This is a genomic window from Sphingobium yanoikuyae, assembly GCF_034424525.1.
GTDB lineage: Bacteria > Pseudomonadota > Alphaproteobacteria > Sphingomonadales > Sphingomonadaceae > Sphingobium > Sphingobium yanoikuyae.
Map to the genome: position 1 here is coordinate 1,265,392 of NZ_CP139979.1, position 57,100 is coordinate 1,322,491.

Below are 57,100 nucleotides of genomic sequence, written 5' to 3' on the forward strand. Positions count from 1 at the left end.
TCCGGTTGCGGGCGGGGCATGTTCGCGCGCGCGGTCCGCCCGACACATGCGCGCGCCCGGGTAGCTGAAACTGCGACGAGGTCGCGGTCATCTGCCCTCTGCGCTCTGGCTTCATGCATCCCGGCATGCGTCCGGGCCCGCGATACGCCGAGCAGGTCCGCAATTTTCCGCAGGCGGTCCGGGGAATGAAGAAAATCGACATGGCGTCGGCGGCCATAAGCGCGCCCGAAAGGGGGCGGAGCGGTCCGACGCTCAACAAGGATATTGACCCATGAAACTCCAATTTCTGCCTCTCGAAAGCCTGTGCGTCAGCCGCCTCAACATGCGGCATGGGCGCAAGCAGCCCGACCTTGCCAATCTTCTTCCGAGCATTCGCAAGCGGGGCATTCTCCAGCCGCTCCTTGTTCGCCCGCTATGCGTCGGCGCAAGTCCGGCGCCGGGACAGGGCAGCAACAGTGCCGGGACCGGCCGCCCGCCGGACGCGAGCAGTGCGCCGCTTGCGCCCACCCATGAAATCCTTGCCGGGCGCCGCCGCTATCATGCTGCCTGCCTGATAGCGGCGGAAGAGCGGGACGCTACGAGCGAGGATCGCGCCATTCCCTGCGCGATCCTCGAGGAAGGCGACGACGCTGCCGCGCTCGAGGCTTCGCTGCTCGAGAATGCGGCGCGGCTCGATCCCGACGAAGTGACCCAATGGGAGAGCTTCGTGCGGCTGGTGAAGGCAGGGCGGGACATACCGGCCATTGCCGACATGTTCGCGCTTCCGCCGCTTGCCGTGCGGCGCATTCTGGCGCTGGGCAATCTCCTGCCGCGCATCCGGACCCTCTATGCCCGCGACGAGATCGACCGGGCGACGATCCGGCATCTCACTCTCGCGACCAAGCGGCAGCAACGCGAATGGCTGGACCTGCGCGAGGCCCCTGGCCAGCATGCGCCCACGGGGCACATGCTGCGGCAATGGCTGATGGGCGGGGCCGCGATCCCCGTGCGCCACGCATTGTTCGACGTGCCATCAAGCGGCCTTGAAACACGCGCCGACCTGTTCGGCGAGGATGCCTATTTCCTCGATCCCGAGGCCTTCTGGGCCGCCCAGAATGCGGTCATCGCGAACCGTCGCGAGGCGTGGCTGGCATCTGGCTGGCGCGAGGTCGTCATCGTGCCGCCCGACAGCCATTTTGCGCTTTGGGAACATGAGAAATGCCCCAAGCGCAAGGGCGGGCGTATCTATGTCGATGTTCGTGCGTCGGGCGAGACGGTCATCCACGAAGCCTATGTGCGGCGCGGCGAGACACGGAAGAGCGGCCGGGATGAGGACGGGCCTGATGGCTCTGGCGCCCAGCGTTCGCTTCGCCCCGAAATGACCAGCAGCCTTGCCGCCTATGTCGATCTGCATCGCCATGCCGCGCTGCGCGTCGAACTGCTCGAACGGCCCGATATTGCCCTTCGCCTGATGCTCGCCCATGCCATGGCAGGCGCGCTGCACTGGCATGTCCATGCCGACCCCCAGCAGGCCCGCCGCGCCGATATCGCACAAAGTCTGGCGACCGCCCCGGCACAGATGGAATTTGCCGCCCGGCGCGCGGCCCTGCTGGCGACAATCGGCCTCGCTGAGGACGAGCCGTCGCTGTGCGACATGCGGGGCGGGGAGGCCCGCCTCCTCCGCCTGTTCCAGCGGCTCCTCGATCTGCCCGACAAGAGCTGTCTCGACGTCGTCGCCATGCTGATGGCCGAGAGCCTCGCCTGTGGCAGCGCGACCCTTGCCCATCTGGGGCCATTGCTCGGGGTCGATATGGGCAAATGGTGGCGCGGCGATACGGTTCTTCCTGCCCTCGTCCGCGATCGCGAACTGCTGCTCGCACTCCTGGCCGACGTCGCGGGCGAAAGCGTCGCCCGGGCGAACGGCGCGACCAGAAGCACAACGTTGCGCATGATGCTGGGCGACCACCTGACCCATGGCAATGGCCGCGCGGCGCCTGAGGGATGGGTGCCGCGCTGGATGGCGTTCCCGCCGGGCGCCTACAGCGCGCGCGGCGGCGTACCGATGATCGACGCGGACCAGCGCGCCGGCGAAGCACTGGCCGGCAATGAGGGAGCCGGGCTGACAAAAGGGGATCACGAGCATGAAGCAAGGCCCGCTGTCAGCGCCGTGGGCCCCGGTGCGGCGATCGATGCAACCGGGCCCGACTGCGACGAGCGTGACAGTTGGTACTCGGGCCCTATGGGACCGGACGCATTGGTACCGGAGGGCGGGACAGTATCTGGCGCGCCTGTGGCCGCCATATCGGCGCAAGACGAGGCGGTCGGCGACTGCGCTGCCCCGGCCAAGGACATGCCGGGAGCGCAGCAGGCGGCGGGGGATGTCGGTGTGCCTGCGTCCGATATGCCCGGGTCGAGAGAGGCAAGGGCTGCCTGATGAAAGGAGCGGGCGCCCTGGCGCCCGCTCCCGATCGCGCGTGGCTTGCAAGGCGCATGGGCGGAAACTGGCCGCGCACGGGCACGAAAGAAGAGGGCATATGCGAGGGGGGGCGGTCTGAAAATCCGGCGGTCTGCAGGGCCGTTTGTAGCTGACCGAAAAATTCGCCGCCGCCCGCGCCGCTGCGCAGCGCGGGCGGCGGCGAAGCACGGATGGGACCGAAGGCCTGCGCGGCTTGCTCCGCGCTGTCCTGCCGACCGTGGGACGATCCGGGTGCCGATCGGGAAAAGGCGGCCCCGGCGGCGGACCCTGACCCGGGATCGGCGGCGCTGCGCCGGGCCGCAAGGCGCATGCTCTCGATCCTGCTGTGCCGGGGGTTCCGAAACATGGTGCCGGAGGGCGGCCCGCGCTGGGGCGGCGCACCCTTCTGTCCCCTGCGGCCAACGGTCCCGCCGCCTATGTCTCCCGCCCAGCTCCTTGAGCCGGCGATAACGCCCCCCGGGGCGGAACCAGGAAGCGGCGTTTGCGAATGCAAATCTGTCGGATCGAAAGCAGGAATATGCGGCGCTTTGCCGCTGGCAAATCATGTCTGGCATCCTGTGCGGGCATCGCTCGTCCGCCTGCCGTACGGCACGAACCTTCCGGCGCCATCCACGTCGACCTGGTCCGGCCACCACCCGCCTGCAACCGGCCTTGCTGCCTTATTTCCCCGCCCATCGCGATGGGCTCCTCGCGGCGCTTCGCTCCAAATAAGGCGCGCGCCCGGTCCTGCGCTCCCGCTTCGGCCCTGCGGGTGCAGGCGGCCGGCTGGGGCCGGTCCGCTGGTCTGTGTGTCGCCCGGGATGGTCCGGGACGCACAGCCAAGGAGACTGAAAATGCCCGCAATCGGTTTTGTCACCCGCGATGGCCACGGCTTCAAGGGCCAGCTTCGCACCCTCTCGATCCGCACCGATATCGAGATCATTCCCAACAGCCGCAAGACCAGTGAGGTCCAGCCCGATTTCAGGGTCGTTGCCGCCGGCGCGGATGTCGGGGCGGGATGGCTGCGGCGCGGCGAAATGTCCGGCAAGGACTATGTGTCGCTGAGCCTGGCTGCCCCCGAGTTCGGGCCCCGCCGCCTCTATGCCAATCTCGGCCGTGCCGCGGGCCAGGATGATGACGACGCCTTCGCCATCATCTGGAACCCGAACGACTAGCCCTTCGGGGCCGGCCCCCGCGCTCCAGCAGAGCGTGGGGGCCGATGGCCCGAACGGGCTTGGCGGGACGGTCGAATTCAGATGGCCCCGATTGCGACCCTGCCGATGCATCGACCCGGACGGCAAAGCCCTGCCGAACGGACCATGTCGGTCCGCGCAAGAAGGGCAAATCCCATGGACGATAGCGACAAGCGCGCCCGCGTCGCGCGACAGACCAATCCCTTTCTCACGATGAAACAGGCCGCCTTTCATCTCGGGCTTTCGCTGCGCAGTTTCCAGCGTCTCCAGGCCGCCGGAACGGGCCCTCGCGGGCGCCGCCACGGGCGCAGCTGGCGCTTCCATATCGATGATATCGAGGCCTGGTCGCGGGGCGGTGCCACAGGCGGCGATCATGACTGATCCCCGCCTTGCCGCCGTGATGGCTTGGGGGAAGGCGCTGCGAGCGCAGAAACTGGCCCGGCTGCGATTGCGCCGCCGCTGCTGTCTAGGCCTTGGCGCACTGGTGCTGTCACTGGGGGCAAGCATCGTCTTTCCGCCGCGTCCGCGTCTTGTCTGGAATGCGAGCGCCAGCGCTCCGATCGGCCTCTATCGCGTCATGCCGGGCGCGCATCTGGCGCGCGGCGACATGGTCATCGCCTGGGCCCCATATCCTGCCCGTCTGCTGGCCGCGCGCCGGAACTATCTCCCCTTCAACGTGCCGCTGGTCAAGACCGTGGTGGGCGTGCCGGGCGATATCATCTGCGCCCGCGATGGCGCCATCCTCGTCAATGGCCGGCTTGTCGCCCAGCGCCAGGCGCGCGACGGCGCGGGGCGACCGCTGCCGCGCTGGCGGGGCTGCGAGGGCCTCGGCCCGACCCGCTTCCTCCTCCTGATGGAGGCTGCCCCAAGCTCATTTGACGGTCGCTATTTCGGCAGTTCCGAGCGCGCCGACATCATCGGCCGCGCGACCCTGCTCTGGGGAGGATCAGGGACATGATCGGGGCCTGGTCCGTCCCGATCGCGGCCGCTGCCTTTCTCCTGGCCGGTCTGGCCGGCGAGGATCGCGCCATTGCAGTGCCACCCGGCTTCGATGCGCGCATCGATCCGCATATTGATCCAGGCTTCGATCCGGGCCCCGACGGGCGGCTGTCGCGCTGGGCCCTTCCGGTCAATGACGCCGCGCGCCGGTTCGGCCTGCCCGCCCGCTGGATCTTGGCCGTCATGCAGATCGAGAGCGGCGGCCAGACCATGCGGCAAGGCCGGCCGATCCGCAGTGTGGCAGGCGCCATGGGTTTGATGCAGCTGATGCCGGGCACCTGGGCGGCGATGCGGCTGCGCCATGGGCTGGGTGACGATCCCGACGCGCCGATCGACAATATCCTGGCGGGCACCGCCTATCTCGCCCAGATGCATGCGCGCTTTGGCTATCCCGGTCTGTTCGCCGCCTATCATGCCGGCCCCGGCCGCTATGCCCAATATCTGGGCGGGCGCGCACTCCCCCTCGAAACGCGGCTCTATGTGGCGCGGATACGGGCGCTGCTGGAATCCGGGCGCCCGGTCTTGGGCGATGTAATCATGATGGCCGGCGCGGCCCAGGATCGCCGTCCCGAACCCTCGGGACTGTTCGTCCTGGGCGGGCCCCTTTCGGCGGCCCGGGCGGATGAGGGGCCGGCGGTGCGGGCGCCGGCGATGGCCACCGATCGCGACGATGCCGATGCGTATGCGTTTCTGCCCGGCATCGACCGCGCGCGCGATCGTCTGTTTGCAATCCAGACCCGTCCCTGACGGAAGCATTCGCCTGCTCGGGACGTGACATCGCTATTGCCCGGATAGGGGCATATGCCCTGGGGCGAGGTCAGCGCATGCAGGAGAGGGAGAGAAGCTCATCTCGGCAAGGCCCAGCATGACGGCCGGCGGCGGGGCTGATCAAGGCCGGCGGCCCCTCCAATTTTGCCGGGAAGAAGGAGCGCGCTGCGCGCGCGCGTCTTTTTGATGGCAGCCCGACAAAATCGGTTCCTCCGCCGCCGCTGGCGCGGCGCTGCGCGGCCCTGACAGCCCCGCCACCGCCCGTCGATCGAGGACTGTTCTCGAAGAGAGAGGACAGGCAATTGATGGAGGATATCATGCATCTGGATTTCGAGGCCCGGACCGGCGCACGCAAGGCAGTGACGCTGATGTGGACACGCGCGGCAGGAGGGCAGGCGTTCGCCAGGCCCAGCGGGCAGGGCAGCGCACAGGCGAGCGGCAGTGGCGCAGCGGCCCATGGCATGGACGCGGAAGAGGATAGCCTGTGGGACGCACGGATCGCGGAGCGCTGGCTCGGCGCCTATGAAGGCGAGGTCGAGGACGGGGAGGAATGGGATTTGGTCGCGATCCTGGGGCAGGTGGCAGGGGTCTGGTTCGCCGCGACGATGCTGGTCGACGGAGAAGGCGCCCCGCGGCAAGTGGGGGCGCGCCGAAATCTGCCGAGCAAATGGGCGGCGTTGCGGGCATTCCGGCAATGGCGCTGACCAGAGGAACGGCATTTTCGAAGGCCCGGTTCACGACATCGATCGATGTCGGGACCGGGTCTTTTTTCGCGCGGATCGCCGGCGCTGCAATCGCGGGTGCTGCAAGCGATGGTGGTGCAATCGCGAGTTCTGGGGCGCCGTCATGCGAACAAGAGGCGTCGGGATCGTGAAGCGGAGAGGTCGTGGCGAAGGGAAGGGCGCGGAGGGCAAGATAAAAGCACCGACACCCATTGGGCGCCAAGTGATTGTCTGCACGTCCTTTTCTGTGGTGTCGTCGGCTTGTCGGGGCGCCTGGACCAGTGTCGGTCGGGTGCCCGGCCGCAGATTTCCGGGCCTCCGGGCAGCACTGCGGGTCGGCTGGTGCCTCGTCGGGCATGATGGAGGCGAGAGCGGCCTGCACAGGATATTGAAGCATGGTCGATGACGATGATCTGGAACCCCGGCTTGGCCGGATCGGTCGCGGGCGCGGGCCTTCGGCAAGGCGCTATGCCGGCGCGGTTCTGGCGGCGACCAATCTGGCGCGCGGTGGCCCGCGCGGAACGGGCGCAGCCAGTCGCTTTGCCGGCCACCGCAATGGACGCGGTGCAGGGATCGGCCGGCTGCTTGCAAGCCGCGATCGCCACGCTCTCTATCGCCGTCGGCGCGTCGTCGTGAAGGCCCGGATCGTCCGGCTCGGCGGAGGCGGAATCGGTGGCGCAAAGGCGCATTTGCGCTATCTCCAGCGCGATGGAACGACGCGCGAGGGGGAGCGCGGGCAGCTTTATGGTGCGCAGGATGTGACGGTGGATGGTCAGCAATTCCTTGGCCGCAGCGAGGGCGACAGGCATCAGTTCCGCTTCATCGTGGCGCCCGAGGATGGCGCGCAATATAGCGATCTTCGACCGCTTGTGCGGCGGCTCATGACCCGGATGGAAGGCGATCTGGGGACCAGGCTCGACTGGATCGCGGTCGATCATTTCAACACGGGCCATCCCCACAGCCACATTCTGCTGCGCGGCGTGGATGATCGCGGAAAAGACCTCGTCATCGCTCGCGATTATATCAGCCAGGGCCTGCGGGAGCGGGCCGCCGAACTGGTGGATCTTGATCTCGGGCCAAGAAGCGACCGGGAAATCAGGGCGAGCCGGCGCGCAGAAATTGGGCAGGCGCGCTGGACCTCGATCGACCGGACGCTGGTGCGTGCGGCCGACGCGGAGCGGATGATCTCGCCGCGCGCCCGCGATCCGTTCGAGCATGATCTGCGTGCCGGCCGTCTTGCACAGCTCGGCCGGATGGGCCTTGCCGACCCTGTCGGAGCGGGCCGCTGGCAGCTTGCTGCTGATCTTGAAGCGACGCTGCGCGCAATGGGCGAGAAGGGCGATATCATCCGCACCCTGCAACGCGAATATGCAAGAGCATCGCGCCCGCTTGTCCCTTCAGCCATGCGCATTCATGATCCTGCGCTGGCGGGTGACGAGCCGCTCACCGGGCGCGTGCTGGCACGCGGGCTTGCCGATGAGCATGCCGGCCGTGAATATCTCATCGTCGAAGGCGTGGATGGCAACAGCCATTATGTGGCGCTTGGCAAGGCGCAGGTCGATGGCGGCGGACCGGAGAGTCTCCCCGATGGCATATTACCCGGTACCATCGTCGATATCCGCGCACGAAACCCAGGTTTGCGACCCGCCGACCGTACCATCGCTGCCATCGCCAGGAACAATGGCGGCCTTTATGACCGCGATGCGCATCTGGACGCTGACCCAACCGCGTCGCCGGCTTTTCTCGATCGGCATGAGCGCCGGCTGGAGGCGCTGCGCAGGCCGCTCGGCCTGACGCGCACGGCCGACGGGGCCTGGATGATCCCGGCGGATCATCTCGAGCGGGTGATGGCCCATGAAGCAGGTCAGGCCCGGGATCGGCCGGTCAAGGTCGAATTGCGCGCGCCGGTTCCGCTCGAAAGGATGACAGGGGCACATGCCTCGACCTGGCTCGATCATTTGCTGGTCGGCGATGGCGAGGCGCAGCTGCGCGACGCGGGTTTCGGGGCGGAGGCAAGGGCTGCACTCGCTGCGCGCCGTGCCTGGCTGATCGGCGAGGGCCTCGCCAGGCAGGAGGGCGCCACGACCCATTATGTGCCCCGCATGCTCGGCCAGTTGCAGCAGCGGGAACTGGGGCGGGTCGCCGAACGGCTCGCCCGTCAAATGGCCTTGCCCTATCGCGATGCGGGCGAGGGCGAACGCATCGAGGGGCGGCTGGTCCGACGCCTGGACCTGATTTCGGGGCGCTTTGCGCTGCTTGAGAATTCCTATGAATTTACCCTCGTCCCCTGGCGTGGCGCGCTTGATCGCCGTGTTGGCCAGTCGGTCTCGGGCAGGCTCGTCGGTGGCGAGGTCGACTGGCGGTTTGGAAGGGGACGGGCTGGGCCAGGCCTTGGCTGAGCGGTCGATCTGTCATTGCGCGAGCCGTTCAATGGGCCAGCCTGGCATCAAGTGAACCTGTCATCGGTAACTGGGTATCGATAAGGCGAAGAACGATCCACCCTGATGGGGTGATAAGACGTAGTCGCTAGCTGCTCCCGCAGCCGGCTGTCGCTCCCAAAAGGTGGGCTTAGCTGCTCGCTGCGCCATCGTGTCGTGCGAGGCGCGTGATCCATGATTGACGATATCTAGCTGGCAAGAAAGGCTTCAGGCGCGATGCCTTGCGCGCCTAATGGTGCCCCTGACGCACGCCGCGATGAAGGGCGTCAGGGGCGTTGGGGCGTTAGCAGGGCGCTGCCAACAAATGCAAGCGTTGGACGGTCCGTATTAGAGGGGGCAGCTCGGTGTCTCTACCCGATGCAAGGGATGACAGCGCAGTATGGGTGTCAGCCTTTCTCGCCGGCTCGGGCAAGGGCATCACGACGGAAAGTCGCCCGCGACGCGCGCTGCGGCCTATCGCACATGCTTGTTTGCGATGTCGCAGATTGTGATGCCTGGCGGGCGACATTCTTGCCGGGCGAGTCGATCTCGAGCTTGAGACGCAGCCTTTTGAGGCGGGTCAATCTGTTGCTGGGCATGGTGGCGTTCCCCTTGTCGCCAGCCTGTCTAGGGATTTTCCGGGCGAGAGGTGCGAATGCCTCACATGAGCGAAAATTTACTGGATCAACAGGTTCGGGCGTTTGGAAACGATCTCTTCGCTGCCTTATCGCAAGCCTGCTTCAGGCGCGGAAATCATATAGTCGGAGTGCGACAAGATCATCGGTCTCGAAATCCAAGTGACTTAGCGTGCGTTGGCGGCCCCTATCCGATTGCATCATTGGCACGGCATCGACTAGCCTGCATTCCCATGAAGGAGACGAATATGCGAGGCTGCTATCTTCCCATCTTCATCTTATTGGTGGGTTGCGGCTCAGAAAGGCAGGCAGTGCCGTCTAACAATGCCGGTCTGCATGACGAGCCACTTTCAGTCCAAGCCCTTTCTCAGATTGCTCCAGAGTTGACTGCTCCACCGAGCGATTTTCAGATGCCCGACTTTGCACCGCGCTACCCCGGTTCCGTCCTCGTTTCCGTAAATATTGCAGATGCCGGCACGACCCGAAATCACGAGGTGCGATTGACGACGACGGACGACGCCGAAGCAATTATGGCCTTCTATCGCGAACGCTTTGCTACTGGAGGGATGCGCAAAACATCCGATTTCCTGTCGGGCGGGAGCGGGATGATGTCGGCAACCGGCAAGGGGCGCAAAGCGTCGGTCGCGATTGCCCGAGAGCGCGACCATCAAGCCATCATCCTCACCTATTCAGGCGAGTGACGCACCGACTGCGAGCTAGCGATTGCCGAACTGAAGCAACATCAACGATGTGGGGCAGGGGGCGCGAGTGGCCGAGGATGGGACTTTCCCGAATGTCAGGTTCAGAGCCCCACAGCATCGGTTCCGGACGTTACGGGGAGCAAACCTACCGACCGTTGGCACCGTTAGAGCGGCCATTCATACCCGAAAGGCCGTCCCTGTTCGCTGACGATCGTTCAACTTCGGCGGTACAGGCCGTTGAGCAGGTAGGACCGCTGCTCAGGCAGCGAAAGGACAGACTTTTGTTGAGACACCCGGTGATGACCGGGGGCACCGTCAATCCGATTGAAGCTGGGCCGCGAACAGCCCGCTGCTTTTGGCGATGCGATGTACGACACCGGACATTTCCGCCGGCACTGAAATGCGCCCTAAGCTGCTTGGAATGTTCCTAGGCTCAGGACTCATTGATTGAGCCAGAAGATGACGGCGGCGGCGATACAGATGGCGGACATGAAGGTGTGGGCGCAACGGTCGTATCGGGTGTGGATGCGCCGCCAGTCCTTGAGCTTGCAGAACATGTTTTCGATCTTGTGGCGCTGACGATAGAGCGCAGCGTCGTGCGGGATTGGCACCTTCCGGTTCTTCTTTGAGGGAATACAGGCGGTGATGTTGCGCTCCGCAAGCGCCTTGCGGAACCAGTCGGCGTCATAGCCTCGATCGCCGAGCAAGGCTTTGGCGGGAGGCAAGGCGTCGAGCATCAGGGCAGCGCCCTTGTAGTCGCTCATCTGGCCCTCGCTCAGCAGCATGACCAGCGGCCGGCCCTTGCCGTCGCAGACGGTGTGGAGCTTCGAGTTCAGGCCGCCCTTGGTGCGTCCGATACGTCTGGGAACATCCCCTTTTTGAGCAGGCTTGCCGCCGTCCGGTGTGCTTTCAGGTGGGTTGCATCTATCATCAACTGGTCGGGCTTGCCGCCCTTCGCCGCGAGGGCCGCGAAGATCTTGTTGAACACGCCGAGCCGGCTCCACCGGATGAAGCGGTTGTAGATCGTCTTCGGCGGGCCATAATCGGCAGGCGCATCGCGCCACCGCAGGCCGTTCCTGATCACGAAGATGATCCCGCTGATGATCCGACGGTCGTCCACCCGTGGCACCCCGTGCGATAGCGGAAAATATGGCTCGATCCGGCGCATCTGCGCTTCCGACAACCAGAGCAGGTCACTCATCACGACGTCTCCTCACGCCATCATTGAATCAACCCTTCGCTATCACCGCAAGCGATTTAATAGGTCCTGAGCCTAGCGCACAGAGGGTTCCTTCGCGCAAGTTCTGCTCAGTTTGAAATAACAGACCTTGTCTTTCGATCTTGGTTGCCCCCATTTTATGCGACGCACGCAATGGAAGACTTATGCTCGCAGAGTTCATTTTTGGGGCGATTGGAGAGGCGGTAGTCGGACACGCCGCCGACAAGGGCTTACAGCTATTCAAGTCCGCTAACGCAAAGAAAGAAATTTCTGCGATCGGTGCCGCTGCCATTGAGGCGGGAATAGCCAACGCCCCCGCCTTGGCAGAAGATTTGCGGTCCATCAGCTTCGTGTCAGGCGTATTTATTCCGCTTCTCCAGGCGACGATAAAAGACCCGTCTAGAGTGCCGGATGCTGACGCACTAGCCCGTGACTTTGTGGAAATGTTCGTCGAGCGCTTTGCGAGCAACTCGTCTACGGACGAAGTGCTCCTCCACATTTTTCAAACCGAGCGGCATCAGCTTCTAGCCGCATTTTCGAGCATCATCAGAGAGCTTCGTTCGCAGCTCTATGCATCCGAATTCTGGCGGGAATCCGCACACTATCTAGCGACAGAGCAAATCCTCTCTGAAACAGGTGTCATCCGCGCGATTTTGGAGCGGAGCGAGCGCGCCGAAAGCATTGCGTCGATTGATTTGGACAACGCACGAAAGGACGCGAAGCAAGGCTCGACAGAGCTTCGTGACTGGCCGCGCGATATTTCGGGCGCCGAATTGCTCCGGCCGGAGCTTGATAGACTTAAACGTCACTTTGAAAGCGCCAAGAGCGGGGCAGCGCTTCTAATCGGCGAAGCTGGTTCGGGAAAATCGGCATTGTTGTCCAAGCTTACCGAGGATCTGGAAAGCGACGGACATGTGGTTTTCGGCATCAAAGCGGACACCCTTCCTCCCTCGGTGCAGACTATTGATGAGGTCGGGCAAGCACTTGGCCTCGCAGGGCCTTTGGCTTTCGAAATAGCGGCTCTGGCAAGGAATGGTCGGGTTTACCTGATAATCGATCAGCTCGACGCTGTGAGCGACGTCATGGATCGTTCATCCGAACGAATGCGTTTGCTCCTTCGGCTGGTTAAGGAGATTCAAGATCAGTCCTTACCGGTTCACATTCTGGTTTCATCCCGCCCCTTTGAGGCGGCACACGATGCGAGATTTCAGCGCCTACGCGCGGAAGAATTCAAACTTGGCTTGCCCTCCGTCGATCAGATTATCGAGTTCCTCGGTGAGCTTGGGATCGACGGCACCGCTCTTTCTGATCCACTCAAGCAGACGCTGCGCCGGCCGTTCGCACTCAAGCTATTCGTGCAGCTAGTGCAGCGCGGAGTTGAGCCTACGAGCGTCAAGAGCAGCGAATTGCTTGACCGCTGGCTTGCCACAGCGGACCTCGGCCCCGACGAATTGCGGGCACGCGCATTGGCTCTCATGACCAAGCTCGCCGAAGACATGCTGGAAACAGAAACCCTGTGGAGGCCACTCGATCAGTACGAGGCCGCCCATAAAGAAGCGATCGCTAGGTGCGAAGGGTGCGGCCTGCTCGTCCGCAGCGGAACCAAAATTGGTTTTAATCACCAATCTTGGCTTGACGATTTTCAGGCTCGGAGTTTTCGCACAGGCGGAGACTTGGCCGAATATGCATGGCGAAACCAAGACAGTTTGTTCGTCCGCGCCACGGTTTTGCGCTCGCTCGAACGGCTACGTTTAGTTGAGTTCGAAGCCTATGTCAGAGCGGTCAACGCGCTGCTTTGGACCAACAAAACTCGTCGTCATTTGAAACATCTGATTGCTGATGTGATCGGAACCGTCCGCGATCCCAACGCTCGTGAAGGGGCCTGGGTCGAAACCCTAATCCAGAAGGAGCCTATCCTCGCTAATCGCGCGCTCGGCACGATTTCCGATCAGTGGCTTGCATGGAGACGTTTCCTATCACGCTCGCTCGGCCAGCTAATGAAAGGGGATCAGTTTCATTGGCGAGCGGTACGTCTCCTAGCCGCAGAGGCTAAAATCGATCCGGACAACGTCATCGCGCTGATAAACGCTTATTGGAGCGATTCATCCAAGGATCATCTTGTATTCAACATTGCAGAGCAGTCCGGCGTGGTTACCGACGCTGTTGAAGCGCTGTTACGCAAGATACTCGAACGGACCAAGATCGATCAGCACTCCGTCTCGCATTTCGTCACGACGTTGCGAACTGAGGCACGTTTCAGGGAAGCCGCGCGCTTGGTTGCGGTGTGGTTGTCCACAGTCGAGCCGGACAAATATCGTGGCCCTGAACTCTACGACGTCGAGAAGCTTGTGGAAGCTGCGCCCGAGGAATTTGCGGAAGAGATTCTTCCGTGGTTCGTCAGGTTCGCTTCTCTGCAAGTCGAACCGTACCGCGAGGGCGTAAAGCGCTACCCGCAATCGCGGTCGTTACCGTGGGATTGGGATTCCGAGCAAGAGCGGGGCCATATCATTGAGGCCATTCGTGACGCGATGCGAGGTATGGCGAAATCAAATCCGGCTGCGGCGATGCGTCTGCTCAAACCGCTCTTTACTGTTGAAGTAGAGCAAATTCAGGAATTGATCGCCCAAACCATCACGTCAGGTTCGGAGGCGCTAGCGGAAGAGGGGTTGAGTTTTCTTCTATCGGACGAGCGCCGGCTTCAACTGGGGACAGGCTCGGTCGAAATCGAGCCAGGTTGTTCGTCCATCGAAAGCGGTCTGACATCTCAAGAGCTCGTAGAGGCAATCTGTCCTTACCTGAGCTCGGAGCAATTAGCATTGTTGCGAGATAGGATTGAGGCTTGGTCCCTTTACGCGCCGAGTGCGAGTGAGGGCGACGATGCCCGATTGAAGCGGGACCGGTTGCGCTGGGTCGAAGATAATCGGTTGGAGCTCCTGGAGCGCTTGCCGGGAAACATTCTGTCACCTCGCCGGCGGCGCCAGATAGCCGAATGGCGCGCACGGAAAGGGCGCCCAGTTCCGCGCAGGCGTGGAAGATCGATGGCTACATTCGTTGGCTCTCCAATGTCGCAGCTCGCAATGGCGGCGGCAAAAAACGACGATATTTTCAAAATGCTCGACGAAATCAACGACGAAGCTCCCGAACGATCCCGTCGGCGGCCGATCGCCAGAGATGGTGGCGTAGTCGAGCTATCCCGCGCCTTCGCGGCATTTGGAAAAGATCATCCGCAAAGGGCGTTCGATTTAGCGGCGACGAGGTTTGTAGCAGGCAAGCACGAGCACGCCGCCGGCTATCTCGTCGACGAGCTTTCCAAAAACGAGGAAGGAACGGAGGCCCCTGTTCATCCGCCTTCAGATGTTCACCAACTCATTCTCGATCTTTCCGAGCGAGGGTTTAGCTCACGTACATGGAAGACGCATACATCTTGGGCGCTATCCCGCCTCGCGGACGATTTAGATGGGCTCCCAGATGACACGATCGCGATGCTGGAAGGCTGGCTTGAAAACGAAGCTCCGGTGGTTGAAGACAAGATCGAACGCCGCCTTGAGCTAGACGCAGAAAATGCACGCCGGAACAAGCGTGAGAAAACCCATCCTGAACCGCTTCTATTCCACCGCTACGGCGGGATGCGCATTGTTCCGCAAGATAATTACAGCGTCCTATCCGCCATTTTTCACGGGCTGATCGGACGAAAGGATCGGGATTATAACGGCTGGCTTGCTATTCTGGAGCGCCACGCGGCCAAGTCCGAAGACCCTCACATCTGGACATTTCTGTTGGCGGACAAGGGTCGCTGGCTTTTTTGGGCCGATCGCAAGCGCGTTCAGGCGCTGCTGACCGTGCTTTGGGAACGAGATAGACGCATTTTTCTCGATGTTGATCTCGTGGGATTCCTTTGGAGTAATAGGGAAATGATCCCCTCCACGCTGCTCATGGAAATTCTTAGCCATTGGTTTGAGCAGGACGATGAGCATTCCCGGCAAGCAGCCGCTGAATTTGTTCAGGCGCTGGTGCTCGTTGATCCTGACGATGAGGTAGGAATGACTTTAGCCGATCGGCTACTCGATAAATCTTCGCCTGAATTAGTCGGCCGGCTCCTTTCTACGGCTTCGGCTTGGCGCGAGGACGATCAGGAATTGCGTGAGCGTTCTCACGCGCTGCTGGTGAGCTTTGCACCAAACGCGACCGGGGATGAGGCGCATGCCATCTCGTCGGCGGTCGATAAGGACGATCATCTTCTACCGGACGATTTTACGCGAGAGATGATCGATATCATTTCTAGGAATCCGGAGCTGCTTGGCGCGTCTCTAACGAGGCGCTTTGCAGACGGTGTTCGAGGCCTTCTGCTCTATCCCGGTTTTGACGAAGCAGTCATGACTGTCACCGAGAGGGTGGCGGAGCTGATTGCCAACGAACAGGGAGGCCGCCATCGCTCGTATATTGACAGCGATTTCGTCCAAGTGACGGTAGCGCTCCAGCGAAGCGACGGTCCCCTCCGCGCCAAGGCGATGGACGTCTATGAGAAACTGTTGGACGCCGGCGCATATGGCGCTGAGCAAGCTGCCAAAGCAGCGATATCAAGGTGATGCCCCTATTCCAGTCGCGACCTTATCGCGGCCCGTACGAAGGGAAAGCGGGTGCATAGGAAACCGGAACTTCGGTTCCTGAGTATCTGAAATGTAAGCGCCGACGGAAGGCGGCCTTGTCGCTGAGGTCGGAATAGGAAAGCTCGCGGCCTTTGAGGAGGCGTGAGCATGGACATCGAGCAGTCAAACGAGCCTCGTATGAGCGGTCGTGGTGATGGCGGAGCGCTTGTACGGGTAGAGCGGCGTCGGAACTGGAGCGACGAGGAGAAGCTGGCGATCCTGAAGGAGACGACGGTGCCGGGGGCGATCGTCTCGGCCGTGGCTCGGCGGCACAGCGTTGGAACAGGCCAGCTTTATACCTGGCGCAAGCAACTGCTCCGCGGAGCGATGGCAGGCTTCGTGCCTGTCGAACTGGCATCGTCTTCGCCGGCGGCCAAAGCTCGGGAAGTTGGGCGGATCGAGGTTCGAGGGCGGTGCGGCCTGACGGTGTTGGTTTGATCTGCCCCCACCGAGTGGACCGATTGGTTTGTTAGTGGATTAAGCCCATCGCCGCCATATTCGGACGGAGGTGGAGCGAAGCGGAACCGGAGGCCGGATATGGCGGTGTCGCCGTTTCCGGTGCCGGCGGTCGGTAGCCCAAGCTGCTGTGAGGGCGAACGGTGTTGTAATGCCGCCGCCATGCCTCGATCAGCACCTTGGCCTCAGCGAGGCTGTAGAAGATCTCGCCGTTGAGCAGTTCGTCGCGAAGCGATCCATTGAAGCTTTCGTTATAGCCATTCTCCCATGGTGATCCCGGCGTGATGTAGAGCGTCGTCACGCCGATCTGCCCCAGCCATTTCTGGACGGCGGTCGCGATAAATTCGCTTCCGTTGTCGGACCGTATATGTACCGGAGGACCGCGAGAAATGAACAGGTCGGCCAGCGCCGCCAGCACATCCTCGTGTTTGAGCTGCCGGGCAACGATGAGTGCCAGGCACTCCCTGCTGGCCTCATCGATGATGGTCAGGATCCGGAACTTGCGGCCATCGTGCGTGCGCCCTTCGACGAAGTCGTAGGCCCACACATGCCCGGGATACTCAGGCCGTAGGCGGATACATGATCCGTCGTTGAGCCACAGGCGTCCCCGTTTGGGCTGGCGCAGCGGGACCTTCAGTCCTTCGCGTCGCCATATCCGCTCGACCCGTTTGTGGTTCACCGTCCACCCCGCATGGCACAGCAACGCCGTCACCCGGCGGTAGCCATAGCGACCATATTGCTTCGCCAACGCGACGATGTCCTCCGTGAGCGCCTGTTCGTCATCCGCCCCACGCGGCACCTTGCGCTGTGTCGATCGATGCTGCCCTAGCACCCGGCATATCCGTCGCTCGGACACTCGGATCGGCAAATCTTGTCGCAACTGATCGATGCAGCGCCGCCGCCGCGCGGGGCTTAGAAGTTTCCCTTGGCAGCTTCCTGCAAGATCAGCTTGTCCAACGTCAGATCCGAAATCGCCCGGCGTAGCCGCTGGTTCTCTTTCTCCAGATCCTTCATCCGCCGCGCTTGGTCGGTCTTCAGGCCGCCATATTCCTTGCGCCAGCGATAGTATGTCTGCTCGCTGACTGCGATCCGGCGGCACGCCTCTGCTGTCGAGGCTCCCTGCGCCAGCACAATCTCAGCTTCACGCAGCTTGCCGATAATCTCTTCCGGCCTGTGCTTCTTGCTCGGCATTCATCGTCCCTTTCGTGGTCCAGACTATCATAGTCTCTGGGCCACTCAGCGGGGGGCAGATCAGTCAAGCGAGCAGGGATCAAGGATTTCCGCTGGCACGATCTGCGTCACACCTGGGCGAGTTGGCTTCGGCAGAATGATGTACCCACCTGGGTGCTTCAGGAACTGGGCGGCTGGAAATCTGAGGTGATGGTGCGCCGTTATGCGCATATGTCGGTGAAGCATTTGCAGCCCTACGCCGACCAGCTGATTTTCAAGGACACAAAAGCGCCGAGCCAAGTGTCTGAGAAGATTGAGGCGGGTGGACCCAAAAATGGACACAGGGCAGGGCCTCCGCGGCTCTACCTCGTGGAGTGAGTTCGGTAACTCACTGATACGACTGTGAAAAAATGGTGAGTCCAGCTGGGTTCGAACCAGCGACCTACTGATTAAAAGTCAGTTGCTCTACCGACTGAGCTATGGACCCCCTGTCGAGACCGCTCGCACTAGTGGCGCGCGGGCGGCTGGTCAACCTCTTGTGGCACGATGATATGTCGCTTTTCGCAAAAGCGCGTGCAGATGCCGCACGCTCTGCCCGGAAGGCGGGCATTTCCAGTCGGGTGCGATAGCGCCGAGCGGGCGCAGGACGAAGTCGCGCTGGGCAAAGGCGGGGTGTGGGATGGTGAGGTCGCTGCTGCGCCAGCGGCCGCCCGACCAGAGGATGATGTCGATGTCGAGCCGGCGCGCGCCCCAGCGCTGGAAGCGGCGGCGGCCAAGTCCGGTCTCGATGGCCTGCAGCGCAACCAGCATGGCGGGCGGGGGGAGGGCGCTGTCGACCAGCAGCGCGGCATTGGCGAAACGGCGACGCGAGGGGCCGAGCGGCGGCGTCTCGATCGTCGGCGACAGGGCGACCACATCGCCCAGCGCACCGATCCGGCGCACGGCTTCGGCCAGCAGGCGTGGCGGCGTCAGCCGGGCGGAGAGCGGTCGGTTCGATCCGATCGAGAGGGCATAGAGGTGGCGGCTTGTGTCCGGCATGGTGCAGCGCCTATCTGAGCGCCATGATCCTGCAAAGCCCCCTATCAAGTGAACCGCCCCGCGACTGTCCGCTCTGCCCGCGCCTGGTGGCGCTGCGCGTGGAATGCCGGGCGGAACATCCCGACTGGTGGAACGCGCCGGTGCCCGCCTTTGGCGACCCGATGGCGCGGATCGGCATCATCGGCCTGGCGCCGGGAAAGCAGGGCGCGAACCGCACCGGCCGCCCCTTCACCGGCGATGTCGCGGGCGAGCTGTTTTTCGCCACGCTCAAGAAGTTCGGCCTGGCGCAGGGCAATTATGAGGCGCGGGTCGATGACGGGCTGGAACTGCGCGACGCGATCATCATCAATTCGGTTCGCTGCCTGCCGCCGCAGAACAAGCCGGTGCCGGCCGAAGTGCATGCCTGCCGCCCCTTCCTAGCCGATGGCGTGGCGCAGCTGCCGCGCGCGCGGACCTTCGTGGCGCTGGGCGAGATTGCGCATCAATCGGCGGTGAAGGTGCTTGGCGGCAAGTTGCCCAAGGCGCGTTTCGCCCATGGTGCGGAGCATCGCATGCCCGACGGGCGGATGCTGATCGATAGCTATCATTGCTCGCGCTACAACCAGAATACCAACCGGCTGACGGCGGAGATGTTCGAGGCGGTGTTCGCGCGGGCGGTGGAGCTGGCGGGGCTGACGTCCGCCAATTAGGCGCGGTGCGGGCCGAACAGGATGATGCCCGCGCCGACCAGGCTGAGCGCCACGCCGGTCATGTCCCAGCGGTCCGGCCGCACGCCCTCCACCAGCCAGAGCCAGAGCAGGGCCGAACTGATATAGACGCCGCCATAGGCCGCATAGGCGCGCCCGGCTGCCGCCGCGTCGACCAGGGTCAGCAGCCAGGCGAAGAGCAGCAGCGATCCCGCGCCGGGGATCAGCCACAGCATCGACTTGTCCATCCGCAGCCAGGCCCAGAAGGCGAAGCAGCCGGCGATCTCGGCGAGGGCGGCGGCGATATAGACCAGGATCGACGGCATCAGCCGATCCGGGCCGGGTGATGCTGCGCCATCAGATATCCTGCGCGATGCGGCCGTAAAGTTCCGGGCGGCGATCGCGGAAGAAGCCCATGCCGGCGCGGTGGATCTTCGCCTTGGCAAGGTCCAGCGTGGCGACCAGCGCGCCATTGTCCTTGGCGTCGGACTCCGCGAGGAAATCGCCCCATTCATCGCTGATGAAGCTGTGGCCGTAGAATTTCTGGCCCTCTTCCTCGCCGATGCGGTTGGCGGCGATCACCGGCATGCAGTTGCTGACCGCATGGCCGATCATCGCGCGGCGCCACATGCGGCTGGTATCCAGCTCCGCATCATAGGGTTCGGAGCCGATCGCGGTCGGGTAGAACAGCATTTCGGCGCCCATCAGCGCCATGCAGCGGGCGGTTTCGGGATACCATTGGTCCCAGCAGATGCCGACGCCCACGGTGCCATATTTGGTCGGCCACACCTTGAAGCCGGTGTTGCCGGGGCGGAAATAATATTTTTCCTCATAGCCCGGACCGTCGGGGATGTGGCTCTTGCGATAGACGCCCATGATCTCGCCCTCATCATCGATCATGGCGAGCGAGTTGTAATAATGATGGCCGTCCCGCTCGAAATAGCTGGTCGGGATATAGACGCCCAGATCCTTGGCCAGCTTGCGCATTTCCTGCACGGCCGGGTGCTGGTCGGTCGGCTGGGCGCGGTCGAACAGGGCTTCGTCCTCTTGCCTGCAGAAATAATGGCCCTCGAACAGTTCGGGCGGCAGGATGATCTTCGCGCCGCGGGCGGCGGCCTTGGTCACATGATCGGCGACCATGGCGATATTGTCGGCCATGTCGTCCGAAAAGGCGAGCTGCAGGGCGGCGACGGTCACGCGGGTCATTCATCACTCCATGGTGGGTTCGCCGCGCGATATAGGGGCTATGGCGCCGCCGCGCTACCGGGAAGCGCCTATAGCAGGGAAGCCGATTGCTTGAGCACCATGGAGCACATCTTGCCCTTGGCATCGCCCTTCAGGCTGTCGAGCGAAATGTCCTTCTTGCCGGCATGGATGATGCCGGTCTCGCCGGACTTGAAGGCGCCCGAGCCCTTCACGCCCGGTTTCTTGTTCAGCTTGTCCAGCACGGCATTGGCGCTGGTCGCATCGACGAGCCGGTTCTTGACGCAATAGCCCAGCACGCCGGCGGCGTTTTCAGCGCCCATGCCGACGATGCTGGGCAATTGGGCGGTGCCGGCGCTGGCGCCAAGCAGGATCAGTGAAGTGGCAAGGATCGGACGAAACATGGGGCAATGCTCCTGAAGCCGGGCGATGCTGCGTCGCCCGGCCCGGAAATTGCGCCCGCATGAGCATCCCCGCAACGGGGGACTAACCCTTAGACCAGCGAGGGCATCTGCTGGCTGCAGCAATGGAAGCTGCCGCCGCCCGACAGGATCGCGTCGCTGCGCAGGCCGACAATCTGACGCCCCGGAAAGAAGGGGGCGAAGGCGTCGAGTGCCGCCTGGTCATTGGGCTGGCCATAGATGGGGACGATGACGGCGGCATTGCCGACATAGAAATTCATGTAGCTGGCGGGGATCGCTTCGCCATCGACCAGCACCAGGCCGGGCGAGGGGATGTCGACCACCTCCACGCCATGCGCCTTGGCGCGGGCGCGGGCGTCGGCATAAATGGCCGTATTGGGATCGTCCGGCGTGGTCGCGATCGGCAGCGCCAGTTTGCCCGGCGCGACGAAGCGGGCGAGATTGTCGACATGGCCGTCGGTATGGTCGTTGAGCAGGCCATCGCCCAGCCACAGCATGTCGGACAGGCCGAGCGCGCCGGCCAGCAGCGTCTCGATCTTGCCGCGATCGAGGTCCGGGTTGCGATTGGGGTTGAGCAGGCATTGCTCGGTCGTCACGAACAGGCCGGTGCCGTCAGTGTCGATCGCGCCGCCCTCGAACACCCAATTCTGGGTCGAGGTCGCCATGCCGGTGGTCGCGGCGAGGCGCGCGCCGATATCCTCGTCACCGGGCATCTGATATTTGCCGCCCCAGCCGTTGAAGCCGAAATCGACCAGCGCGCGCTCCCCGGTCACGCCGTTCAGCACGGCGATCGGCGCGGTGTCGCGCAGCCATACGTCGCCCAGATTGTGGACGGCGATGGTGACGCCCGGCGCAACCAGCGCACGCGCAGCGTCGGCATCCGCCTCATTGGCGACCACCAGACGCACCTCTTCACCCTTGCCATCGGCATGGAGCGCGCTGGCGAAATCGGCGATCTGGCGACGGGCGCCGTCAAAGGCGCCGGGCCATTCGTCCGGGCTGGTCGGGAAGCCGATCCAGGTCCAGTCGTGCGGCGCCCATTCGGCAGGCATGCGAAAAGTCATAGATTTGTCCTTGCCCGGCGCGCTGGCCGGTCCGAGATAGCGGGAGAGATGTTGCGCGCTCCATAGCGCAGGGTCGCGGGTCTGGACAGAGGGTGTAGCGGGTGAAGAAGAGCGTATCGATCATGCTGGCGGCACTGATGCTGGGCGGGGCGCCGCTGGCGCAGGCGGCGGACCTGCCCGAATGGCTGACCGGCGAATGGCAGCAGGAACGGGGCGACCGCTGGACCGAGGAACTGTGGTCGCTGCCGCGCGGCGGGGTGATGATCGGCATGGGGCGCAGCGGGCGGGGCGAAAGCCTGCAAAGCTGGGAGTTGATGAGGATCGTGCGCGCGGCGGACGGAATGCTGACGCTGCATGCCGCGCCGGAGGGCGGCAAGGAGACGATCTTCCCCGTGCTGGAGCAGGGCGTGCGCGACATCAGCTTCGCCAATCCCGACCATGATTATCCCCAGCGCATCCGCTACTGGCGCGAAGGCCGCCTGCTGATGGCCGAAACCGCGATGATGGACGGCAGCAACGCCCAGAACTGGACCTATGCCCCGGCGGGGCAATGAGGGGGAAGTTGCGACCAGAAGCGGAAGTTTCCTACTCCCCTCCCTTCCAGGGAGGGGGCGGGGGTGGGTGCGCCGCGTAGCGGCGGTCTGCGGTCGATAGGGCAGAAGCTCGCTACGCTCGCAACCCACCCCAACCCCTCCCTTCCAGGGAGGGGCTATGTCTTGCTCCCACCCAGGTCCGTCATGCCAGCGGAGGCTGGCATCTCACTTCTTTTAACGATGGGTTTGAAAGAAAAGAGAGATCCCAGCCTTCGCTGGGATGACGGGATGAAAGGCAGGTTGGCGCCTATGCGCCCACCTCAGACTTTAAGGCCGTTTTCCGCCCGGCTGGCTGCGCTGGGCTTCGGTCAGGCTCTGCAGGGCGCGGCCTTGCATGTCGATTTCGCGCTGTTCTGAGTAGCTGAGGCCATCGCGGGCGCTGCGATCGGCCTGCGCGTCGGCGCGGTCGGCCTCGCGGCGGAGCGCGCGCGCCTGTTTCCTGCTGAGCGTGCCGCTCTTGCGTCCGTCGCTTATGTCCTGACGCGCGCGATCCAGTTCATAGTCGCCGGATGGCCGAGGCTCGACCCGGACATTCACCGGGCCGGGCGGTGCGGTCGGCTCTGTCTTGGGCGCGATTTGCGCGGGCAGCGCGGCCGGCAGGGCGAGGGCGGTCAGAAACAGGCTGGGCAGGGCAAGGGTTATGCGCATGGCGTTGCTCCTACAGGACGGGGCAAGGTCAGCCCCAAGCGCTGAACCCGCGCTGAACCTTTGCGCCATCGGATGAGGCCGGCGACAGCGCCCCATGCTGTCCCCGGCCTTGACGATGCTTATTTGCCCGCGCGGTCCTTGTCGCGGATGGCGCGGAATTCGTCGCCATCGACCCAGTTGGGCCAGTCGGTCGTGTTGGCGAGCGCCCGGCCGACATCATAATAGAGCTTCAGGTCGGCGGCGACGCCGGTCCAGTCCCAATTGGGATCATATTCGTCCTTGGGGCCGTGATAGCGATGCTCGGTATAATCCTCGGCTGCGGCCATGCCGGCGGCGGTGCCGCCCTTCACCAGATCCTCGCCGCCCTCGAAATAGAGCATCGGCAGGCCGTGCTTGGCGAAGCTGAAATGGTCGGAACGGTAATAATAGCCCTTTTCCGGGGTGGGTTCGAGCGTGGCGACGCGGCCCTGCGCCCCCAGTGCCCGGTCGAGATAGGCGTCGAGCTGCGACTTGCCCTTGCCGATGACGACGACATTCTTGGCGAGGCCGGCGACGCTCAAGGCATCCATGTTGACGCCGCCGACGGTCTTGCTGAACGGGAAGACCGGGTTGTTGCCATAATAGGCCGAACCCAGCAGGCCCGATTCCTCGCCGGTGACGGCCAGGAACACCTGGCTGCGGTCGGACGGGCCGGCCTTCACATTGGCCTGGGCCAGGGCGACCAGCGCGGCGGTGCCGGTGGCATTGTCGACTGCGCCGTTGCAGATATCGTCGCCGTCGGGCGCCGCCTGGCAATGGCCCAGATGATCCCAATGGGCGCTGTAGAGCACATATTCGTCTGGGCGGGTCTTGCCCGGCAGCAGGGCGACGACATTCTTCGACGCATGCTTGCGCAGGTCATTGTCGAACGAGACATTGGCCTTGATCGCGCCCAGCGGCACGGCCTTGAAGCCCTTCTGCTTGGCGGCGGCCATCTGCTGGTCGAGGTTGAGGCCGGCGTCGGCGAACAGGGCGGCGGCCTTGTCCTTCTGGATCCAGCCGATCGCGGCCGACTGGTCGGCATTGCCGCCCGGATTATCGGCGACATGCTGCGACCCGGTCCAGCTCGACTGGACGACGTTCCAGCCATAGGCGGCCGGTTCGGTGTCGTGGATGATGATCGCGGCGGTGGCGCCCTGACGCGCGGCTTCCTCGAACTTGTAGGTCCAGCGGCCATAATAGGTCATGGCGCGGCCATTGAACGGACCGGTCAGGCCCGGCGTCTGATAATCCGGGTCATTGACCAGGATCAGCACGGTCTTGCCCTTCACGTCCAGGCCGGCATAGTCGTTCCAGCCCTTTTCCGGGGCGTTGATGCCATAGCCGACGAACACGACCGGGCTGTCCTTGACCTCGATCTTGGGCTGGGTGGTGCGATAGGTGCCGATCACCATCTCGGGACCATAGGCGGCGGTGATCGGGGTCTTGCCACCCGTGAAGCTCAAGGGCGAGACATTCTTGGCGGTGATTTCGACCAGCGGCACGTCCTGGAACCAGCTGCCCTTGTTGCCGGGTTTGAGGCCCAGCTTCTCGAACTCCGCGGTCAGCAACGCCAGGGTCTTTTCCTCGCCCACGGTGCCGGGTGCGCGGCCCTCATAGGAGTCGGACGAAAGCTCCTTCACCAGCCGCTTCATCGTGTCGATCGAGGGGGCGGCGTCGCTCTTGGCGGCCGGGGCGGCCAGCGCGACGGCGGGCGTCAGGGCAGGAGCGGAAAGGGCGAGAACGGCGGCGATCGCCGTGACGGAGCTGCGCATGGAAGGAACCCTTGTCTTTATGGAACGCGCCTGATGCCACCGCCACGGGCCGAGGGCAAGAAATGCCGATTGTCACATTTGTTGCACTTGGTTAGCAATTGATCCGGGGAATTTGGGGGGAGTATTTTTCCAGCATGCATAATAAGTTGAATGCGGCGCGCCTGGGTGCGCTGCTGGCCATGTCGTCGCTGTCGGCGATGGCCCATGCCGAACCCGATGCACTGGCCAAGGCATTTGGCGCGCGGGAAACCGTGATTTCGGCCAGCCTGTCCGCCGATGGCGAGAAGATTGCGCTGGTCGCCGCCGGACCGGGCCGGACGACGCGTGTCCATGTGCTGAACGCGCAGGAGGGAGCGGAACCCAAGGCCGTTCTTTCAGGCAGTGGAAAGCCGGAATATCTGACGAGTTGCGACTGGATCGGGGCAGCGCGCCTGAGCTGCAACATTTTCAGCACGCAACGCTATGGCGACAATGTCTACACATCCAGCAATGTCGTGGCGGTTGATGCGGAAGGCGGCAATATCAAGGGGTTGAGCCAAAAACGGGGCGAGAATGCTCTGGGCTATGACCTGCGCGGCGGCGAGGTGCTCGATTTCCTGCCCGGCGAGGACGGCGCGATCCTCATGACGCGTTCCTATGTGCCTGAAGCCAAGGCCGGCAGCCTGATCGAGAAGAAGGCCGAAGGGCTGGGGGTCGATCGGATCGACAGTCGCACCGGAACGTCACGGCGGGTCGAGGCGCCCGAGAAGAACGCCTTCGACTTCATTACCGATGGGCTTGGCCATGTACGCGTCATGGGCCTGTGGGACCGCAAGGACACCGGCTATGTCACCAGCCAGTTCAAATATCTGTACCGTGGTGCCGATGGGGGCGGTTGGCGCCAGCTTTCCACCTATGACTGGCAGTCGGAAACAGGCTTCAGGCCCGTTGCGGTCGATCCGGCCAAGAATATTGCCTATGGCTTCGAGCGCAAGGAGGGGCGTTTTGCGCTGATGGCGGTGCAACTGGATCCCGGCCTGGAAAAGACGCTGGTCTACGCCAATCCGAACGTCGATGTTGCTGGTCTGGTCAAGACCGGGCGCGACCAGCGCGTCGTCGGCGTCAGCTATGTCGATGATTATCGCCATACGGACTATTTCGATCCGGCGGTGCTGGCGATGGTCAAATCGCTCGGCAAGGCGCTGGGCGGCAAGTCCGTCCATATTGGCGATCTCAGCGCCGACGGGCAGAGAGCATTGGTCTGGGCCGGCAGCGACGTCGATCCGGGGCAATATTATCTGTATGACAAGGCTGCGCGCAAATTGTCGCCGATCATGCCTGATCGACCGGAACTGGCCGGACACGCGCTCGCGGCGATGAAGCCGATCCAGTACAAGGCGCAGGACGGAACCGTCATTCCCGCCTATCTGACCCTGCCGCCCGGCAAGGAGGACGCCAAGGGGCTGCCGGCGATCGTCATGCCCCATGGCGGTCCGGAATCCCGCGACGAATGGGGTTTCGACTGGCTGGTGCAATATTATGCGGCGCGTGGCTTCGCCGTTATCCAGCCGCAATTTCGGGGGTCTTTCGGCTTTGGCGAGAATTGGCTGATGGGCAATGCCTTCCGTTCCTGGAAGGCGGCCGTCGGCGACGTGGCAGATTCGGGACGCTGGCTGGTCCAGCAGGGGATTGCCGATCCTGCCCGACTGACCATCCTGGGCTGGTCCTATGGCGGCTATGCGGCGTTGCAGGCGCAGGCGATCGACCCCAAGCTGTTCAAGGCGGTGGTGGCTATCGCGCCGGTCACCGACATCAGTGACATGCTGCGGCGCAACCGGTATTCGGCGACCTATCTGGAAGATCGCAAGATGCTGGGCACGGGCCCGGAGGCGGCCAATGCGTCGCCGGCCAATCATGCCGCCGAATTCCAGGCGCCGGTGCTGATGTTCCATGGCACGGATGACGCCAATGTCGACATCACCCAGGCGCGGATCATGCAGTCCAAGCTGGAAGGCGCGGGGAAGCGCAGCCGGCTGGTCGTCTATGACGGGCTGGCGCACAGCCTGAACGATAGCGAGGCGCGGGCGGACATGCTCCAGCAGAGTGCGGACTTCCTGCTGCAGGCGGGGAAATAGGAAAAGGAAAGGGGAGGCTTCGGGCCTCCCTTTTTTTGTCCTGTGGCCATGCGAGGCAACGGCCAAGGAAAAAGGCCAAAAGAAAAAGGGCGGTCCCTTGCGGGGCCGCCCTTCTCCAAATTCTGTCCGGAAGGACCGATTAGCGCGAATAGAATTCGACGACCAGATTCGGTTCCATCTTCACCGGGTAGGGCACTTCGTCCAGCGTCGGAACGCGGACATAGGTGACCTTGGTGGCGCCGTCGGGGGCGACATAGTCGGGGATGTCACGCTCGGGCAGGCTCTGCGCTTCGAGAACCAGCGCCATTTCCTGCGCCTTCTTGCCCAGGGTGATCTCGTCGCCCGGCTTCACCAGACGCGAGGCGATGTTGCACTTCACGCCGTTCACATAGATGTGGCCGTGCGAAACGATCTGGCGCGCCGAGAAGATGGTCGGTGCGAACTTGGCGCGGTACACGACGGCGTCCAGGCGGCGCTCCAGCAGACCGATCAGGTTCTGGCCGGTGTCGCCCTTCATGCGGCTGGCTTCGAAATAGTTCTTCTTGAACTGCTTTTCGGTGATGTCGCCGTAATAGCCCTTCAGCTTCTGCTTGGCGCGCAGCTGGATGCCGTAGTCCGACATCTTGCCCTTGCGGCGCTGGCCGTGCTGACCGGGGCCATATTCGCGCTTGTTGACCGGGCTCTTCGGGCGACCCCAGATGTTCTCGCCCATGCGACGGTCGAGCTTGTACTTGGCGCTAGAGCGCTTCGACATACCTAATTCCTTACAACTGCATACTACGTTATCCGCCCTCCGGATCCGATGAACCGAGGTCCGCGCATTGCGGAGGACGAAGGCTTCCCGGTCATCGCCTGTTTCCATATTTCAGGGACAGGGCCGCCGCTTCACCGGGATGCGGGGCCAATCGCGAAGGCGCGCCTATGGAGAAGGTCGGATATTATGTCAAGCCCGGACATCTGTCGCCACTGGGGCCTCGACAGGTCGCGGAGCGCGGCCTAATCCGGCGGCCATGAAGCCCGAAGACTATACCAGCATGACCGAGGTGCGCGCCGGTGTCGACGCCCTCGACCGCCAGCTCGTCGCCCTGCTTGATCAGCGTTTTGCCCATATGCGCGCCGCCGCCCGGATCAAGCCGGATCGCGGTGCCGTCCGCGACGAGGCGCGCAAGCGTCAGGTGATCGACAATGTACGCGCGGAGGCCGAGCACCTGGGCGCGCCGGGCGACCTGATCGCGGAGCTGTGGGAGCAACTGGTCGAAGCCTCGATAGCCTATGAAATGGCCGAGTATGACCGCACGCGGGGTTAACGCTCGCGCGGCCGGTTGAGGTGCGACAGCACGCCGCGGAGCGTGCGCACCTCCAGATGGTTCCAGCCCGGCTTGGTAAGCAGGTTGCGCAGCGTCAGCTTGGTCGCGGGCGCGCGGTCGGGCGGGAAGAAATAGCCGACCTTCTCCAACAGCGTGTTGAGCTGCAGGATCATGCCTTCCAGTTCCTCCTGCGGCGCGGGCTCGCCCAGTTCGGTCACGGTCGGCTGGGCCAGATTGGCCTGCTTGGACCATTCATAGGCGCACAGGATTACCGCCTGGGCGAGGTTCAGCGAGCCGAATTCCGGATTGATCGGCACGGTCAGGATCTTGCGGGCTAGCGCCACATCCTCGGTTTCCAGCCCCGAGCGTTCCGGCCCGAACACATAGGCGCAGCGGCCCTGCGCGGCATGGATTTCCTGCGCCGCTTCCTCGGGCGTGACCACCGGCTTGGTGACGCCGCGCTTGCGCACGGTGGTGGCATAGACATGGGCGCAGTCGGCGACCGCATCGGCCAGCGTCTCATAGACCTGCGCCTTGTCCAGGATGAAGTCCGCGCCGGCCGCCGCCGGGCCGGCGTCGGGATTGGGCCAGCCGTCGCGCGGGGAAACAAGCCGCATCTCGGTCAGCCCGAAATTCAGCATCGCCCGCGCCGCCTTGCCGATATTCTCGCCCAGTTGCGGGCGGACCAGGACGATGACGGGGGGGAGGGGGGAGGTGTCAGTCATAATTCCGTTCGTCCTGAGTAGGGGCTGAGCCTGTCGAAGCCCCGTATCGAAGGATTTGCGCGCCGCCAACCGGATGGCATCCCAATCACCAGTGATCAGCGCTTCCTTCTTCTTTCGCGACAGCCCTTGATCTGCTGTTCTGCGGCAAGGGCTTCGTCCCTGGTCCCGAACGCCTCGCTCCAGACCAGGGTTACGGGACGTCGGCGCTGGGTGTAGCCTGCGACTTCACCGGAATGATGCTGGCCCAACCGCAATTCCAGATTATCGGTATGGCCCAGATAATAGCTGCCGTCCGCGCATCGCAGCATATAGGTATGAAAGCTCATCACGCGGTCCTTCGATACGCCATTTCGACTTCGCTCAATGGCTACTCAGGACGAACGGATGTGGAAAGGGCTGGCTAAGGGGAATGAGGGGGAGGCCCCTCACTCACTCCCGACCTCCTTCACGGTACTCGCGAAATCCTCGAAGTCGCGGGCGTCGGTGAAGTCCTTGTAGACGCTGGCGAAGCGGATATAGGCGACGCTGTCGAGGCGCTTGAGCCCCTCCATCACCATCTCGCCGATCGATCGCGCCGGGATTTCGCTTTCGCCGCTGGTTTCCAGCTGGCGCTGGATGCCCGAAATCAGCTTCTCGATCCGGCTCGGGTCGATCGGCCGCTTGCGGCAGGCGATGCCGATGGAGCGGGCCAGCTTGTCGCGCTCGAACGCTTCCTTGCGGCCTTCGCTCTTCACCACCCAGATGTCGCGCAACTGGATGCGCTCGAAAGTGGTGAAGCGCGCGCCGCAGGCTTCGCACTGCCGGCGACGGCGAATGGCATTGCCATCCTCCGTCGGCCGGCTGTCCTTCACCTGGCTGTCCTCATGGGCGCAGAAAGGGCAGCGCAAGCGGGCTTACCCCTGATAGATGGGGAAGCGGGCGCAGAGCGCGGCGACACGTTCGCGGACGCTGGCTTCGACGGCGGCATCGCCATGTTCGCCATTGTCGCGCAGGCCTTCCAGAACGTCGGCGATCATGTCACCGATATCCTCGAACTCGGCGACGCCGAAGCCGCGGGTGGTGCCGGCCGGCGAACCGACGCGGATGCCGCTGGTCTTGGTCGGCGGCAGCGGATCACCCGGCACGCCATTCTTGTTGCAGGTGATGAAGCTGCGCTCCAGCGCCTCGTCCGCATCCTTGCCCGAAATGCCATAGGGGCGCAGGTCGATCAGGGCGAGGTGGGTGTCGGTGCCGCCCGAGACCACGGCCAGACCGCGCTGCTCCAGCTTGCCGGCCAGTGCCTTCGCGTTGGTGACGATCGCCTGGGCATAGGTCTTGAATTCGGGCTGCAGCGCTTCGCCGAAGGCGACAGCCTTGGCGGCGATCACGTGCATCAGCGGGCCGCCCTGAAGGCCGGGGAAGATCGCCGAATTGATCTTCTTCGCGATCGCCTCGTCATCGGTCATGATCATGCCGCCACGCGGACCACGCAGCGTCTTGTGCGTGGTGGTGGTCACGACATGGGCATGGCCGAAGGGCGAGGGATGGGCACCACCGGCGACCAGGCCGGCGAAATGGGCCATGTCGACCATGAACAGCGCGCCGACCTTGTCCGCGATCGCGCGGAAGCGGGCGAAGTCGATCTGACGCGGATAGGCGCTGCCGCCGGCGATGATCAGCTTGGGCTGGCATTCGACCGCCTGGGCCTCAACCGCGTCATAGTCGATCAGATGGGTGTCTTCGCGCACGCCATATTGCACGGCGTTGAACCACTTGCCCGACATGCTGGGCTTGGAACCGTGGGTCAGGTGACCACCGGCGTCGAGCGACAGGCCCATGATGGTTTCGCCGGGCTTGACCAGCGCCAGCATCACGCCGCCATTGGCCTGCGCGCCCGAATGGGGCTGGACGTTGGCGAACTGGCAACCGAACAATTCCTTCGCGCGGTCGATGGCGAGCTGTTCCACCACGTCCGACGGGGCGCAGCCCTGATAATAGCGCTTGCCCGGATAGCCTTCGGCATATTTGTTGGTGAAGACGCTGCCCTGCGCTTCGAGCACGGCCTGCGACACGATATTTTCCGACGCGATCAGCTCGATCTGGGTCTGCTCGCGCTTCAGTTCCTGGGCAACGCCGGCGAACACGGCCGGATCGGCAGCGGCCAGGCCTGCGGTGAAATAGCCTTCCGAACGAATGTCGGACTGGTTGGGCTGGGTGAGGGTTTCGGTGCTCATCTCAAGTCCTTTCAGAGCGCGGGCTGGGACAGTTTCTCGACGCGGCCGGCATGGCGGCCACCGCCGAACTCGGTGGTGAGGAAGGCGGTGACGCAGGCCTTGGCCATGTCGACGCCGGTCAGGCGCGCACCCATGGCCAGGACATTGGCGTCATTATGCTCGCGCGACAGCGCGGCCGACAGCGGCTCGCCGACCAGGGCGCAGCGGCAGGCCGGGTTGCGATTGACGGCGATCGAGATGCCGATGCCCGAACCGCAGAGCGCGATGCCGCGCTCCGCTTCGCCCGATGCGACGGCGGTCGCGAGCTTGTAACCAAAATCGGGATAATCGACGCGGTCGGCGGTGGCCGGGCCGAGGTCGGCGACCTCATGGCCCTCGTCGCGCAACCATAGCGCAAGTTCGGCCTTCAGGTCGACGGCGGCATGATCGGAAGCGATGGCGATTTTCATGGGTGCGTTCCCCTGCGGCTTGGGGTGATTCGTTTCTGCGCGCCTCATAGGGGCATGGGCCGCCAATTGCCACAGTCCAGCTAGGCGCCTATGGACTGGCCCATGGCGGGGATGATCCTTTCGATATTGATGCTGGCGGGTATCCTGCTGACCGGCGGGGGAATTTACGCGATCGTGAAGCGCGGCGACCGCAAGCGCGGGGTGCTGATGATCGTCGCGGGGCTGGTGATGTTCGGCAATGTCGCGATCAGCGCGATACCGATGCCGCCGCCGCAACGGGTTCGCTGAACGGCGGGCAGCAAGAAGGGCGCAACCTTGCGGTCGCGCCCTGTGCTTGTTTCGGGTGGCCGGATCAGGCGGCGTCGCGATCCTTGTTGATGTCGACCAGATGGCCGCCATTCACGGCGATCTTCTTGGGCTTCATCGCTTCGGGCACTTCGCGCACCAGTTCGATCACCAGCAGGCCGTCGGCCAGGTCCGCCTTTTCGACGCGGACGAAATCGGCCAGTTCGAAGCGGCGTTCGAAGCTGCGATTGGCGATGCCGACATGCAGGAACTTGGAACGGTCGGCGTTGGTCTCATCCTTGCGGCCGATCACCTGGAGCAGGTTCTGCTGGGCGGTGATGTCGATTTCCTCGGGACGGAAGCCGGCGACGGCCAGGGTCACGCGATAGCGGTCCTCGGCCAGGCGTTCGATGTTGAAGGGCGGGTAATTGTCGCCCTGCGCCAGACGGGCATTATTCTCGATCAGGTCGAACAGACGATCGAAGCCGACGGTCGAGCGACGATAGGGGGTAAGGTCGAAACCACGCATGCTCATAATCTCCAACAGAGCAAAATGATCCTGCCGGACCCGGTCTTCGGCGTCCGGCCTATGCTTGCGCCCAGCCCCATGTGGCGGCCGGACGGGATTGATATGGTTGGCTCTTTGCGTTGTTCAAGAGGGGGCAGGGGCGAAGCATCGTGCCGTCTGTCCTACAGCGCCCACAGGCGATAGACTGGCGAGAAGAGGGTGCGGTAAATGGATGGAAGCGTAACAAAATTTCCGTCTTGAATCCGAAAATGCCAAGATGTGCGGGAAATGTGCGAAGTTAAGCGGGAAGGATGCTCAAGAGTCGCCGAACAAAAAAGTGCCCGGGCCGCTTTCGCGATCCGGGCACTTAATGGACGATTGCTCGTCTCCCCCTTGGCCTGCCTCTACCGACTTCTCAGCCCCCTAAGCTTGAAGTGGGAAGCAGTATCCCTGAACCACGGCCTTTTGCCTGTGCCTCGGGAGCCTTGCTATGACTGGCGCAGCCTGCTGTCACGGGCAAAATCCGGGCTCTGTGATTTTCTGTATCGGCCTGTGTCCCGCGTGCAACAATTCCGCAATCCTTGCCGTTAAGGCTCAGCCTGCTAGACCGGCCGCATCACTACCAGAAGGGCCATTCGCGCCACCATGATTCTATCCCGCTACGAACGCATGATCGCCAAGCGCTATTTGCTGCCGGGCAAGGGGGAAGGCTTCATCTTCCTCGTCGCCGGCATCAGCCTGGCCGCGGTCATGCTCGGAGTCGCCGCGCTCATCATCGTCATGAGCGTCATGAACGGGTTCCGCGCGGAGCTGTTCGACAAGATTGTCGGCCTCAACGGCCATGCCGTGGTGCAGGGCTATGGCGGGCGCCTGCCCGACTGGCGCGATGTGCTGAAGGAAGCGAAGGCGACGCCGGGCGTCACCAGCGCGACCCCGCTGATCGAACAGCCCCTGCTCGGCCTTTATCAGGGGCGGGTCGAGGGCGTGCTGGTGCGTGGCATGACCGTGCCCGACATTCGCAGCAACACGACGCTCAAGGGCAAGGTTGTCGCCGGTGACCTCAATGCGCTGACCGCCAATAGGGAGAAGGTCGGCATTGGTGTCCGCCTGGCCGAAAATCTGGGCATCCAGGTTGGCGACCATATCAGCATCATGAACCCGGCTGGCCGCGCGACCCCGTTCGGCACGATGCCGCGCCAGATATCCTATCAGGTCGCCGCCATCTTCGAGGTCGGCGTCTATGATTATGACAAGGCCTTCGTGGTCATGCCGATCGAGGATGCGCAGACGCTGCTGCTGCTGGGCGATGTCGTCAGCATGATCGAGGTCGAGACGGTCAATGCCGACAAGGTCGGGTCGATCCTGGAGCCGCTGGCGGCCAAGGTTGCCGGTCGCGCCGTGGTGCAGGACTGGCGCCAGATGAATGCCAGCCTGTTCGAGGCGCTGGCGGTCGAGCGGGTGGCGATGTTCGTCGTGCTGTCGATCATCGTGCTGGTTGCGGTGTTCAACATCCTGTCCTCGCTGATCATGCTGGTGCGCGCCAAGACGCGCGATATCGCGATCCTGCGCACCATGGGGGCGAGCCGGAGCGGGCTGGTGAAGATCTTCATGACGGTGGGCGTGACCATCGGCACGCTGGGCATGGTCGCCGGCATGGCGCTGGGCTTCACCTTCCTCTTCTTCCGCCAGAGCGTGGTGAATGTGATCCAGTTCGTGACGGGGCAGAATCTGTGGGATCCCTCGATCCGCTTCCTGACCGAATTGCCGTCCAAGCCCGATCCGGTCGAGATCGTGATCATCTGTCTGATGGCGCTGGTCTTCAGCTTCCTCGCCACCCTCTATCCGGCCTTCAAGGCTGCCAATACCGATCCTGTCCAGGTGCTGCGCTATGAATGATGTCCTCAAGGTCAGCGGCCTGTCCCGCAGCTTCACCCAGGGCGGGGTCACGATCGACGTGCTGCGCGGCGTCGACCTGACGGTCGGGCCGGGCGAGATCGTCGCGCTGCTCGGCCCGTCGGGCTCGGGCAAGTCGACGCTGTTGCAGGCGGTCGGCCTGCTGGAAGGCGGGTTCGACGGATCGATCCGCATCGCCGGCGAGGAAGCCGCGAAGCTCGACAATGACGGGCGCACCCGCCTGCGCCGCGATGCGCTGGGCTTCGTCTATCAGTTCCACCACCTATTGCCCGATTTCAACGCGACCGAGAATGTGGTGCTGCCGCAGGTGATCAAGGACGCGACCATGGACGCGGCGCGGACCCGTGCGGAATCGCTGCTGACGGCGCTGGGGCTGGGCCATCGGCTCGACCATCGGCCGAGCCAGTTGTCGGGCGGCGAGCAGCAGCGCGTCGCGGTCGCCCGCGCGCTGGCCAATCGCCCGGCGCTGGTGCTGGCGGACGAGCCGACCGGCAATCTGGACGAGCGCACCGCCGACGTGGTGCTGGCCGAATTTCTGCGCCTGGTGCGCGGCGAAGGATCGGCGGCACTGGTCGCAACCCATAATGAGCGGCTGGCGGAAAAGATGGACCGGGTGGTCCGCCTGCACGAAGGGCGGCTGGAAGAGGCGTCAGCCCGGTAACAGCCCCTCGCGCGCGGTCGCGACCATGATCTGGTCGCGGCCCTCGCCCTTGGCGCGCAGCAGCGCGGCGTCGGCGGTGGTGACCAGTCGGGTGACGGCGCCATGGTCGGGCCAGGCGGCCAGGCCAAAGGAGGCGGTGATCGGCCCCAGTTCCTGCCCGCGATGCTCGACCCGCAGGTCGCGGATGCGCTGCTGGATCTGGGCGGATCGGGCGAGTGCCTGCTCCAGCGTGAAGCCGGGCATCAGGAGGACAAATTCCTCGCCGCCCAGGCGGAAGGCAAAACCCTGTTCGCGCAGCGAGTCGCCCAGCACCGCGCCGACCGCGCGCAGCACCGCGTCGCCAGCATCATGGCCATAGCTGTCGTTGAACCGCTTGAAATGGTCGATGTCGACCATCAGGCAGGCGAGCGGTGCATGGTTGCGTTCGGCCTCGTCCACCAGCGCCTCGAACATGGCGTCGAAATGACGGCGGTTGGGCAGGCCGGTCAGCGCGTCCGCCATCGCCATTTCGCGCAGCGCGTCGCGCAGGCGCAGATTGGCGAGGGCTAGGCCGATATTCTCCGCCAGCATCTCCAGATATTTTTCCGCCCGATCGAGATGTTCGGCATCCATCTCGCGGGTCTGTTCGAAATAGAGCAGGCCGATGCTTTCGCCCTGCGCCGCCAGCGGGATGCAGATGGTCGGGACGGCGGTTTCGCCTTCCAGATGCTCGCAGGCAATGTCGACCATGCCGCCGCGCGGCTTGTGGACCTGGCCGCGTCGCAGCGCCCAGCAGGCCGAGGCCGGGAAATCGTTGCGCGACTGTTTGGGATCGAGCCAGTCGCAGGCCTGCAGCATCATGTTGCGGCGAATGTCGTGGATATAGAGGCGGCCGGGGAAGTCGGGCGTGATTTCCGGGGTGAAACGGCGCACCACCTCGACCAGATCGGCGGTGCTGTCGCAGCCCTGCAGGCGCTGGGTCATGCGCGACAGCAGGTCGCGCATGGTGCGATCGACATCGCGCTCCTGCTCCAGTCGCTGGCGCTCCAGGCCATTTTCACGGAAAATACGGATCGCCTGCGCCATGTCGCCAATCTCGTCCACCTGCGGGAAATCGGGCGGGATCGCGGCAAAATCCTGCGCGGCAAGGCGGGTGACGACATCGCTCAGCCGCACGACCGGATGCAGGATGCGCTGCTTCAGCACGAAATAGAGGACGCACAGGAACAGCAGGGCGGTGACGCCCAGCATGATTTCCGACATGGTCCGCCACTGGCGCGCGCTATCGGTCGCGCCCTGCACTGCCGTGTCGGTGCGATGGTCCAGCATATATTGGAAGCGGCCGACCTGTGCCGCCACCCGGTCCAGTTCGCGGCCATATTCGTCGCCGAAGAGGATGGTGCGGGCGGTCTTGTCATCGCCCGACTGTGCCGCCTTGATCGCGACATCCTGCTCGTCGGACAGGGCGTCGGACCACTGGATCGCCTGGCGCAGCGCGTTCAGCTCATTCTCGTTGGCGCCGGCATCCTTGAGATGCCTAATGCGGTCCTCGACGGAACGCAGCGCTTCCTTCTCGCGGCGGTAGACGACCAGATGGCTGGGATCGCCCGAAATCACATAGCCGCGCGCCTGTTCGGTCAGGCGATAGACATCCTCCTCCAGGGTGGAGGTCAACTGGTCGAAACTGGCGCGCTGGGCGACCGCGGCGCGCTCGCGCTGTTCCGCGCCGGACGCGAACAGCATCGTCGTGCCCGACGCCAAGGTGAGCAGGACGGTGGCCCCATAGGCCCAGTTGGTGATCGTGGATAAACGCATGGTGGCGCCTAACCTAGGCCCGATAGCTTGGCAATTCGTTACGCGGGCGACCTCATGACATTGCCTATTTTGCGGCGAGCGCGCTCAGCCGGTCGAGATCGAGCGCGTTCACTGCGGCTTTGAGTTCCCCGATATCGGCGACGGTGCCCTCCGCCTCGACCATGAAGCGGTCGGCCAGCGTGGTGGCATATTTGCCGTGACGGCTGTCCTTGTCCCATTCCTCGGTGACGATGCGGCCGTCGATCGTCTGGGTGCGCTCATAGCCGCTGGCGGTCTGGCGGTTCGACTGGACGTTGAGCGCCGCGCCGATCCCGGCAAAGGCGCCGGCCACCGCGATGTCGTTCACCTCCAGCTCGATCTCGTCGTCGCCGGCGCGGTAGCGGGCGGAGGCATGGGCGCCGGCGGACATGCCGCTGCTTTCCATCTCGGTGCGGGTGAAGCGGCCGATCTTCTCGGGCAGCAGCGCCTGCAGCACATCGGGCGCGATCGCGGCGGAGCGGCCATTCCTGGTTGCTTCCTCCATCCGCTTGGCGGCCTGTTCCATCTGCCTAGTGGCGGCGTCCATCTTGTCGACGTCGATCTTGCCGATGCCCGGCACCATGATGTCGGCGCTGATATCGTCCGGCCCGGCATGGCCGCCGAACAGGCCGCTGAACGGCATGGCGAGCAGGCTGGCGAGGATGAAGAGCAGCGCGCCCGCGACCATGGTGACGATGGTGTAGGGCAACGCCTTCTGCTCTGGCACCTTCATCAGGCGCGGCAGGCCGAGATAGAGGAGGTAGAGGCTGTAAAGTCCGAGCAGGCCGAGCATGGTGAGGCCGGGTATCAGCGAGAAGATGCCGGCCAGCCAGCCGGCGGTCGCCGAATAGGCGGAAATCTTGAAGGCCTTGAGCTTGTCGCGCTGGCCGCCGAAGCTGGGAGCGAGGAAGTTGATGATGATCGCCAGCACGGCCAGGCCGATCAGCGACAGGACATAATGGGCGATCGCCATGCCGACCGCGCCGATCAGCGGCGGGCGCCAGCTGATGCCGAACAGGCCATGGCCAAAGAGCTGTCCGCCGATCAGGGTCGCGAGCGGCGGGATCGCCGCCAGGATCATGGCATAGCCGGTATAGATGCTGCCGATGCTGGCCGGTTCGGCCTCGATCAGCGGCCATTCGTCCCTGGGCCGCAGGATGATCGCCTTGGCCCGGTCGACGATGCCGGGTGGGGTGGAAACCGGGTTGCTGTCCGACATGACCGTGCTCCCTGTTCTCTGGCCTATCCTCTGGCCCGTTCTTTGGGCGCGATAGGATCAGCAAGCGCGGTCCTTGGCAAGCGACAAGTGGTGCTTTTGTCCACAGCTTTTCGCCGGGCGGGACTGGCGCGCGGGCGCTGCCGTCGTTAGATTGCCGCGATGTCTCATTCCGCCTTCGTACCGCTGCGCATCTTTTCGTCCTTCACCATGCTCGAAGGGGCGATCGACCCCAAGAAGATCGCCAAGCAGGCCAAGGCCCTGGGTTTTCCGGCGGCGGCGATCACCGACCGCAACGGCCTTTATGGGTCGATGGCCTTTTCCGATGGCTGCAAGGGCGAGGGCGTGCAGCCGATCGTCGGCGCCATGCTGGGCGTCGTGCGACCGGGCCGGCCATCCAACGCGCCGGCGGTGCATGACTGGATCGCCCTCTATGCGCAGGATGCGGGCGGCTATGACAATATCTGCGCGCTGGTGTCGATGGCGCATCTCGACCGGCCGCTGGAAGAAGTGCCGCATGTCACGCTCGACATGCTGGAGGGGCGGACCGATGGCGTGATCGCGCTGACCGCCGGCGGGGAGGGGGCGATCGCCCGCCTGTTCGCCGAGGATCAGCCCGACGCTGCGCTGGCCTATGCCGACCGGTTGCAGGCGCTGTTCCCCGATCGGCTCTATGTCGAGATTTGCCGCCGGCTGGACCCGGTCGAGGGCAAGGCGGAGCCGCAACTGCTCGACCTGGCCTATGACCGCAATCTGCCGCTGGTCGCGACCAACCCGACCTGCTTTGCCGAGCCGGAATTTCACGCGGCGCATGACGTGATGCTGTGCATTGCCGATGGCGCCTATGTCGAGACGCCCGACCGCCGCACCAGCTCGCCCGACGCCTGGATGAAGCCGGCGGCGGAGATGAAGCGGCTGTTCGAGGACCTGCCCGAGGCGCTGGCCAACACGCTGGTCGTTGCCCAGCGCTGCGCGGTGATGGCGCCCAAGCGCAAGCCGATCCTGCCAAGCCTTGCCGGCGATATCGAGGGTGAGGGCATCATGCTGCGCGATCAGTCGATCGCGGGGCTGGAGGCCCGGCTGGAGAAGGCGGGGATCATCGCGGACGAGGCGCGTCAGCCCTATTTCGAACGGCTGAAGTTCGAAATGGACATCATCATCCAGATGGGGTTCCCCGGCTACTTCCTGATCGTGGCCGACTTCATCAAATGGGCCAAGGATCATGATATTCCGGTGGGGCCGGGCCGTGGTTCGGGTGCCGGATCGCTGGTCGCCTGGGCGCTGACCATCACCGACCTAGATCCGCTGCAACTGGGCCTGCTGTTCGAGCGCTTCCTGAACCCGGAACGCGTCTCCATGCCCGACTTCGATATCGACTTCTGCGAAACGCGGCGCGGCGAGGTGATCCGCTATGTGCAGCAGAAATATGGCAGCGACCATGTCGCCCAGATCATCACCTTCGGTAAATTGAAGGCGCGCGCCGTGCTGAAGGATACCGGCCGCGTCATGCAGATGAGCTATGGCCAGGTCGATCGCCTGGCCAAGCTGGTGCCCAACCATCCGACCGATCCCTGGACGCTGGAGCGATCGCTGAACGGCGTCGCCGAGTTCAAGGCGGAATATGACAATGACAATCAGGTCAAACGCCTGATCGACTATGCGATGAAGCTGGAGGGCTTCCCGCGCCACAGCTCCACCCACGCGGCCGGCGTGGTGATCGGCGACCGGCCGCTGAGCCAGCTGGTGCCGCTCTATCGCGATCCGCGATCCGACATGCCGGTGACCCAGTTCGACATGAAGTTCGTCGAGGGTGCGGGGCTGGTGAAGTTCGACTTTCTCGGCCTCAAGACGCTGTCGGTGCTGCAAAAGGCGGTGCAACTGCTCAAGGGGCGCGGGGTCACGGTCGATCTCGACACGCTCGCCTGGGACGATGCCAAAGTCTATGAACTGCTCCAGCGCGGCGATACGGTCGGCGTGTTCCAGCTGGAATCCGAAGGCATGCGCAAGACGCTGGCCGCGGTGCGTCCGACCAATTTCGGCGACATCATCGCACTGGTGTCGCTCTATCGTCCCGGCCCGATGGACAATATCCCGATGTTCGGGCGCCGCAAGAACGGCCAGGAAGAGATTGAATATCCGCACATCCTGCTGAAGCCGATCCTCGAAGAAACCTATGGCATCTTCGTCTATCAGGAACAGGTGATGCAGGCCGCGCAGATCCTGGCCGGCTACTCGCTTGGCGACGCCGACCTTCTGCGCCGCGCCATGGGCAAGAAGATCAAGGCGGAAATGGACGCCCAGCGCCTGCGCTTCGTAGAGGGTTGCGCCAAGAGCGACATCAAGCCGGCCAAGGCGAACGAGCTGTTCGACTTGATCGACAAGTTCGCCGGCTATGGCTTCAACAAGTCGCACGCCGCCGCTTACGCGCTGCTCGCCTATCAGACCGCCTGGCTCAAGGCCCATTATCCGGCGGAATTCTATGCCGGGTCGATGGCCTTCGATATCCATCTGACCGAAAAGCTCACCGTCTTCGTTGACGATATGCGGCGCATGGGCATGACCTGCCTGCCGCCCGACCTCAACCAGAGCGAGGCCGACTTCACCGTCGAGGCGGTGCCGTTCGAGGGCGATGATCCGCGTCTGGGCTTTGCCGTGCGCTATGCGCTGGGCGGCCTCAAGGGCGTGGGCGAGAAGGCGATGGAGCAGCTGGTCGCCGAGCGCGAAGCCAATGGTCCGTTCAAGCATCTGGACGATCTGGCAGACCGGATCGAGCCGCGCCTGCTCAACCGGCGGCAGCTCGAAAGCCTGGCCGCGGCCGGTGCGTTCGACACCATCCATGCCGACCGGGCCGGGGTGCATGCGGCGGCGGAAACCCTGCTGAGCGTCGCGGCAAGCGCGGCGCAGGCGCGCGAAAGCGGGCAGGGCGGCCTGTTCGGCGATGTCGAGACCGCCCATGCCGACGTTCGCATCCCGCCGCATCAGGCCTGGACCGTGTCGGACCGGATGGCGCAGGAAAAAGAGGCGTTCGGCTTCTATTTCTCGGCCCATCCGGTCGACCGTTTCCGTCATCTGGCCGATGCGCGCGGCGCGAAAAGCTATGGCGAAATCTGTTCGCAGCCGATGGGCATGCCCAATGCCGAAGGGCGGGTGATGGGCATCATGGCGGCGATGGTCGAAGATGTGCGCTGGCGCGAGACGCGGCGCGGCGCGCGCTATGCCAACGCCACCTTCTCCGACCAGAGCGGCCAGTTCCAGGCCAGCTGTTTCGACGAGGATGCCTGCAAGCAGATCGAGGAACTGGCGCGCGAGGGCGATTGCGCGCTGCTGCATGTCGAGCTGGATCGCCTGCCGGGCGAGGAAACGCCGCGCGTCACCGTGCGCCGGATGGAGCCGTTCCGCGAGATCGCCAACGTGTCGCGGATGGAACTGGTGCTGGACATCGAGATGGTCGAGGCCGTCGCCAAGCTGGCGGCGATCCTGTCCGGCAGCCGGGGCGGGCGGTGTGAGGTGTTCGTGCGGGCGCCGATCGGCGATGGCAAGGCGGCCCGTGTCTTCCTGGGCGACGACTTCACGCTGGGCGCTGATCAGGTCGACGCGATCAGTGGCATCGCCGGGCTAACCGTCCACAATCTGGCGCGGATGGAGGCGAAGTCGGACGGCTATCGCACCCGCCATCGCCGATCGGCCATGCGGCTGGTCGGCTGACCGCGCCCATTTTCCCAGTCCGAGGAGAAATCTGTGTCCGAAGCGACCCTGGCCCTGGTCCATGCCTATTATGATGCCTTCAACCGGCAGGATGCCGAGGGGATGCTGGCGCTGCTGGCCGACGATGTGCGGCACGAGCCGAGCCAGGGCGCGGCCCGCATCGGCAAGGCGGCGTTCGCCGATTTCCTGTCTCATATGAACCTTTGCTATGCCGAGACGGTGATCGATCCGATCGTGCTGGCCAATGCGGAGGGGACGCGGGCGGCGGCCGAGTTCATGCTGGACGGCCGCTATCTGGTGACCGACGAAGGGCTGCCGCCTGCCGCCGGCCAGACCTATCATCTGCGCGTCGGCGCCTTCTTCGACATCGTCGAGGGGCAGATCACGCGCATTTCCAACCATTATAATCTGGCGGACTGGATCGCGCAGGTCGAAGGGCGCTAAAGCCGCCGCCTGCCCCGTCGCCGTTCCATCCCGAGGTATCCTTGACCCACATCCGCGTTGCCGCCGCCCAATATCCGATCGAGCAGGTGCAGAGCTTCGCCGCCTGGCAGGAAAAGCTGACCCGCTGGGTGGAGGAAGCCGCCGCGCTGGGCGCGACCCTGGCGATCTTTCCCGAATATGCGGCGATGGAGCTGGCCGGGATCGATCCCGAGCGGGCGGCCGACCTGACCGCCTCGCTCGACCTGGTGATGCAGTTTGGCGAGGCCTATGACCGCGTCCATGCCGAGCTTGCGGCGCGGCTCGACATCATGATCCTGGCGGGTAGCCGGCCGGTAAGGGAAAGCGACGGCCGGATCGTCAACCGCGCGCGTCTCTTCTGTCCCGACGGCACCACCGGTCATCAGGACAAGATCATGATGACCCGGTTCGAGCGCGAGCGCTGGGGCATCAGTGGCGGCGACAGCATCAACCTCATCCACACGCCGATCGGGCCGGTCGGCATCTCGATCTGCTATGACGTCGAATTTCCGATGATCGCGCGGGCGCAGGCGGAGGCGGGCGCCAAGCTGATCCTGACGCCATCGGCCACCGACACGATGCAGGGCTATTGGCGGGTGCGGATCGGCGCGCAGGCCCGGGCGATGGAAAATCAATGCTTCGTCGTTCAGTCGCCCAGCGTCGGCATGGCCCCCTGGCTGCCCTGCATGGACGAGAATTTCGGCGCAGCCGGTGCCTTCGGCCCGCCCGATGGCGCGATGCCTGATGATGGCGTGATCGCGCTGGGGCAGGCGAACGGCCCGGCCTGGGTGGTGGCGGACATCGACCTGGCCATGGTCGACCAGTTGCGTGCGGATGGCACGGTGCTGCCCTTCCGCCACTGGCCCGAACAGCATGTGCCCTTCCACATCATCCAGAATGGCGCGGGATCGGACGTGATCGCGCAGATGGCCAGCGATGCCGCGCGCGACGATGCGCCGGCCGCGCCGCAAATCGAAGATCAGGAGATTGCAGAATGACCGAGCCGTCGATCATCGTCGACCGCGTGACCAGCGATGCGCAGGGACTTGAGGCGCTGGCGACGCTGCGCATCCGCATCTTCCGTGAGTGGCCCTATCTCTATGAGGGCGATGCCGCGCATGAGGAGGAATATCTCCGCGATTTCCTGGCCAGCGACAAGGCGACTTTGGTGCGGGCGCGGATCGGTGAGGAGCCGGTCGGCATCGCCACAGCCTCGCCGCTGGCCGGCCAGCCCGACAGCCTGGTCGCGCCGCTGGTGGCGGCGGGCGTCGATGTCGCGCGCAGCTTCTATTTCGGCGAGTCCGTGCTGCTGCCGGCCTATCATGGCCGCGGCATCGGCCACGTGTTCTTCGACGCGCGCGAGGCGGCAGCGCGCGACGCTGGCGCCGATTTTGCGATCTTCTGCGGCGTGGTGCGCCAGGAGAACGATCCGCGCCGTCCGGCCGACGCCCGCGACCTTGCCCCCTTCTGGCGCAAGCGCGGCTATGCGCCGGTCGAGGGCGCGCTGTGCGAGATGAGCTGGAAGGAAATCGGCGGCAGCGAAAAGGTCAGCCACCCGATGCAATTCTGGATGCGGGCGCTGTAAGGGGCAGGGCGGTTCCGGGGGCATGGCGGCGAAAGCTTTCCCTTGATTTCGCGCGCGGTGGGTGGTGATGGGATATCCATGATTATCTCGACCATCCCCTGGGACCAGCCTGCCACCATGATCGACCTGGATGGCAAGGCGCCGCTGATCGCGACGGTGCGCGATTGCGTCATTCATTATGGCCTGTTCAAGCCCTTCGCCAAGGAACAGGCGCGGGTGCTGCTGACCCAGCCGGTGCATCGCGAGGGGCAGAAGACCCGGACCTGGCTGCTCAATCCCGATGAAATCCAGCAACTGGCGGACAAGCTGCGCGCCGAGAGCTGAGCTAGCGGCGGCGGCCGGCCTGGAGCAGGGCGTAGAAGGTCACCGCCGAAAAGCCGATCGCGCCGATCAGGCCGATGGCGGCGCCGATCCAGGCGCCGTCCATGCCGGCCAGCAGCTGGCCGGCGAGAAAGCCGATAATCGGCAATATCATCAGGAGCAGGCAGCCGAGCGCCGCCATGTCAGCGGTTCGCTTCGGCGGCCTTGGCCCGCTCCAGGAAGTTGCGGGACAGGCCGTGATAGAGGCGCTCGCGACAGAATATCTGCGCCGATGCGTCGGCGACCAGTGCGGCGCCCAGCAGCGGCAGCATGAAGCCGCGGCTGCCGGTGGTTTCCGAAATGATGATGACGGCCGTCAATGGCGCACGCACCACGCCGGTGAAATAGGCGACCATGCCGAGTAGCACGACGGCGCTTGCCGGTTCGCCGGGGAAGATCCAGCGCAGCAGATTGCCGAACCCGGCGCCGGTGGCGAGCGAGGGGGCGAAGATGCCGCCGGGAATGCCGGAGACGCTGGTGGCGAGGGTGCTGAGGAATTTGGCGGGGGCGAACCAGAGCGGCTGGTCGCCGCCCGCGATCATGGTGCGGGCCGGGGCATAGCTGGTGCCCCAGGTGAGGCCGGTGGCCACGCCAATCGCCGCCACCAACAGGCCACAGCCGCCGGCGAACAGCACCGGATGGGCCCGCATCCAGTCGGTCATGCGATTGCGCGCGGTGGCGGCATCAAGCGCCAGCCGGGCGAACAGGCCGCCGGACATGCCGCCAAGAATGCCCGCCAGCAGCGCGACCGGCACTGCCGATTGCAGCGGCAGATGGGCGGCGACCGCGCCGAAATAGACATAGTCGCCAGCGACGCCGAGGCTGACCATGCCCGAGATGATGACCGCCGTGATGACCAGCAGGGTCATGCGCTGCTCATAGGCGGAGGCCAGTTCCTCGATCGCGAAGGCAATGCCGGCGAGCGGCGTGTTGAAGGCGGCGGCGACGCCGGCCGCGCCGCCCGCGACCATGACGGACGCGCGCAGCGGCACGTTCAGCAGGGCGTGGACGCGGGCAAGGATGGCGGCGGAAATCTGGACGGTGGGGCCTTCGCGGCCGACCGATGCGCCGACTAGCAGGCCGGCGATGGTCAGCACGACCTTCAGCAGGGCCATGCGCAGGTCAACCAGGCAGCGGCCGACCTTTTCCGGCAATTGGGTGGCGGCGATCACCTGCGGGATGCCCGATCCGCCGGCAAAGGGCGCGACGCTGCGGGTGATCCAGGCGAGGGCGGCAAAGCCGAGCGGGGTCAGCAGCAGCGGCAGCCAGCGATTGGCGGTGGCCAGGCGATGGAAAGCCTCGGTCGCTTCGTCCGCAGCCCAGGCGAAGGCGAGCGCGGCGAGGCCCACCAGCACGGCGCCGCCGATCAGGGCGAGGCGGCGACGGAACAGCAAGGATGTCGGCCCGCTATGGCGCAGCAGCGCGCGGGCGCGGCGGCGGCTCCAGCGCTGGCCGGGGCGGCTCATGATGGACGTTGCGCGCCGGGGCGCGATTGACGCAGGACGCGGAAAGGGGGCGGCGCGGATGCCATGGCGCGAATATCGATCCCGGTGGGCTGGACGCGCCCTCCCTACCAGCAAAATGGGCGATGGCCAGTATTTTCCGGCTATTTGTCCATTTTGCCGATCGACAAGCGGATCGCCCCTCAGAGCCGGTCCATCCGCAGCCAGTCGGGATTGCCGGACCAGGCGCTGGTCAGGGCCTTGCGGGCAGCGGCGGCCTCTGCCTCATGTCCTTGTGCGGCTTCGGCGCGGGCGAGGCCGTAGAGCGACCAGCCATTATTGGGGGCCTGGATCAGTGCCTGGCGGAAAGCGGCGCTGGCATCGTCGGGGCGGCCAGCGAGAAAGAGGGCAGCGCCGAGCGACTGATGCACCGGATAATACCAATAGGCCGGTTCCTGATAGGGGATCCTGCCCTCCAGCGCGATCGCGGCGCGATAATGATCGGCGGCCTGCGCATAGCGATGCTGGGCGGTGGCGAGACGGCCGCGCGCGACCGCGGTGGCGAGCGCGATCAGGTCAGGGGCGGGGACGCCCTGCGCAATCATCGGGGCCAGTGCATCGGAGCGGGCGAGCGCGCTCATTGCCGCGACCTCCGCATCGAAGCCGCGCTGGTCGCGCTGCTGGGCACGGGCGACGGCGCGGGCATAATGGCGCATGGCGATGGCATAGGGCAGGCGCGGATCGGGCGCGGGCAGGGCGAGGATGTCGGCGGGCGCGGCGAACTGCGCCATGGCCAGATAGGGGGCGGCGTCGATCGCCTGGATCCAGGCGATGGCGGCGGAGGTTGCGGGATCGAGAATGACGCGCAGGCGGCGCGCCTCCCGCATCGCGCCATCCATGTCGCCTGCCATTTGCGCGGAGGCGACGATGAAATGGACATTGTGCGGATAATAGCCGTAGCGCACCAGGCTGTGGTCGTCGGTGGCGCGAATGAAGACTTCGTCGGCGCGGGCGGCGGCGATGTTGACGCGGATCGAGTCACGATAGCGGCCGACGACCTGATAGATGTGGCTCGGCATATGGACGAGATGGGCGGCGCTGGGCACGCCATCGGCGGAGAGGCGATCGGCGGCGGCTTCGGCGCGTTTTGCATCGCTCGCTTCGAGCAGATGGATCATCAGATGCGCCGCCTGGACATGCGCGGGATTGCGCGCCTGCACCGTTTCGACCAGGCGGATGGCAGCGCCGGCGCGCCCGATCGGGGTCTTGCGGTCGGCCTCCCAATAATTCCACGGGCTGGTGTCCATCGCCGCTTCGGCGGCCAGCAGGGCGACATCGTCATCGGCCGGGAAGCGCGCGGCAAGTGTCAGCATCGCATCGGCATAGGCGCCGTCGAGCGCGGCGCGGTCGGCATCGGGATGACGGGCATAGCGTAGCGCCGCCGCCTCGATCAGGCCGCGCTCCATCGGTGACGCTTGATCGTGCAATATTATCGCCCGGTCCATCGCGGCGAGCGCGGCGCCCCTGTCGCCGGCATCCATCGGTGCATTGATATTGGGGCCGAGCGCCACCGCCTCGCCCCACCAGCAAAGCGCGCAGGCCGGATCGAGCCGTTGTGCCGCACGGAAGGAGCGGACCGCGCCGGCATGGTTGAAGCCGTACATGAGCAGCAGGCCCTGGCTGAAATAGCGGCGCGCCTGCGGATTGGCGGTGGTCAGCGGAAAGCGCGAATGGGTGAGATCGTCGAACAGCGGGATCGGCGGTGCGTCGGCGATCGGCTGGGCGGCGGCGGCCGCGATCAGCAATTCGCGGGCGAGGGCGGACCCGACCCGCGGGCCGCTGCACAGGCTGCGGGCGAGGCGGACGGGATCGAGCGCGGCAAGAGTCGCGGGCGAGAAGGCCGGTGCGATCGATACCGAGGCGAGCGACAGGCCGATGCCCAGCGCGGTCGCTGCCCTTATCCAGTCAGCCATGCGTCCGGCCCTTCCCCAAAAGCCCGCCATCCTGTGAGACAGACTATATCATCGGGGAAGGGGGCAGTAAATCAGGGCCTCAATGCGCCTGTTCGAGATAGGCGTCGATGGTCGCCAGATGCGCGTCCTTGGCCTGCTGCGGCAGGAAGGAGCCGGTGATGCTGTTGCGCGCCAGCAGGGCGACCTGCTCGCGGGACAGGCTGCGGGCGGCGGTGACGGCGCGATAATTGTCGTTGAGATAGCCGCCGAAATAGGCCGGATCGTCGGAATTGACCGTCGCACGCAGGCCCATCTCCAGCATCCGGTCGAGCGGATGGCTGGCGATGTCGTCGATCACGCATAATTTGAGGTTGGAGAGCGGGCAGACGGTCAGCACCATTTGCTCGTCCACCAGTCGCTCGACCAGGGCATCCTCTTCCAGCGCGCGATTGCCATGGTCGATCCGGTCGACCTTGAGCAGGTCGAGCGCTTCCCAGACATAGGCGGGCGGCCCTTCCTCGCCGGCATGGGCGCACAGCTTGAGGCCGGCTTCGGCCGCGGCCGCGAAGACGCGGGCGAATTTCTCGGGCGGGTGGCCGACTTCCGATGAGTCCAGTCCCACCGCCTTGATCTGCGGCAGCCAGGGGGTGGCGGCGCGCAGCGTGTCGAACGCCTCTTCCTCGCTCAGATGGCGCAGGAAGCTCAGGATCAGGTCGCTGGTGATGCCATGGCGTTCTTCCGCATCCCGCATGGCTGACAGCAGCCCCTCGATCACATGGGCGAAGGGCACGCCGCGCGATGTGTGTGCCTGCGGATCGAACATGATTTCGGCATGGACGATATTGTCCTGCGCCGCGCGATCGAAATAGGCGGCCGCGAGATCGTGGAAATCCTGCGGCGTGCGCAGCACATTGGTGCCGGCATAATAGATGTCGAGGAAATCCTGGAGATTGCCGAAATCATAGGCCTGGCGGATCTCGTCGATCGAGCCGTAAGGCATGGTCACGTCGTTCCGCCGGGCCAGCGCGAACATCAGTTCGGGCTCCAGCGTCCCTTCGATATGGAGGTGCAACTCTGCCTTGGGCAGTCCGGCGATGAATTGGTCGATGTCGGTCATGGGGCCTCTATACAGGATCGACCACCATGGCACAGGAGCAGGCCGTGCGAAACGACCCGCGCCTCATTTCCGGCGATAGCGGAAATACCAGACCTCATGACCCAGACGTCGAGCCTTGGCCTCATAGCGGGTTTCGGGCCATCCGCCCGGACGGGTCAGGAAATCCTTGGGGTCGCTTGCCAGCCAGTCGAATTCGGGATGGCCGTTCATCACCATCAGCGCCCAGCGCAGATAGACCGGATGATCGGTGCCGAAGCGGAACTCGCCGCCAGGCTTGAGCTTCCTGGCGATCATGTCGACCGGGCCGGGGTTCATCATCCGCCGCTTGGCATGGCGCGCCTTGGGCCAGGGATCGGGATGGAGCAGATAGACGAAGCTGAGCGATCCGTCGGGGATGCGGCTGAGCACATCGAGCGCATCGCCCATATGCAGCCGGACATTGCCGAGCGCGCCGTCGCGGATATGGCCGAGCGCCTGCACCACGCCGTTCAGGAACGGCTCGCAGCCGATGAAGCCATGGTCGGGCAGCATGTCGGCGCGATAGGCCATATGCTCGCCGCCGCCGAAGCCGATCTCGAAATGGAGCGGGCGGTCATAGCCGAACAGGTCGGCGGCCGTGACGTCGCCTTCGGCCGGCACCGATACGGCGGGCAGGAGGGTATCGACCAGTTCCTGCTGTCCCTTGCGAAGCTTGGGGCCGGACTGGCGGCCGTAGAGGCGGTTGAGGGTCGTGGGATCGCCGGATTTATGCGCTGTCATGAGGTGCGCCGATAGCGGGCGCGAGGCGCGGGGGCAAGCCGATCGCTGTTGCCAAGTGGCGCAACGTCATGAATATAAAGAGGGGATTATCTTAGGTCGCAAAACTGCTGATCGGTTTGTGCAAGAACCGGCCCTAATCGCAAAGGAGAGCGGCAATGACGGATTTTGTGGGTGGACCAGAAGACAATATTTTCAATCTGACACAATATGATGGTTCGTCCAATGTGGACGGGGGGGATGGATATGATATTCTGAACCTTACTTATCCCAATATCTACGTTGTTCGTGATGCTTGGCGTATGGTTCTCAATGAAGGGTATGCTAGGAATTTAACAAGTTATTACACGAATGATGTTGTTTTTGAAAATATCGAGTTGCTGACGATAACGGCTCCAATAGTTCACTCGTCAGGCTACGTCGAAATCATCGTCAATACGGATAGGGTCAATGCTCTGATTGACGGTAATGGCGGGGGGCGAATAACGCTGGACTATATGGCGGAATCCGTCGGTCGGACGTTTACCTATGATCATGATGGCCTGAATGCCTATGGGCTGGTGACCTTCAAGAATATCGCGGGACTCCAGATCCTGGGCGGCACGGGTGATGATATCCTGAGCGGAGACCCTGACAACGCGGAAGGGGGGACCATCACCATAATCAGCGGTGCCGGCAACGATATATTGGATACCGGGGCCTATTCCGGCTGGCTTTATGGCGGATTGGGCAACGACATACTATATTCGCGCAGCCCCTTTGCGAGAGTGGATGGCCAGTGGGGCGACGATATTCTCTATGGCATCACCGGCTCAGGCTCGTTGTTCGGTGGAACCGGCAACGACACATATATCATCGATGGCGTCTATATCGCTGTCACCGAATATGCCGGAGAAGGTGTGGATGAGGTCCGCACCAGCCTGGCCAGCTATCTGCTTCCGGCCAACTTCGAAAAACTGACGGGCACATCGGCATCAGGGCAGGCGCTGACGGGCAATGGCGGCGATAATTATATCGTCGGCAATGTCGGCATCGACACGATTGCCGGGGGTGCGGGCAATGACGTGATCGAGGGTGGTGAGGGCAACGATATATTGTCGGGCGAGACCGGTGTCGACAGCGTCAGCTACGAGCATGCCGTGGGGGCGGTCCAAGTGTCTTTGCAGGCGGGCATCGCAACCGGGGGAGCCGGCAACGATCAGTTGTGGGATTTCGAAAATGTCATCGGTTCGGCCTTCGCGGATGTGCTGACGGGGAATGACGGCAATAATGTGCTGGCCGGGCTGGCCGGTGACGACATCCTGTCGGGCGGCGCCGGCATCGACACGGCGAGTTACGAACAGGCGGCCGCCGGGGTGCAGGTTTCGCTGCTGGCCGGCTTGGCGACCGGCGGCGCGGGCAATGACACGCTGTCGGGGATCGAGAATATCCGCGGCTCTGCCTATGCCGACATGCTGACCGGCGATCACGGGAACAACGCCCTGTCGGGCCTGAGCGGCGATGACCTGATCGAGGGCGGCGCGGGCGATGACATATTGTCGGGTGGCGTGGGCATCGACAGCGTCAGTTACGAACATGCCGTTGCCGGCGTGCAGGTGTCGCTGGCAGCCGGCGTGGCGACCGGCGGCGCAGGAAATGACACGCTGTCGGAATTCGAGAATATCCGCGGCTCTGCCTATGCCGACATACTGACCGGCGACAACGGCGTTAATGTCCTGTCCGGACTGGCCGGTGCCGACCAGATGATCGGGCTTGGCGGCGACGATGAATATTGGGTCGACAACCAGGGCGACGTGATCGTCGAGGCGGTGGGCGGCGGCTATGACCGGGTCTTTGCCAAGGTCGACTATACGCTTGCTGACAATGTGGAATCCCTGACCCTGATCGGCCGGGGCAATATCGACGCCTATGGCAATGACCTGGACAATATACTGACCGGCAACAGCGGCAACAACCGGCTGCGCGGCTTTGGCGGCGAGGATTATATGGCCGGGGGTGCCGGCAACGACATTTATCATGTCAACAGCTGGGGTGATCAGGTGGTGGAGGCGCCTGGCGGCGGCACCGACCTGATCGTCAGTTCCATTTCGATCGACCTGCTGGCCTTGCCGGATGTGGAGAATGTCACGCTGGTGAACCGCTGGAACATCAACCTCAACGGCAATGCACTGGATAATGTGCTGGCAGGCAATAGCGGCGACAATGTCATTCGCGGCTTTGGCGGCAACGACGTGCTGAGCGGTGGTGCCGGGCGCGACTCCTTCGGCTTTGACGCGGCGCCGGGGGCGGGCGATCTGGTTCAGATCACCGACTTTTCCGTGGCGGACGACATCATCCTGCTGTCGCACGACCAATTCGGTCCGATCGGCAGCGGGAGTGGTGGCTGGGGCTTGCTCGACCCCGATTCCTTCGTGATCGGCAATGTCGCGGCCGATGCGAACGACCGCATCCTCTATGACAGCGCGACCGGGGCGCTCTTCTATGATGCCGATGGCAACGGGGCGGAGGCGGCCGTGCAGTTTGCGTTGCTGACCCCGGGGCTGGCCCTGACCAGCGCGGATTTCAACGTGATATTGTGAAGTCATTCCATCCCTTCCCGCCACCTTTCATGCAGTGGGGTGGGGGAAGGGACAGAGGACAAGGACCATGGGATGCCGAACAGGGGAGAGCGGCAGGATGGCCCTTGAAGCTGGCTAGCCGTGGTGCGACCCGAAGGCTGGCCGGGAGGCAAGGCCCGACCGGTCTGTCCAGTTCGTCAGGTCACTTGCACTTGGCGAAGCGGCCCTTGGCGTCCTTGCAGGGGCCCTTTTTCGGGGCCGCCTTTGGCGGACATTTGACGAACTTGCCCTTCGCATCCTTGCAGGGAGCTGCCAGTGCAGGAGCGGCACTGCCAACCAGAAATGCAAGGCTGATGAAGGCGGTAGCAAGAGGACGGGTCATGGCGTTGCCCTGGGTGGAGGGTGCCGGGCTCGACAGGGGTGCGAGCCCGACGCCCTCTCTATGCGCGGTTCCGCGGGCGCAGGCCAATGAACTTTTCGTCATGTTCCGGACAGGATGGCTCAGCCACGGCCGGCATCGGCCGCAGCATTGAACAGGTCGAGCATGGCGCCCAGACGGGCGGCCTCCTCCTGCGTCAGTCCTTCGTCCCGGTCGAACAGGGCGGCAAGCTTTTGCCCGCCGGCGCGGACTGCATCGGGATCGACGCGGGCGAGCAGTTCGGGAATGCCGGCGATCGCGCCATCGGGATCATGGCGCAGCAGCTTGGCCTGCTCGCGCACCAGCGCCCGGAACAGCGGCAGGGTCATGCCTGCGGGCAGCATGTCGATATGCAGGCGGCGCGCCTCCTCGAACCGGCGGGCGTCGGTCTGCTCGCGGGTGCGCAGCACGTGGAAGATCGCCCGCAACTGCGCTTCCGGCAGGCCGCCTTCATGCAGTTCGGCGCTGAGATGCGCCATTTCCTCGGCAACGAAGGCGCGATGTTCCGGCGTGTCGCCGGGGTGATGGCGGGGCGGGCGGCCATCCTGCGGGGCGACGCCCATGGCGGCCTGAACCAGCGGCGCGCCATAGATCGTATCGAAGCTGAGTGCCTGGAGCCTGTCGCGGGCATCCCGATAGGCGTCGAGCGCGCCGACCATCATGTTCGACACCATGGTCTGGCCGGCCAGGAAGCCATTGTCGGGCGCGACCGGGCGCCGATTGTCGCGCACGACCCCGGCCCAGCCCTCGATCAGTTGCGCCATGGGATGGTCGCTCGACCAGCTGTAGGACAGGCGCATCGGGTGCCATTGCACCAGCCAGTCGGCCAGTTGCGGGCTGGCCATCGCCTGCACCAGCGGCTGGGCGAAGCGGCGATACAGTTCCAGATTGGCTTCCGACGCACGGCGGGCGGCAACGAAGCGCCGTTCGCTGTCGAAATCCTGCTGCACGATCGCCTGGACATCGGCGATGCCGCGCCGCTGGATCGCCAGATACTGGCCGTCATCATCCACGGCGCCGGGCAGGGCGCCGTCTGGATCCTGTTGCACCGTCGCCTGATAGAGGCCGGCGGGCAGCACATCGATCAGGTCGATGGCGCTGACGAATTCGCGATGCTCCTTCCGCCCGACGCTGGCCGAGACGAAGATGCCGAGATGGCCGATACTGTCATGGGTGGCATAGATGATCGTCTGGTCATGGCTGACGATCTCCGCATCGTTGCGGTAGAGATCGGTGATCCAGCCCAGGGCCTGGGGCGGCGGCGTGATATTGTCGCCATGCGAGCAGAAGACCAGGATCGGCGAGCGGATGTTGCGCAGGTCGATGCGGATGCCGTCCGAGGTCAGCAACTGGGCGGTGGCGAGCCGGTTGCCGATGAAGAGATTGTCGACGATATACTGCATCTCGACATCGTTGAGATAGACATAGCCGCCCCAATATTTCTCGAAGCCGAGATAGCGTGGGGCTTCGGTATCGACCCGGGAATAGAGGGTATAATCCTTTTTCCAGAGTGTGTTGGCAGGGTCGAGATTTTCGAAATTCTGCACCAGCCAGGCGCCGTCGAATCGGCCCGCGCCCATGTCGCCGGTCATCGCCGTCGCCCAACTGCCGCCCATCAGGCCGCCGCCATAGCGCATGACATTGTCGCCCGCCCAATAGGAGAGCGGGGCGCCGGCGACGATGATCGGGCCGAACAGGTCGGGCCAGACCGCGGCGGTCATCAATATCTGCCAGCCGGCCTGGCAATTGCCGATCACCACCGGCTTGCCGTCGGCGGAGGGGTGGAGTTCGCCGACATGGGCGACGAAGGCGGCCTCCGCCCGCATCACATCCTCCACCGTCTGGCCCGGAACCGGATTGGGGGTGAAGCCGATGAAATAACAGGGATGGCCCTCGCGCAGGGCGGCGCCGATCTCGCTGTCGGGCTTGAAGCCGCCAATGCCGGGGCCATGGCCGGCGCGCGGATCGACGACGATGACCGGGCGCTTGGCGGGGTCGACCGGCAGGCCCTCTGGCGGGGTGATGCGGACCAGGCCATAGTTGACCGGGCGGGGCAGATCGGCGCCGGACAGGATGATCTCGCCGTCGAAATTCAGCACATGGGGCACGCGTTCGGCCAGATGCGCCTTATACTGGTCGCCGCGCTGGCGCTTGACGTCGGCGAACAGGACGGCGCGTTGCAACGCGTCGACGCCATAGTCGAAGGCCTGGCCGAACCAGTCGAGCGGCGGCCAAAGCGGGATGGAAGCGGTGGATGATGTGGGTTCGCTGGTCGTCCTGGGCATGGCTGGCCTTCCGAAACGCGTTCAGACGTCGCGGCGGACCCCCATTCCTGACCGCACTGCATCATAACCCCGAGTCATGACAATGCGATGGAAAATCGTCTAATTTCGACAGGTCGATAGCAACTTGTGGCGGACATGCGAAAAGGGCGCGGAAAGCATAGCTCTCCGCGCCCCTTGCTATTGGACGTCAGACCGCAGGCTTCAGGCCAGCTTCGCCTTGAGCGCGTCGACCAGATCGGTCTTTTCCCAGGGGAAATAGTCGCCGTCGGGCGTGCGGCCGAAATGGCCGTAGGCGGCGGTCTTCTGGTAGATTGGCTTGTTGAGGCCGAGATGGGTGCGGATGCCCTTGGGCGTCAGGCGCACCAGGGTCGGCAGCACGGCTTCGATCGCCGAGGCTTCGACGGTGCCGGTGCCGTGCAGGTCGACATAGAGCGAGAGCGGCTCGGCGACGCCGATGGCGTAGCTGAGCTGGATCGTGCAGCGACGGGCGAGGCCGGCGGCAACGATGTTCTTCGCGAGATAGCGGGTGATGTAGGCCGCCGAACGGTCGACCTTGGTCGGATCCTTGCCGCTGAACGCACCGCCGCCATGGGGCGAAGCGCCGCCATAGGTGTCGACGATGATCTTGCGGCCGGTGAGGCCGGCGTCGCCGTCGGGGCCGCCGATTTCGAACAGGCCGGTCGGGTTGACATAGATGGCTTCGTCGCCCGGCAGCCAGCCTTCGGGCAGGACATCGGCCATCACGCCCTTGACGTAAGCGCGCAGCTCGGCGCGGCTGTCGTCATTGTCCATGCCGGCGGCATGCTGGGTCGACACGACCAGCGCGGTCGCGCGGACCGGCTTTTCGTCGATATATTCGAGCGTCACCTGGCTCTTGGCATCGGGTTCCAGGAAGGGAACGACCTTGCCATGACGGTCGGCCGCCATGCGTTCCAGGATCTTGTGCGAATAATAGAGGGTGGCGGGCATGAGGTCGGGGGTTTCGTCCGACGCATAGCCGAACATGATGCCCTGGTCGCCGGCGCCTTCGTCCTTGTTGCCGCTTTCATCGACGCCCTGCGCGATGTGCGCGGACTGGCCGTGGAGGTTGTTCTCGAAGCGGAAGGTTTCCCAGTGGAAGCCGTCCTGCTCATAGCCGATGCGCTTCACGGTGGCGCGGACGGTCGCTTCGATTTCTTCCTTGGCGCCCGGTGCCCATTCGCCATTTTCATAGACGCCCTTGCAGCGGATTTCGCCGGCCAGGACGACGAGCTGGGTCGTGGTCAGGGTTTCGCACGCGATGCGGGCTTCGGGATCCTTGGACAGGAACAGGTCGACGATCGAGTCGGAAATCTGGTCCGCGACCTTGTCGGGGTGGCCTTCGGAAACGGATTCCGAGGTGAAGAGGAATTGGTTACGCATGAGACTCCCGTAAGACATGGGCGGACGAAAGGATATAAAGAAAACTTTATGTGGTTATTAGCTTTTGCCTTTGCGCAAGGCAATAGCCGTGCCGATCAACAGGATCAGGAAGGCGAAGGGCGCCCAATTGCCGATCCGCGCGAACAGGGTGGCAGGCAGCGGTGGCGGCAGGCGGCTGTCGAGATAGCCGGCGCGATGGCTGGACAGTGAATGCAGCACATGGCCGCGCGCATCGACGATGGCGGACACGCCGGTGGGCGTGGCGCGGATGATCGGCAGCCCTTCTTCCAGCGCGCGCAGCCGCGCCTGGGCCAGATGCTGGACCGGGCCCCAACTGCCGAACCAGGCGTCGTTGGACGGGTTGAACAGGAAGTCCGGGCGATGGGCGCGATCGACCACCTGGCCCGAGAAGATGATCTCATAGCATATCTGCACGCCCATCTTGAGCGACGGGCGGCCAAGGGTGGCGGGCAGGGTCAGGCTTTGCGGGCCGGGGCCGGGCCAGAAGTCGACATCGCCGGGCACCAGCCGCGACAGGCCGATCGGCTGGAGGATGGAGCGCATCGGCAGATATTCGCCATAGGGGACGAGATGCGCCTTGTCGTAGCGGGCGGCAAGCTGGGCATCGGGGGTGACGACGAACAGGCTGTTGTTGGCGCCGGCCAGTTCGGTCGTGCCATAAGGCCCCTTGTCCTTGAAATAGACCTTGGTCGCGCCGGTCATCAGCAGGTCGCCCGGCCCCATCAGGTCGGCGAGGCGCCAGCGCCATTCGGGTTCCATGTCGAGATAGGCGGGGATCGCCGCTTCCGGCCAGAAGATCAGGCGCGGGGCAGGGCGGGGCTTGCCCGACAGGGTCGCGAGGGTGCGGAAATGCGCCTGTTCAAGCTCGGCCGAATATTTCTCGTCCTGGCCGATATTGGGCTGGACCACGCGGATCAGCGGCGCGCCGGCGGGCGTCGTCGGCGCGGGCGAGAGCTGGCCCCAGAGCGCGAGGGCGACGAGCGGCACGGCAATGGCGGCGGCCGGACGATATTGGCGGCGCGCCGCC

General features: G+C 64.4%; 48 protein-coding genes, 1 tRNA gene and 1 pseudogene (1 of these 50 cut by a window edge). 24 read left to right on the forward strand and 26 right to left on the reverse strand.

Going from position 1 to position 57,100, the window contains the following annotated elements:
- Positions 1-271 precede the first annotated feature (271 nt).
- The 8 genes from U0025_RS05840 to U0025_RS05875 all read left to right on the forward strand — a co-directional run bounded on the left by U0025_RS05840 (position 272) and on the right by U0025_RS05875 (position 9,869).
- Positions 272-2,413, forward strand: coding sequence for a ParB/RepB/Spo0J family partition protein (locus tag U0025_RS05840; RefSeq protein ID WP_004211943.1), 2,142 nt, complete (start codon positions 272-274; stop codon positions 2,411-2,413).
- 875 nt (positions 2,414-3,288) lie between these two features.
- Positions 3,289-3,609 carry a DUF736 domain-containing protein gene (locus U0025_RS05845; protein ID WP_004211945.1) on the forward strand — a complete coding sequence of 107 codons (321 nt, stop codon included), beginning with the start codon at positions 3,289-3,291 and terminating at the stop codon, positions 3,607-3,609.
- Positions 3,610-3,783: 174 nt separating this feature from the next.
- Positions 3,784-4,008 carry a helix-turn-helix transcriptional regulator gene (locus U0025_RS05850; protein ID WP_004211947.1) on the forward strand — a complete coding sequence of 75 codons (225 nt, stop codon included), beginning with the start codon at positions 3,784-3,786 and terminating at the stop codon, positions 4,006-4,008.
- Positions 4,001-4,585 carry a S26 family signal peptidase gene (locus tag U0025_RS05855; protein ID WP_004211949.1) on the forward strand — a complete coding sequence of 195 codons (585 nt, stop codon included), beginning with the start codon at positions 4,001-4,003 and terminating at the stop codon, positions 4,583-4,585. Before U0025_RS05850 ends, U0025_RS05855 begins: the two co-directional genes overlap by 8 nt.
- Entirely contained in the window at positions 4,582-5,373 is a 792-nt protein-coding gene (locus U0025_RS05860) for a lytic transglycosylase domain-containing protein (RefSeq protein ID WP_004211953.1), read from the forward strand. Before U0025_RS05855 ends, U0025_RS05860 begins: the two co-directional genes overlap by 4 nt.
- A gap of 326 nt (positions 5,374-5,699) precedes the next feature.
- Positions 5,700-6,098, forward strand: coding sequence for a hypothetical protein (locus U0025_RS05865; RefSeq protein WP_051156929.1), 399 nt, complete (start codon positions 5,700-5,702; stop codon positions 6,096-6,098).
- A 413-nt stretch (positions 6,099-6,511) separates the two neighbouring features.
- Positions 6,512-8,515 carry a relaxase/mobilization nuclease RlxS gene (gene rlxS / locus U0025_RS05870; RefSeq protein ID WP_004211955.1) on the forward strand — a complete coding sequence of 668 codons (2,004 nt, stop codon included), beginning with the start codon at positions 6,512-6,514 and terminating at the stop codon, positions 8,513-8,515.
- An 886-nt stretch (positions 8,516-9,401) separates the two neighbouring features.
- Entirely contained in the window at positions 9,402-9,869 is a 468-nt protein-coding gene (locus U0025_RS05875; protein WP_037491335.1) for a hypothetical protein, read from the forward strand.
- 440 nt (positions 9,870-10,309) lie between these two features.
- On the opposite strand, the gene U0025_RS05880 is transcribed toward U0025_RS05875, so the two are convergent.
- Positions 10,310-11,070 (reverse strand): IS5 family transposase gene (locus tag U0025_RS05880; protein ID WP_086012830.1). Its coding sequence is split into 2 segments (ribosomal slippage): positions 10,310-10,737 and positions 10,737-11,070, totalling 762 coding nucleotides; the frame shifts between segments, so codons are not numbered across the junction.
- 182 nt (positions 11,071-11,252) lie between these two features.
- Between U0025_RS05880 and U0025_RS05885 the strand changes: the two genes are divergently transcribed.
- On the forward strand, positions 11,253-15,674 hold the full coding sequence (locus U0025_RS05885; protein ID WP_004211963.1) for an NACHT domain-containing protein: 4,422 nt from the start codon (positions 11,253-11,255) through the stop codon (positions 15,672-15,674).
- A gap of 168 nt (positions 15,675-15,842) precedes the next feature.
- Positions 15,843-16,172, forward strand: coding sequence for an IS66-like element accessory protein TnpA (gene tnpA / locus U0025_RS05890; protein WP_004211964.1), 330 nt, complete (start codon positions 15,843-15,845; stop codon positions 16,170-16,172).
- A gap of 31 nt (positions 16,173-16,203) precedes the next feature.
- On the opposite strand, the gene U0025_RS05895 is transcribed toward tnpA, so the two are convergent.
- Positions 16,204-17,381 (reverse strand): IS3 family transposase gene (locus U0025_RS05895; protein WP_086012816.1). Its coding sequence is split into 2 segments (ribosomal slippage): positions 16,204-17,117 and positions 17,117-17,381, totalling 1,179 coding nucleotides; the frame shifts between segments, so codons are not numbered across the junction.
- Between the two features lie 36 nt (positions 17,382-17,417).
- Here U0025_RS05895 and U0025_RS26175 point away from each other — a divergent pair.
- Positions 17,418-17,738 carry a tyrosine-type recombinase/integrase gene (locus tag U0025_RS26175; protein ID WP_080604524.1) on the forward strand — a complete coding sequence of 107 codons (321 nt, stop codon included), beginning with the start codon at positions 17,418-17,420 and terminating at the stop codon, positions 17,736-17,738.
- A 33-nt stretch (positions 17,739-17,771) separates the two neighbouring features.
- On the opposite strand, the gene U0025_RS05905 is transcribed toward U0025_RS26175, so the two are convergent.
- Positions 17,772-17,847: transfer RNA gene (locus U0025_RS05905), tRNA-Lys, on the reverse strand.
- Between the two features lie 41 nt (positions 17,848-17,888).
- Complete coding sequence (folK, locus tag U0025_RS05910) at positions 17,889-18,398, reverse strand: 2-amino-4-hydroxy-6-hydroxymethyldihydropteridine diphosphokinase (protein ID WP_004211966.1); 510 nt, start codon at positions 18,396-18,398, stop codon at positions 17,889-17,891.
- A gap of 23 nt (positions 18,399-18,421) precedes the next feature.
- On the opposite strand from folK, the gene U0025_RS05915 reads away from it, so the two are divergent.
- On the forward strand, positions 18,422-19,087 hold the full coding sequence (locus tag U0025_RS05915; protein WP_004211968.1) for a uracil-DNA glycosylase: 666 nt from the start codon (positions 18,422-18,424) through the stop codon (positions 19,085-19,087).
- Here the strand turns inward: U0025_RS05915 and U0025_RS05920 are convergent.
- The 4 genes from U0025_RS05920 to U0025_RS05935 form a co-directional block, all read right to left on the reverse strand.
- Positions 19,084-19,410, reverse strand: a complete 327-nt coding sequence (locus U0025_RS05920) for a YnfA family protein (protein ID WP_004211970.1) — start codon at positions 19,408-19,410, stop codon at positions 19,084-19,086. The genes U0025_RS05915 and U0025_RS05920 overlap by 4 nt on opposite strands.
- Before the next feature lie 31 nt (positions 19,411-19,441).
- Positions 19,442-20,290, reverse strand: a complete 849-nt coding sequence (gene aguB, locus U0025_RS05925) for an N-carbamoylputrescine amidase (RefSeq protein WP_004211973.1) — start codon at positions 20,288-20,290, stop codon at positions 19,442-19,444.
- 68 nt (positions 20,291-20,358) lie between these two features.
- On the reverse strand, positions 20,359-20,691 hold the full coding sequence (locus tag U0025_RS05930; protein ID WP_004211974.1) for a DUF2501 domain-containing protein: 333 nt from the start codon (positions 20,689-20,691) through the stop codon (positions 20,359-20,361).
- A gap of 89 nt (positions 20,692-20,780) precedes the next feature.
- Positions 20,781-21,773 carry an agmatine deiminase family protein gene (locus tag U0025_RS05935; RefSeq protein WP_004211975.1) on the reverse strand — a complete coding sequence of 331 codons (993 nt, stop codon included), beginning with the start codon at positions 21,771-21,773 and terminating at the stop codon, positions 20,781-20,783.
- Positions 21,774-21,874: 101 nt separating this feature from the next.
- Between U0025_RS05935 and U0025_RS05940 the strand changes: the two genes are divergently transcribed.
- Positions 21,875-22,327 (forward strand): DUF6265 family protein, encoded by a 453-nt coding sequence (locus U0025_RS05940; RefSeq protein ID WP_004211976.1) that lies wholly within the window; start codon positions 21,875-21,877, stop codon positions 22,325-22,327.
- 306 nt (positions 22,328-22,633) lie between these two features.
- Here the strand turns inward: U0025_RS05940 and U0025_RS05945 are convergent, their stop codons facing one another.
- Positions 22,634-23,014, reverse strand: coding sequence for a hypothetical protein (locus tag U0025_RS05945; RefSeq protein ID WP_004211977.1), 381 nt, complete (start codon positions 23,012-23,014; stop codon positions 22,634-22,636).
- Positions 23,015-23,133: 119 nt separating this feature from the next.
- The gene (locus U0025_RS05950; RefSeq protein ID WP_004211978.1) at positions 23,134-24,807 is read right to left on the reverse strand and encodes a M28 family metallopeptidase; all 1,674 of its coding nucleotides are present in this window, start codon (positions 24,805-24,807) and stop codon (positions 23,134-23,136) included.
- 134 nt (positions 24,808-24,941) lie between these two features.
- On the opposite strand from U0025_RS05950, the gene U0025_RS05955 reads away from it, so the two are divergent.
- Positions 24,942-26,921 carry an alpha/beta hydrolase family protein gene (locus tag U0025_RS05955; protein ID WP_004211979.1) on the forward strand — a complete coding sequence of 660 codons (1,980 nt, stop codon included), beginning with the start codon at positions 24,942-24,944 and terminating at the stop codon, positions 26,919-26,921.
- A gap of 139 nt (positions 26,922-27,060) precedes the next feature.
- Here the strand turns inward: U0025_RS05955 and rpsD are convergent, their stop codons facing one another.
- Entirely contained in the window at positions 27,061-27,675 is a 615-nt protein-coding gene (gene rpsD, locus U0025_RS05960; protein ID WP_004211980.1) for a 30S ribosomal protein S4, read from the reverse strand.
- Between the two features lie 256 nt (positions 27,676-27,931).
- On the opposite strand from rpsD, the gene U0025_RS05965 reads away from it, so the two are divergent.
- Positions 27,932-28,228: a chorismate mutase gene (locus U0025_RS05965; RefSeq protein WP_004211981.1), complete on the forward strand. Its 297-nt coding sequence runs from the start codon at positions 27,932-27,934 to the stop codon at positions 28,226-28,228.
- On the opposite strand, the pseudogene U0025_RS05970 reads toward U0025_RS05965, so the two are convergent.
- The 4 genes and pseudogenes from U0025_RS05970 to rpiB form a co-directional block, all read right to left on the reverse strand.
- Positions 28,225-29,279: pseudogene (locus U0025_RS05970) on the reverse strand (TrmJ/YjtD family RNA methyltransferase). The gene U0025_RS05965 and the pseudogene U0025_RS05970 sit on opposite strands and share 4 nt — an antisense overlap.
- A 99-nt stretch (positions 29,280-29,378) precedes the next feature.
- Positions 29,379-29,840 (reverse strand): transcriptional regulator NrdR, encoded by a 462-nt coding sequence (gene nrdR, locus U0025_RS05975; RefSeq protein WP_010337343.1) that lies wholly within the window; start codon positions 29,838-29,840, stop codon positions 29,379-29,381.
- Between the two features lie 6 nt (positions 29,841-29,846).
- The gene (gene glyA, locus U0025_RS05980; RefSeq protein WP_004211988.1) at positions 29,847-31,166 is read right to left on the reverse strand and encodes a serine hydroxymethyltransferase; all 1,320 of its coding nucleotides are present in this window, start codon (positions 31,164-31,166) and stop codon (positions 29,847-29,849) included.
- Positions 31,167-31,177: 11 nt separating this feature from the next.
- Entirely contained in the window at positions 31,178-31,615 is a 438-nt protein-coding gene (gene rpiB, locus U0025_RS05985; RefSeq protein WP_004211989.1) for a ribose 5-phosphate isomerase B, read from the reverse strand.
- Positions 31,616-31,717: 102 nt separating this feature from the next.
- On the opposite strand from rpiB, the gene U0025_RS05990 reads away from it, so the two are divergent.
- Positions 31,718-31,903, forward strand: a complete 186-nt coding sequence (locus U0025_RS05990) for a hypothetical protein (protein ID WP_037492212.1) — start codon at positions 31,718-31,720, stop codon at positions 31,901-31,903.
- 64 nt (positions 31,904-31,967) lie between these two features.
- On the opposite strand, the gene U0025_RS05995 is transcribed toward U0025_RS05990, so the two are convergent.
- Entirely contained in the window at positions 31,968-32,435 is a 468-nt protein-coding gene (locus tag U0025_RS05995) for an Hsp20 family protein (RefSeq protein WP_010337347.1), read from the reverse strand.
- A 618-nt stretch (positions 32,436-33,053) separates the two neighbouring features.
- Here U0025_RS05995 and U0025_RS06000 point away from each other — a divergent pair.
- Both U0025_RS06000 and U0025_RS06005 read left to right on the forward strand, forming a co-directional pair.
- Positions 33,054-34,304: a lipoprotein-releasing ABC transporter permease subunit gene (locus U0025_RS06000; protein ID WP_004211992.1), complete on the forward strand. Its 1,251-nt coding sequence runs from the start codon at positions 33,054-33,056 to the stop codon at positions 34,302-34,304.
- Entirely contained in the window at positions 34,297-34,983 is a 687-nt protein-coding gene (locus U0025_RS06005; RefSeq protein ID WP_004211993.1) for an ABC transporter ATP-binding protein, read from the forward strand. Before U0025_RS06000 ends, U0025_RS06005 begins: the two co-directional genes overlap by 8 nt.
- Here the strand turns inward: U0025_RS06005 and U0025_RS06010 are convergent.
- Both U0025_RS06010 and U0025_RS06015 read right to left on the reverse strand, forming a co-directional pair.
- Positions 34,972-36,777, reverse strand: a complete 1,806-nt coding sequence (locus tag U0025_RS06010) for a diguanylate cyclase (protein ID WP_004211994.1) — start codon at positions 36,775-36,777, stop codon at positions 34,972-34,974. The two genes, U0025_RS06005 and U0025_RS06010, sit on opposite strands and share 12 nt — an antisense overlap.
- A gap of 64 nt (positions 36,778-36,841) precedes the next feature.
- On the reverse strand, positions 36,842-38,014 hold the full coding sequence (locus U0025_RS06015) for a Yip1 family protein (protein ID WP_004211995.1): 1,173 nt from the start codon (positions 38,012-38,014) through the stop codon (positions 36,842-36,844).
- A gap of 159 nt (positions 38,015-38,173) precedes the next feature.
- Here U0025_RS06015 and dnaE point away from each other — a divergent pair, with 159 nt between their 5' ends.
- The 5 genes from dnaE to U0025_RS06040 all read left to right on the forward strand — a co-directional run bounded on the left by dnaE (position 38,174) and on the right by U0025_RS06040 (position 44,087).
- Positions 38,174-41,716: a DNA polymerase III subunit alpha gene (gene dnaE, locus U0025_RS06020; protein ID WP_004211996.1), complete on the forward strand. Its 3,543-nt coding sequence runs from the start codon at positions 38,174-38,176 to the stop codon at positions 41,714-41,716.
- Positions 41,717-41,749: 33 nt separating this feature from the next.
- Entirely contained in the window at positions 41,750-42,160 is a 411-nt protein-coding gene (locus U0025_RS06025) for a ketosteroid isomerase-related protein (protein ID WP_004211998.1), read from the forward strand.
- A gap of 41 nt (positions 42,161-42,201) precedes the next feature.
- Positions 42,202-43,176 carry a carbon-nitrogen hydrolase family protein gene (locus U0025_RS06030; protein ID WP_004211999.1) on the forward strand — a complete coding sequence of 325 codons (975 nt, stop codon included), beginning with the start codon at positions 42,202-42,204 and terminating at the stop codon, positions 43,174-43,176.
- Positions 43,173-43,763 (forward strand): GNAT family N-acetyltransferase, encoded by a 591-nt coding sequence (locus U0025_RS06035; RefSeq protein WP_004212001.1) that lies wholly within the window; start codon positions 43,173-43,175, stop codon positions 43,761-43,763. Before U0025_RS06030 ends, U0025_RS06035 begins: the two co-directional genes overlap by 4 nt.
- Positions 43,764-43,841: 78 nt before the next feature.
- Positions 43,842-44,087, forward strand: a complete 246-nt coding sequence (locus U0025_RS06040) for a hypothetical protein (RefSeq protein ID WP_004212002.1) — start codon at positions 43,842-43,844, stop codon at positions 44,085-44,087.
- Between the two features lies 1 nt (position 44,088).
- Here the strand turns inward: U0025_RS06040 and U0025_RS06045 are convergent, their stop codons facing one another.
- The 5 genes from U0025_RS06045 to trmB all read right to left on the reverse strand — a co-directional run bounded on the left by U0025_RS06045 (position 44,089) and on the right by trmB (position 49,393).
- Positions 44,089-44,265 (reverse strand): hypothetical protein, encoded by a 177-nt coding sequence (locus U0025_RS06045; protein ID WP_004212003.1) that lies wholly within the window; start codon positions 44,263-44,265, stop codon positions 44,089-44,091.
- A 1-nt stretch (position 44,266) separates the two neighbouring features.
- Entirely contained in the window at positions 44,267-45,589 is a 1,323-nt protein-coding gene (locus U0025_RS06050; protein WP_004212004.1) for a chloride channel protein, read from the reverse strand.
- A 179-nt stretch (positions 45,590-45,768) separates the two neighbouring features.
- Positions 45,769-47,538: a tetratricopeptide repeat protein gene (locus U0025_RS06055; protein ID WP_004212005.1), complete on the reverse strand. Its 1,770-nt coding sequence runs from the start codon at positions 47,536-47,538 to the stop codon at positions 45,769-45,771.
- 79 nt (positions 47,539-47,617) lie between these two features.
- On the reverse strand, positions 47,618-48,634 hold the full coding sequence (locus tag U0025_RS06060; protein ID WP_004212008.1) for an adenosine deaminase: 1,017 nt from the start codon (positions 48,632-48,634) through the stop codon (positions 47,618-47,620).
- Between the two features lie 63 nt (positions 48,635-48,697).
- The gene (gene trmB, locus U0025_RS06065) at positions 48,698-49,393 is read right to left on the reverse strand and encodes a tRNA (guanine(46)-N(7))-methyltransferase TrmB (RefSeq protein ID WP_004212010.1); all 696 of its coding nucleotides are present in this window, start codon (positions 49,391-49,393) and stop codon (positions 48,698-48,700) included.
- A gap of 494 nt (positions 49,394-49,887) precedes the next feature.
- On the opposite strand from trmB, the gene U0025_RS06070 reads away from it, so the two are divergent.
- Positions 49,888-51,969: a calcium-binding protein gene (locus U0025_RS06070; protein ID WP_037491343.1), complete on the forward strand. Its 2,082-nt coding sequence runs from the start codon at positions 49,888-49,890 to the stop codon at positions 51,967-51,969.
- Positions 51,970-52,449: 480 nt separating this feature from the next.
- Here the strand turns inward: U0025_RS06070 and U0025_RS06075 are convergent, their stop codons facing one another.
- From U0025_RS06075 to lnt, 3 genes are all read right to left on the reverse strand, one after another.
- Positions 52,450-54,651 carry a DUF3141 domain-containing protein gene (locus tag U0025_RS06075; RefSeq protein WP_004212014.1) on the reverse strand — a complete coding sequence of 734 codons (2,202 nt, stop codon included), beginning with the start codon at positions 54,649-54,651 and terminating at the stop codon, positions 52,450-52,452.
- Between the two features lie 201 nt (positions 54,652-54,852).
- Positions 54,853-56,052, reverse strand: a complete 1,200-nt coding sequence (gene metK / locus U0025_RS06080; protein WP_004212015.1) for a methionine adenosyltransferase — start codon at positions 56,050-56,052, stop codon at positions 54,853-54,855.
- A gap of 57 nt (positions 56,053-56,109) precedes the next feature.
- Positions 56,110-57,100 carry the 3' portion of an apolipoprotein N-acyltransferase gene (gene lnt, locus U0025_RS06085; protein WP_004212016.1) on the reverse strand. Its footprint extends 551 nt past the window's final position, so 991 of the gene's 1,542 nt are visible here — the last part of the coding sequence; its start codon lies beyond the right edge, outside the window; the stop codon is at positions 56,110-56,112.

Excerpts from the sequence above, each read along its gene's own strand:
- U0025_RS06055 (WP_004212005.1), bottom strand. The coding sequence starts at position 47,538 with ATGGCTGACTGGATAAGGGCAGCGACCGCGCTGGGCATCGGCCTGTCG.
- U0025_RS05930 (WP_004211974.1), bottom strand. The coding sequence starts at position 20,691 with ATGTTTCGTCCGATCCTTGCCACTTCACTGATCCTGCTTGGCGCCAGC.
- U0025_RS05915 (WP_004211968.1), top strand. The coding sequence starts at position 18,422 with ATGATCCTGCAAAGCCCCCTATCAAGTGAACCGCCCCGCGACTGTCCG.
- U0025_RS06045 (WP_004212003.1), bottom strand. The coding sequence starts at position 44,265 with ATGGCGGCGCTCGGCTGCCTGCTCCTGATGATATTGCCGATTATCGGC.
- U0025_RS05950 (WP_004211978.1), bottom strand. The coding sequence starts at position 24,807 with ATGCGCAGCTCCGTCACGGCGATCGCCGCCGTTCTCGCCCTTTCCGCT.
- U0025_RS05850 (WP_004211947.1), top strand. The coding sequence starts at position 3,784 with ATGGACGATAGCGACAAGCGCGCCCGCGTCGCGCGACAGACCAATCCC.
- U0025_RS06050 (WP_004212004.1), bottom strand. The coding sequence starts at position 45,589 with ATGAGCCGCCCCGGCCAGCGCTGGAGCCGCCGCCGCGCCCGCGCGCTG.
- U0025_RS05955 (WP_004211979.1), top strand. The coding sequence starts at position 24,942 with ATGCATAATAAGTTGAATGCGGCGCGCCTGGGTGCGCTGCTGGCCATG.
- U0025_RS05865 (WP_051156929.1), top strand. The coding sequence starts at position 5,700 with ATGGAGGATATCATGCATCTGGATTTCGAGGCCCGGACCGGCGCACGC.
- U0025_RS05845 (WP_004211945.1), top strand. The coding sequence starts at position 3,289 with ATGCCCGCAATCGGTTTTGTCACCCGCGATGGCCACGGCTTCAAGGGC.
- tnpA (WP_004211964.1), top strand. The coding sequence starts at position 15,843 with ATGGACATCGAGCAGTCAAACGAGCCTCGTATGAGCGGTCGTGGTGAT.
- U0025_RS05840 (WP_004211943.1), top strand. The coding sequence starts at position 272 with ATGAAACTCCAATTTCTGCCTCTCGAAAGCCTGTGCGTCAGCCGCCTC.
- dnaE (WP_004211996.1), top strand. The coding sequence starts at position 38,174 with ATGTCTCATTCCGCCTTCGTACCGCTGCGCATCTTTTCGTCCTTCACC.
- U0025_RS06060 (WP_004212008.1), bottom strand. The coding sequence starts at position 48,634 with ATGACCGACATCGACCAATTCATCGCCGGACTGCCCAAGGCAGAGTTG.
- rpsD (WP_004211980.1), bottom strand. The coding sequence starts at position 27,675 with ATGTCGAAGCGCTCTAGCGCCAAGTACAAGCTCGACCGTCGCATGGGC.
- U0025_RS05875 (WP_037491335.1), top strand. The coding sequence starts at position 9,402 with ATGAAGGAGACGAATATGCGAGGCTGCTATCTTCCCATCTTCATCTTA.
- U0025_RS05920 (WP_004211970.1), bottom strand. The coding sequence starts at position 19,410 with ATGCCGTCGATCCTGGTCTATATCGCCGCCGCCCTCGCCGAGATCGCC.
- rlxS (WP_004211955.1), top strand. The coding sequence starts at position 6,512 with ATGGTCGATGACGATGATCTGGAACCCCGGCTTGGCCGGATCGGTCGC.
- rpiB (WP_004211989.1), bottom strand. The coding sequence starts at position 31,615 with ATGAAAATCGCCATCGCTTCCGATCATGCCGCCGTCGACCTGAAGGCC.
- U0025_RS05885 (WP_004211963.1), top strand. The coding sequence starts at position 11,253 with ATGCTCGCAGAGTTCATTTTTGGGGCGATTGGAGAGGCGGTAGTCGGA.
- U0025_RS06010 (WP_004211994.1), bottom strand. The coding sequence starts at position 36,777 with ATGCGTTTATCCACGATCACCAACTGGGCCTATGGGGCCACCGTCCTG.
- U0025_RS05860 (WP_004211953.1), top strand. The coding sequence starts at position 4,582 with ATGATCGGGGCCTGGTCCGTCCCGATCGCGGCCGCTGCCTTTCTCCTG.
- metK (WP_004212015.1), bottom strand. The coding sequence starts at position 56,052 with ATGCGTAACCAATTCCTCTTCACCTCGGAATCCGTTTCCGAAGGCCAC.
- U0025_RS05945 (WP_004211977.1), bottom strand. The coding sequence starts at position 23,014 with ATGCGCATAACCCTTGCCCTGCCCAGCCTGTTTCTGACCGCCCTCGCC.
- U0025_RS06075 (WP_004212014.1), bottom strand. The coding sequence starts at position 54,651 with ATGCCCAGGACGACCAGCGAACCCACATCATCCACCGCTTCCATCCCG.
- U0025_RS06040 (WP_004212002.1), top strand. The coding sequence starts at position 43,842 with ATGATTATCTCGACCATCCCCTGGGACCAGCCTGCCACCATGATCGAC.
- U0025_RS05935 (WP_004211975.1), bottom strand. The coding sequence starts at position 21,773 with ATGACTTTTCGCATGCCTGCCGAATGGGCGCCGCACGACTGGACCTGG.
- folK (WP_004211966.1), bottom strand. The coding sequence starts at position 18,398 with ATGCCGGACACAAGCCGCCACCTCTATGCCCTCTCGATCGGATCGAAC.
- U0025_RS06035 (WP_004212001.1), top strand. The coding sequence starts at position 43,173 with ATGACCGAGCCGTCGATCATCGTCGACCGCGTGACCAGCGATGCGCAG.
- U0025_RS06070 (WP_037491343.1), top strand. The coding sequence starts at position 49,888 with ATGGCGGAATCCGTCGGTCGGACGTTTACCTATGATCATGATGGCCTG.
- U0025_RS05995 (WP_010337347.1), bottom strand. The coding sequence starts at position 32,435 with ATGAGCATGCGTGGTTTCGACCTTACCCCCTATCGTCGCTCGACCGTC.
- glyA (WP_004211988.1), bottom strand. The coding sequence starts at position 31,166 with ATGAGCACCGAAACCCTCACCCAGCCCAACCAGTCCGACATTCGTTCG.
- trmB (WP_004212010.1), bottom strand. The coding sequence starts at position 49,393 with ATGACAGCGCATAAATCCGGCGATCCCACGACCCTCAACCGCCTCTAC.
- aguB (WP_004211973.1), bottom strand. The coding sequence starts at position 20,290 with ATGACCCGCGTGACCGTCGCCGCCCTGCAGCTCGCCTTTTCGGACGAC.
- U0025_RS06000 (WP_004211992.1), top strand. The coding sequence starts at position 33,054 with ATGATTCTATCCCGCTACGAACGCATGATCGCCAAGCGCTATTTGCTG.
- U0025_RS05855 (WP_004211949.1), top strand. The coding sequence starts at position 4,001 with ATGACTGATCCCCGCCTTGCCGCCGTGATGGCTTGGGGGAAGGCGCTG.
- U0025_RS05965 (WP_004211981.1), top strand. The coding sequence starts at position 27,932 with ATGAAGCCCGAAGACTATACCAGCATGACCGAGGTGCGCGCCGGTGTC.
- U0025_RS06005 (WP_004211993.1), top strand. The coding sequence starts at position 34,297 with ATGAATGATGTCCTCAAGGTCAGCGGCCTGTCCCGCAGCTTCACCCAG.
- U0025_RS06015 (WP_004211995.1), bottom strand. The coding sequence starts at position 38,014 with ATGTCGGACAGCAACCCGGTTTCCACCCCACCCGGCATCGTCGACCGG.
- U0025_RS05990 (WP_037492212.1), top strand. The coding sequence starts at position 31,718 with ATGGCGGGGATGATCCTTTCGATATTGATGCTGGCGGGTATCCTGCTG.